The sequence below is a fragment of the Vibrio sp. RM-69-4 genome (genome assembly GCF_024743775.1).
Classification (GTDB): domain Bacteria; phylum Pseudomonadota; class Gammaproteobacteria; order Enterobacterales; family Vibrionaceae; genus Vibrio; species Vibrio anguillarum.
Genome location: NZ_JAMQXI010000036.1, coordinates 346,030 through 403,700, shown reverse-complemented (window position 1 = coordinate 403,700; position 57,671 = coordinate 346,030). Strand labels below are relative to the sequence as shown.

At 45.6% G+C, this 57,671-nt stretch carries 52 protein-coding genes (2 of these 52 only partly in view); 21 read left to right on the top strand and 31 right to left on the bottom strand.

All coding sequences use genetic code 11. From position 1 onward, the window contains the following. The 5 genes from NB504_RS06100 to NB504_RS06080 all read right to left on the bottom strand — a co-directional run. A protein-coding gene (locus tag NB504_RS06100; protein ID WP_258428486.1) for an Ig-like domain-containing protein crosses the window boundary here: on the bottom strand, positions 1-2,146 show its 5' portion. It extends 395 nt beyond the left edge of the window; the window shows 2,146 of its 2,541 coding nt (coding positions 1-2,146); its start codon is at positions 2,144-2,146; its stop codon lies off the left edge, out of view. 378 nt (positions 2,147-2,524) lie between these two features. After that, the gene (locus NB504_RS06095; RefSeq protein WP_019282015.1) at positions 2,525-3,730 is read right to left on the bottom strand and encodes a NupC/NupG family nucleoside CNT transporter; all 1,206 of its coding nucleotides are present in this window, start codon (positions 3,728-3,730) and stop codon (positions 2,525-2,527) included. 218 nt (positions 3,731-3,948) lie between these two features. After that, the gene (locus NB504_RS06090; RefSeq protein ID WP_258428485.1) at positions 3,949-4,896 is read right to left on the bottom strand and encodes a LysR family transcriptional regulator; all 948 of its coding nucleotides are present in this window, start codon (positions 4,894-4,896) and stop codon (positions 3,949-3,951) included. Positions 4,897-4,957: 61 nt separating this feature from the next. Beyond that, positions 4,958-5,926, bottom strand: a complete 969-nt coding sequence (locus NB504_RS06085) for a lytic transglycosylase domain-containing protein (protein WP_013857211.1) — start codon at positions 5,924-5,926, stop codon at positions 4,958-4,960. Between the two features lie 23 nt (positions 5,927-5,949). Next, entirely contained in the window at positions 5,950-6,231 is a 282-nt protein-coding gene (locus NB504_RS06080) for a YcgL domain-containing protein (RefSeq protein WP_017044579.1), read from the bottom strand. Positions 6,232-6,430: 199 nt separating this feature from the next. Here NB504_RS06080 and minC point away from each other — a divergent pair, with 199 nt between their 5' ends. From minC to minE, 3 genes are read left to right on the top strand one after another with little or no spacing between them, the layout of a single operon-like run. Continuing rightward, complete coding sequence (gene minC / locus NB504_RS06075; RefSeq protein WP_013857213.1) at positions 6,431-7,093, top strand: septum site-determining protein MinC; 663 nt, start codon at positions 6,431-6,433, stop codon at positions 7,091-7,093. A gap of 19 nt (positions 7,094-7,112) precedes the next feature. Beyond that, positions 7,113-7,925, top strand: a complete 813-nt coding sequence (minD, locus tag NB504_RS06070; RefSeq protein ID WP_013857214.1) for a septum site-determining protein MinD — start codon at positions 7,113-7,115, stop codon at positions 7,923-7,925. Between the two features lie 4 nt (positions 7,926-7,929). Next, positions 7,930-8,196, top strand: a complete 267-nt coding sequence (minE, locus tag NB504_RS06065; protein WP_010317176.1) for a cell division topological specificity factor MinE — start codon at positions 7,930-7,932, stop codon at positions 8,194-8,196. 56 nt (positions 8,197-8,252) lie between these two features. On the opposite strand, the gene rnd is transcribed toward minE, so the two are convergent. The 8 genes from rnd to NB504_RS06025 form a co-directional block, all read right to left on the bottom strand. After that, on the bottom strand, positions 8,253-9,371 hold the full coding sequence (gene rnd, locus NB504_RS06060; protein WP_258428484.1) for a ribonuclease D: 1,119 nt from the start codon (positions 9,369-9,371) through the stop codon (positions 8,253-8,255). Positions 9,372-9,468: 97 nt separating this feature from the next. Next, on the bottom strand, positions 9,469-11,163 hold the full coding sequence (gene fadD, locus NB504_RS06055) for a long-chain-fatty-acid--CoA ligase FadD (RefSeq protein WP_026028639.1): 1,695 nt from the start codon (positions 11,161-11,163) through the stop codon (positions 9,469-9,471). A gap of 102 nt (positions 11,164-11,265) precedes the next feature. Beyond that, a complete protein-coding gene (locus tag NB504_RS06050; RefSeq protein WP_258428483.1) occupies positions 11,266-12,120 on the bottom strand; it encodes an alpha/beta fold hydrolase in 855 nt (284 codons plus the stop codon). Between the two features lie 2 nt (positions 12,121-12,122). After that, on the bottom strand, positions 12,123-12,686 hold the full coding sequence (locus tag NB504_RS06045; protein ID WP_029626776.1) for a Slp family lipoprotein: 564 nt from the start codon (positions 12,684-12,686) through the stop codon (positions 12,123-12,125). Positions 12,687-12,701: 15 nt separating this feature from the next. After that, entirely contained in the window at positions 12,702-13,007 is a 306-nt protein-coding gene (locus tag NB504_RS06040) for a chromosome partitioning protein ParA (RefSeq protein WP_161437815.1), read from the bottom strand. Between the two features lie 53 nt (positions 13,008-13,060). Then, a complete protein-coding gene (tsaB, locus tag NB504_RS06035; protein ID WP_017047797.1) occupies positions 13,061-13,762 on the bottom strand; it encodes a tRNA (adenosine(37)-N6)-threonylcarbamoyltransferase complex dimerization subunit type 1 TsaB in 702 nt (233 codons plus the stop codon). An 8-nt stretch (positions 13,763-13,770) separates the two neighbouring features. Beyond that, positions 13,771-15,714 (bottom strand): ATP-dependent DNA helicase, encoded by a 1,944-nt coding sequence (locus NB504_RS06030; protein WP_258428482.1) that lies wholly within the window; start codon positions 15,712-15,714, stop codon positions 13,771-13,773. Positions 15,715-15,808: 94 nt separating this feature from the next. Continuing rightward, a complete protein-coding gene (locus NB504_RS06025) occupies positions 15,809-16,009 on the bottom strand; it encodes a hypothetical protein (RefSeq protein WP_013857222.1) in 201 nt (66 codons plus the stop codon). 187 nt (positions 16,010-16,196) lie between these two features. On the opposite strand from NB504_RS06025, the gene purU reads away from it, so the two are divergent. Next, on the top strand, positions 16,197-17,030 hold the full coding sequence (purU, locus tag NB504_RS06020; protein ID WP_010317194.1) for a formyltetrahydrofolate deformylase: 834 nt from the start codon (positions 16,197-16,199) through the stop codon (positions 17,028-17,030). A 125-nt stretch (positions 17,031-17,155) separates the two neighbouring features. On the opposite strand, the gene NB504_RS06015 is transcribed toward purU, so the two are convergent. Next, entirely contained in the window at positions 17,156-19,159 is a 2,004-nt protein-coding gene (locus NB504_RS06015) for an NADPH-dependent 2,4-dienoyl-CoA reductase (protein WP_194662904.1), read from the bottom strand. Positions 19,160-19,371: 212 nt separating this feature from the next. Here NB504_RS06015 and sppA point away from each other — a divergent pair, with 212 nt between their 5' ends. Together sppA and ansA are read left to right on the top strand one after the other, a co-directional pair. Then, on the top strand, positions 19,372-21,222 hold the full coding sequence (gene sppA / locus NB504_RS06010; protein WP_258428481.1) for a signal peptide peptidase SppA: 1,851 nt from the start codon (positions 19,372-19,374) through the stop codon (positions 21,220-21,222). 120 nt (positions 21,223-21,342) lie between these two features. After that, positions 21,343-22,356 (top strand): asparaginase, encoded by a 1,014-nt coding sequence (gene ansA / locus NB504_RS06005; RefSeq protein WP_017044568.1) that lies wholly within the window; start codon positions 21,343-21,345, stop codon positions 22,354-22,356. A 92-nt stretch (positions 22,357-22,448) separates the two neighbouring features. Here ansA and NB504_RS06000 read toward each other — a convergent pair whose 3' ends face one another. Further along, a complete protein-coding gene (locus tag NB504_RS06000) occupies positions 22,449-22,733 on the bottom strand; it encodes a YeaC family protein (RefSeq protein ID WP_013857226.1) in 285 nt (94 codons plus the stop codon). A 101-nt stretch (positions 22,734-22,834) separates the two neighbouring features. Here NB504_RS06000 and NB504_RS05995 point away from each other — a divergent pair, with 101 nt between their 5' ends. Further along, entirely contained in the window at positions 22,835-23,659 is an 825-nt protein-coding gene (locus NB504_RS05995) for a DUF2989 domain-containing protein (protein ID WP_013857227.1), read from the top strand. A 47-nt stretch (positions 23,660-23,706) separates the two neighbouring features. Here NB504_RS05995 and msrB read toward each other — a convergent pair whose 3' ends face one another. Then, positions 23,707-24,111, bottom strand: a complete 405-nt coding sequence (gene msrB, locus NB504_RS05990; protein WP_258428480.1) for a peptide-methionine (R)-S-oxide reductase MsrB — start codon at positions 24,109-24,111, stop codon at positions 23,707-23,709. Positions 24,112-24,448: 337 nt separating this feature from the next. Here msrB and gap point away from each other — a divergent pair, with 337 nt between their 5' ends. The 5 genes from gap to NB504_RS05965 all read left to right on the top strand — a co-directional run bounded on the left by gap (position 24,449) and on the right by NB504_RS05965 (position 28,920). Beyond that, positions 24,449-25,444 carry a type I glyceraldehyde-3-phosphate dehydrogenase gene (gene gap, locus NB504_RS05985; protein ID WP_010317219.1) on the top strand — a complete coding sequence of 332 codons (996 nt, stop codon included), beginning with the start codon at positions 24,449-24,451 and terminating at the stop codon, positions 25,442-25,444. A gap of 155 nt (positions 25,445-25,599) precedes the next feature. Next, complete coding sequence (locus NB504_RS05980) at positions 25,600-26,484, top strand: D-hexose-6-phosphate mutarotase (RefSeq protein WP_096036488.1); 885 nt, start codon at positions 25,600-25,602, stop codon at positions 26,482-26,484. Between the two features lie 119 nt (positions 26,485-26,603). Next, on the top strand, positions 26,604-27,425 hold the full coding sequence (gene rlmA / locus NB504_RS05975) for a 23S rRNA (guanine(745)-N(1))-methyltransferase (RefSeq protein WP_170888645.1): 822 nt from the start codon (positions 26,604-26,606) through the stop codon (positions 27,423-27,425). A gap of 58 nt (positions 27,426-27,483) precedes the next feature. After that, positions 27,484-28,419 carry a ChaN family lipoprotein gene (locus NB504_RS05970; RefSeq protein ID WP_170888644.1) on the top strand — a complete coding sequence of 312 codons (936 nt, stop codon included), beginning with the start codon at positions 27,484-27,486 and terminating at the stop codon, positions 28,417-28,419. 150 nt (positions 28,420-28,569) lie between these two features. Continuing rightward, on the top strand, positions 28,570-28,920 hold the full coding sequence (locus NB504_RS05965; protein WP_013857233.1) for a hypothetical protein: 351 nt from the start codon (positions 28,570-28,572) through the stop codon (positions 28,918-28,920). Positions 28,921-28,942: 22 nt separating this feature from the next. Here NB504_RS05965 and NB504_RS05960 read toward each other — a convergent pair whose 3' ends face one another. Next, positions 28,943-29,383 carry a YcgN family cysteine cluster protein gene (locus tag NB504_RS05960; RefSeq protein ID WP_017047805.1) on the bottom strand — a complete coding sequence of 147 codons (441 nt, stop codon included), beginning with the start codon at positions 29,381-29,383 and terminating at the stop codon, positions 28,943-28,945. Positions 29,384-29,541: 158 nt separating this feature from the next. Here NB504_RS05960 and NB504_RS05955 point away from each other — a divergent pair, with 158 nt between their 5' ends. After that, on the top strand, positions 29,542-29,790 hold the full coding sequence (locus NB504_RS05955) for a YkgJ family cysteine cluster protein (RefSeq protein ID WP_013857235.1): 249 nt from the start codon (positions 29,542-29,544) through the stop codon (positions 29,788-29,790). A 78-nt stretch (positions 29,791-29,868) separates the two neighbouring features. Here NB504_RS05955 and recR read toward each other — a convergent pair whose 3' ends face one another. The 6 genes from recR to NB504_RS05925 all read right to left on the bottom strand — a co-directional run bounded on the left by recR (position 29,869) and on the right by NB504_RS05925 (position 35,616). Then, entirely contained in the window at positions 29,869-30,468 is a 600-nt protein-coding gene (gene recR / locus NB504_RS05950; RefSeq protein ID WP_013857236.1) for a recombination mediator RecR, read from the bottom strand. 50 nt (positions 30,469-30,518) lie between these two features. After that, the gene (locus NB504_RS05945; protein WP_258428479.1) at positions 30,519-30,848 is read right to left on the bottom strand and encodes a YbaB/EbfC family nucleoid-associated protein; all 330 of its coding nucleotides are present in this window, start codon (positions 30,846-30,848) and stop codon (positions 30,519-30,521) included. A gap of 82 nt (positions 30,849-30,930) precedes the next feature. Beyond that, positions 30,931-33,075 (bottom strand): DNA polymerase III subunit gamma/tau, encoded by a 2,145-nt coding sequence (gene dnaX, locus NB504_RS05940; RefSeq protein ID WP_258428478.1) that lies wholly within the window; start codon positions 33,073-33,075, stop codon positions 30,931-30,933. Positions 33,076-33,096: 21 nt separating this feature from the next. Continuing rightward, complete coding sequence (gene apt / locus NB504_RS05935) at positions 33,097-33,642, bottom strand: adenine phosphoribosyltransferase (RefSeq protein ID WP_013857239.1); 546 nt, start codon at positions 33,640-33,642, stop codon at positions 33,097-33,099. A gap of 157 nt (positions 33,643-33,799) precedes the next feature. Beyond that, entirely contained in the window at positions 33,800-34,165 is a 366-nt protein-coding gene (locus NB504_RS05930) for a YbaN family protein (RefSeq protein WP_017044101.1), read from the bottom strand. Positions 34,166-34,497: 332 nt separating this feature from the next. After that, positions 34,498-35,616: a response regulator gene (locus NB504_RS05925; RefSeq protein ID WP_017044561.1), complete on the bottom strand. Its 1,119-nt coding sequence runs from the start codon at positions 35,614-35,616 to the stop codon at positions 34,498-34,500. 256 nt (positions 35,617-35,872) lie between these two features. Between NB504_RS05925 and NB504_RS05920 the strand changes: the two genes are divergently transcribed. Beyond that, positions 35,873-36,748 carry a LysR family transcriptional regulator gene (locus tag NB504_RS05920; protein WP_258428477.1) on the top strand — a complete coding sequence of 292 codons (876 nt, stop codon included), beginning with the start codon at positions 35,873-35,875 and terminating at the stop codon, positions 36,746-36,748. A 61-nt stretch (positions 36,749-36,809) separates the two neighbouring features. Here NB504_RS05920 and NB504_RS05915 read toward each other — a convergent pair whose 3' ends face one another. From NB504_RS05915 to fadI, 3 genes are all read right to left on the bottom strand, one after another. Next, positions 36,810-37,358 carry an NAD(P)H nitroreductase gene (locus tag NB504_RS05915; protein ID WP_088721091.1) on the bottom strand — a complete coding sequence of 183 codons (549 nt, stop codon included), beginning with the start codon at positions 37,356-37,358 and terminating at the stop codon, positions 36,810-36,812. A gap of 151 nt (positions 37,359-37,509) precedes the next feature. Continuing rightward, a complete protein-coding gene (gene fadJ / locus NB504_RS05910; protein ID WP_258428476.1) occupies positions 37,510-39,633 on the bottom strand; it encodes a fatty acid oxidation complex subunit alpha FadJ in 2,124 nt (707 codons plus the stop codon). Further along, positions 39,633-40,940 (bottom strand): acetyl-CoA C-acyltransferase FadI, encoded by a 1,308-nt coding sequence (gene fadI, locus NB504_RS05905; protein WP_017044558.1) that lies wholly within the window; start codon positions 40,938-40,940, stop codon positions 39,633-39,635. Before fadI ends, fadJ begins: the two co-directional genes overlap by 1 nt. Before the next feature lie 688 nt (positions 40,941-41,628). Here fadI and NB504_RS05900 point away from each other — a divergent pair. The 5 genes from NB504_RS05900 to cobO all read left to right on the top strand — a co-directional run bounded on the left by NB504_RS05900 (position 41,629) and on the right by cobO (position 46,762). Then, positions 41,629-42,177, top strand: a complete 549-nt coding sequence (locus tag NB504_RS05900; protein WP_088717986.1) for a sigma-70 family RNA polymerase sigma factor — start codon at positions 41,629-41,631, stop codon at positions 42,175-42,177. Beyond that, on the top strand, positions 42,170-42,895 hold the full coding sequence (locus NB504_RS05895; RefSeq protein WP_258428475.1) for a DUF3379 domain-containing protein: 726 nt from the start codon (positions 42,170-42,172) through the stop codon (positions 42,893-42,895). Before NB504_RS05900 ends, NB504_RS05895 begins: the two co-directional genes overlap by 8 nt. Positions 42,896-43,140: 245 nt before the next feature. Beyond that, the gene (locus tag NB504_RS05890) at positions 43,141-44,424 is read left to right on the top strand and encodes an outer membrane protein transport protein (RefSeq protein ID WP_026027727.1); all 1,284 of its coding nucleotides are present in this window, start codon (positions 43,141-43,143) and stop codon (positions 44,422-44,424) included. Between the two features lie 301 nt (positions 44,425-44,725). Further along, positions 44,726-46,027 (top strand): outer membrane protein transport protein, encoded by a 1,302-nt coding sequence (locus NB504_RS05885; RefSeq protein WP_258428474.1) that lies wholly within the window; start codon positions 44,726-44,728, stop codon positions 46,025-46,027. Between the two features lie 129 nt (positions 46,028-46,156). Then, positions 46,157-46,762 (top strand): cob(I)yrinic acid a,c-diamide adenosyltransferase, encoded by a 606-nt coding sequence (gene cobO, locus NB504_RS05880; RefSeq protein ID WP_026028813.1) that lies wholly within the window; start codon positions 46,157-46,159, stop codon positions 46,760-46,762. A 61-nt stretch (positions 46,763-46,823) separates the two neighbouring features. Here the strand turns inward: cobO and NB504_RS05875 are convergent, their stop codons facing one another. The 3 genes from NB504_RS05875 to apbC all read right to left on the bottom strand — a co-directional run bounded on the left by NB504_RS05875 (position 46,824) and on the right by apbC (position 50,942). Beyond that, positions 46,824-48,950: an AsmA family protein gene (locus NB504_RS05875; RefSeq protein ID WP_258428473.1), complete on the bottom strand. Its 2,127-nt coding sequence runs from the start codon at positions 48,948-48,950 to the stop codon at positions 46,824-46,826. Positions 48,951-49,031: 81 nt separating this feature from the next. Then, positions 49,032-49,673 carry a uridine kinase gene (udk, locus tag NB504_RS05870; protein ID WP_010320672.1) on the bottom strand — a complete coding sequence of 214 codons (642 nt, stop codon included), beginning with the start codon at positions 49,671-49,673 and terminating at the stop codon, positions 49,032-49,034. Positions 49,674-49,865: 192 nt separating this feature from the next. Beyond that, positions 49,866-50,942 (bottom strand): iron-sulfur cluster carrier protein ApbC, encoded by a 1,077-nt coding sequence (gene apbC / locus NB504_RS05865; RefSeq protein WP_094164191.1) that lies wholly within the window; start codon positions 50,940-50,942, stop codon positions 49,866-49,868. A gap of 155 nt (positions 50,943-51,097) precedes the next feature. Between apbC and metG the strand changes: the two genes are divergently transcribed. Further along, a complete protein-coding gene (metG, locus tag NB504_RS05860) occupies positions 51,098-53,164 on the top strand; it encodes a methionine--tRNA ligase (protein ID WP_258428472.1) in 2,067 nt (688 codons plus the stop codon). A 216-nt stretch (positions 53,165-53,380) separates the two neighbouring features. Further along, the gene (locus tag NB504_RS05855; protein ID WP_013857254.1) at positions 53,381-54,193 is read left to right on the top strand and encodes a hypothetical protein; all 813 of its coding nucleotides are present in this window, start codon (positions 53,381-53,383) and stop codon (positions 54,191-54,193) included. A 127-nt stretch (positions 54,194-54,320) separates the two neighbouring features. On the opposite strand, the gene udp is transcribed toward NB504_RS05855, so the two are convergent. Beyond that, positions 54,321-55,079, bottom strand: coding sequence for a uridine phosphorylase (udp, locus tag NB504_RS05850; protein ID WP_010320675.1), 759 nt, complete (start codon positions 55,077-55,079; stop codon positions 54,321-54,323). Positions 55,080-55,413: 334 nt separating this feature from the next. After that, positions 55,414-57,671 carry the 3' portion of a zinc/cadmium/mercury/lead-transporting ATPase gene (locus NB504_RS05845; RefSeq protein ID WP_258428471.1) on the bottom strand. The gene runs 37 nt beyond the window's last position, so the window shows 2,258 of its 2,295 coding nt (coding positions 38-2,295); its start codon lies beyond the right edge, outside the window — the gene reads right to left on this strand; it ends in the stop codon at positions 55,414-55,416.

Here is a 57,671-nt window from a genome sequence, read left to right as displayed (position 1 = left end):
GAACATGAAGTAGATCGAGTGTGTCACGAACCTCATTGATGATAGGAATATACGCACCCCAAATGCCGCTATAAGCCACCATTCCTCCTTGAACATAAGGGTGTTCTGGTGCCATGGTCAGGTACATATCACCGCCGATGTTGGCTTCAATTTGCTTTAATGCCCGGCCCAAGCGCGCTTGAATTTGCGAGCCATGCATTAAGTTAGAACCACTTTCTAAATCAACATCCAAGCCATCAAAACCCCACTCTTTGATCAACGCCGTCAAACTATCAACAAAGTGCGCTTCATCACTGTCAGTATTGAGCGTAATGTTGCCTTCCGCGCCACCAAGTGACAAAACAAAAACTTTGCCTTTGGCTTGCAAAGCCGCCATATCTTGCTTGAACTGGGTAGCATCTAAAGCGGGACAGCTACTATGCGCATCGCCTGCGAAAAGATTGAAATGCACGGTTCCATTACTGTTGCGGTCATTATCGGCAAATGCAATATCGATCACATCCCACGCATCAGACATATCAGCGAGACGCATTGGGCAGCCAGCAGCATTGACAAAATTATGCCAGTAACCGATCAATTTGTGCTTTTTCTGTGTCTGTTCAACCACCTTCACGGCAGCTGCGTCTGACAATACACTACTGCCTGCATCATAAGCTTGCGCAGCCACTGTGTATTCGCCGATAGCCGTAGGTGTCCAAGTGTAGGCATAAGGCGCACTGGTATCAGTTGCGACCACCGCTCCATTCACTAAGAAATCGACTTTAGAAACAGCACCAGTGAGTGACGTCGCATTGGCAGCAATATTGACTGGTTTACCTAAACCGACGGTTTGCCCTGACGTTGGCGATGTTAACGACACCACTAACGCTTGATCGCTTACTGAAACGTTAATCTGACTTTCAGCGCTATTATTGTCATTATCGGTTGCGATGGCTTTGAGTGTGGTACTTCCTACCTTGCTCGCAACCCACTCAACCGAATAAGGCGCTTGGTTTACTACGCCAAGGCTCGTGCCATCAGCAAGAAATTCCACTTGTACTACACTGCCATCGGCATCATTAGCTTGTGCACTGAGGAGGATGGTAGAACCAGCCAGAATCACTTCATTATCAACAGGGCTTGTCAATGAAACGGTAGGTGGCGTGGCGCACGCGCCCATTCCTGTCCACGCTTCTTGCCAATAGCTTCCTTTGCCCGGCTCATAGGCCCACGCTGAGCTGGAAGAGCACCAACCTGCGATATCACAACGGAACTTTTGATTATTGTTTTGCACCAGTTCGCCCGCTGCGTAACTGCTACCCGCCACATAGGTTGCTAAACCTGCACAACCACCACTTGAGCCTCCAGATACAACCAAGGCGACCTCTTGGTTATGAGTCGTTTGGTTATCATTATCCGTCGCTTTGGCTTTAAAGGTGTGAGAGCCTGAGACAGCAGTCCAATCGTGGGCATAAGGTTCTGAAGTATCTGAAGCGACGAGTTGTCCATCCACATAAAAATCAACTTGCGTGACGGTTCCATCCGAATCGGTAGCATTAGCGCTTAGCGTCAATGAGTCACCAGCCGCTAGCTGCTCAGCACCTGTTGGGCTGGTTAAGGAGATGGAAGGAGGAACTAAACCACCAACAGGCGTAACCGAAATGGTTGACGCGGTTGACGTAGTCGCACCCTGATTATCAGTGGCAATTGCAGTCACTTGGGTTGCGCCTAAAGCGGCAGTCCAATCGGTTTGGAAAGGCGCTTGTGTGATGACGGCGATCGACACGCCATCAATCAAAAATTCAACCTGTGCCACGCTACCATCGCTATCAGACGCGGTGGCTTGCAGCGTGATTAAGCTGCCTTGTGGAATTTGTGCATTATTGGCAGGAGAAACGAGATTTAGCGTGGGTGGAACATTGCCACCACCGCTGTCACACTGCCCGAGTGATAGCCAAAATGCCCAGGGGCCGTTATTGCTTGCAGGATCATTTCCCTGCGTCCAATAGTTAGCTTGATAGGCTGCGTTAGATTGCGTCACTTTATCGCCGGACGTATAAATGGCGGCCGTATCCCAAGAGCCCAAGCCATCACAGTTATAGGCTTGAGCTTGGTAGCTTATCCCTAACGTTGTAATAATGGCGGCTCTGAGTAGATAAGAACTCATTGTTCTCTCCTTTGCTTATGAATAATTAACCCGTTCCCAAGTAACTTGACGTGGTGGCCTGCAATACGCGAGATAAAGACAAGGCAACATCAAGTAGGCAGGGTATATAACTAATAAGCTAGAGGACGAGAATTGCACTCTAAATAACTGATAATTTTAATTATCTCAGCTCAAAATCACGGCATGATTTCAACATCAACACCGCTTGCAAATCTTTTTCGGCGGACTTCACGAACTCACCTAATCACACGTCGTTGAGAAATTGATATGGTCAATATTATTTTGGTGAGGTGGATGGATAAAAATGCCGGCTCTATTAGCCGGCATCGAATATACAAAATGTATGGTGGGTTCTCGTAACCAATAGAAACACTACGTTTATAGCGACAAAATAACCCCAGCAAGTGCAGCACTCATCAAGTTAGCCAGCACGCCAGCGCTGATCGCTCGAAAACCATATTGAGAGATGAAGCTGCGACGCTCTGGCACCAAACTGCCCAAACCACCGATCAATACTGCCATGGTCGAAATATTGGCAAAGCCGCACAGAGCAAAAGTTACAATCGCTTGAGAATGTTCACTGAGCGAATCTTTTACGTCCATCAATTGGATAAAAGCGACAAACTCGTTCACGACAATTTTATTACCAATCAGTGAGCCTGCCGTCATCGCTTCGCTCCATGGAATGCCCACCAGCCACGCAACTGGAGCAAATAGGTAGCCTAAAATCAATTCAAAACTAAGGGTTAAACCAAACAGACCACCCACCCAGCCCAATAGGCCGTTGAGTAGCGCAATCACACTGATAAAGGCCAGTAACGTTGCCCCAACCGCAACCGCGATACGAAGCCCAGACATTGCACCATCAGCTACGGCTTCAACCACATTGGTTGCTTTTGGTATCTCAACCTCTTCGTTGGCCACCTGCTGACTTTGCGCTTCGGTTTCCGGCACCAAAATTTTCGCCATCAACAAACCGGCTGGAGCTGACATAAATGCCGCCGCAATAAGATAGTTAAGGTTAACGCCCAGTGAGGCATAACCCACTAACGTACCACCCGCAACAGAGGCTAAGCCACACGTCATCACCGCAAAAAATTGCGAATCACTCATGTGCTTTAAATAGGGCTTAACGACTAACGGCGCTTCAATCATGCCGACAAAAATGTTCGCCGTGGCTGACAGTGACTCTGCACGCCCCGTACCCAATAATTTTTGCAAACCACCGCCAATCAAATTAATCACTTTAGGCATCAAACCAATGTGGTACAAACCGGAGATCAAAGCGGAGAAGAAAATGATGATGCCAAGCACATTAATCGCAAACACAAAACCAACGCTACCATTGGCTAAACCGCCAAAGAGAAAGCCAATTCCCTCTTGCCCATAATTGATCAAATTCGATACCGCACCCGTGACACTGTTGAGCACTTCTTTCCCCATAGGGACATACAGAACCAATAGTGCAAAGCCTACTTGCAATAAAAAAGCGAGCGACACGGTTCTAAATTGGATGTTTTTTCTATTGGTAGAAAGTAGCCAAGCCGTAAATAAGATGGCGACGACGCCAAGTAATGAGTTCATTTGCTGTCAATCCAGATAACGGGGATAGGAAAGGCGCGCATTCTATCGTGCGAAAACGAATGCGCAAGTCGCAAATGTTACAGAGGTGTGCTTAAAAATAGCAGCCTTAAGCCTCTTATTTCAAGTTGTTGATTTGTAACAAGCTAAACGATTGCTTAGGCTTATCTTTTCCATATAGAAAAGATGTTTCTGAGTTGGGAAATAATAATTCGTACTCATTACACTTTTGTCAAACGGATGTAAGGCTCTAACTGAGTATCCCAGTAGCAAGGTGTACCGATTAAAGCCTTGATAAATTCAATCACGGCTGAGGTTTTCTTCGGCATATGTTGTCGGCTCGGGTAAACCGCATAAAAAGGCATACTTTGATTTGCGTGCCAATCTGGCAACAACTGGATCAGTTTACCAGTTCGAAATTCATCTCGAATTAAATAAGTCGCCAAGTAAGCAACACCCCACCCTGCCACGGCGGCGTCACGCACGGCTTCGGCTAAATCTACCGAATAGTTACCCGACACATTGATGTTGATTTTTTGCTCTGGATTGGCAAACGACCAACGGGTGTAATCTCGCTCCCAACTACGGTAGATAAGACAGTTGTGACCTAACAGATCACTGGGTGTCTGAGGGGGTGAATGGTTTAATAAGTATTCCGGTGACGCCGCCAGCACAAATTGGCAATCGGCGAGACGTTGCGCCACGTACCCTTCCGGCAAATGTTCGTTGTTGGTCACCCACAAATCAAGCCCTTCTTCGAGCATATCGACTCGATAATCGAACAAATGCACTTCCACTTGCAGTTTTGGATAACGCTGACGAAGCGCCTCCAGTGCTGGCAAAATGTGCAAAGAACCAAACGACTGTGAAAGACCAAGCTTAATCAGCCCAGACACCTCATCACGCTGGCTTTCCATTTCAGACTGCGCAGCATCCATCAACCCAACGACCGCAATACAATGGCGATAAAAAGCCTCTCCAGCCTCGGTTGTGGTGAAGCTGCGAGTGGTTCGCTGAACGAGCTTCACCCCGAGCGAGGCTTCCAGTAAGGCCAACTGCTTACTAACATGCGATACTGATACGCCTAAGCTTTTGGCCGCAGCGGTAAAGCCTTGATGTTTGATTAACGCAGCAAATATCACCATTTGCCCTGCACGTTCAACTAGCACACACTCTCCAGAAATAGCAAAGGGCTCATGATGAGCCCTTTGCGTTCAATTAAGGTTCAAATCAATAGGTAATTCTATCCGCCAAATGGCTCACCGCGAGGGCGAAATAATATGAACGGTTCCACTTCATCAACACATTATAGTTGTTGTATACCAAGTAAACGCGGCCATTTTCATCATCTGGCATGATAAGCCAAGCTTGAACGTTGTCTAAATTAGGCAGTGGTTTACCTTCGTAACGGGTAATACCGAGCTTGTTCCACTCTCTCAGTGACTTCCCTTTTTCGGGTTGTCGCCCTTCTAAAGTGCGGTCAAAGCCATGCGGAACTTTAACTTGACGGCCCCAAGTGTATTTATCATCCCATCCCGATTGGCTGAGATAATTGGCCGTCGACGCGAATACATCTTCCTTTGAGCGCCAAATGTCTTTTTTGCCATCGCCATTACCATCGGAAGCGAACGCCAAAAACGAACTCGGCATAAACTGGCATTGTCCCATCGCGCCAGCCCATGAGCCTTTCATCTCATCGGCTTGGATATGACCTTGCTGTAGAATTTGCAACGCGGCCATCGTCTCCTTGCGGAAAAATTCTTCTCGACGACCGTCATAAGCCATAGTCGTCAGCGCATCAATAACACTAAAACCACCGGTCAACGCACCAAAATTACTTTCTACGCCCCACAAAGCCACGATAAAGCGCGGCTGTACGCCATATTGTTCGCCAATGCGGCTAAGCTCTGCATAGTGCTTTTCATACAGCGCCTTTGCTTGGTTCACTTTCCATTCTGGAACCGCGCGTGGGATATATTCATCCAGCGTCAGTTTCTTTTCTGGTTGATTGCGATCGGCCGTCACAGCACGTGGCTTGTACTCCACATTTTTAAACGCATCGATTAAAATTTGCTCTGAAATGCCTTCATTTCGTGCTTGCTGCTTCAAGCCTTCGACATAGTGTTCAAAACTAACCTCATTCGCCATCAATGGCGTGGAGAGGCTTAATCCCAATACGACTGACAATAACTTTCTCAAATCGTCCTCCTTGAGCTGAAAACTTAGCTATCTTTTTGCTGAGCCTTTTGCTGCTTATATTGTTCTAATAAATTTTGTGGCGGTGGCGGTAACTGTAGGAAAAAGCCCTCATTTTCTAGAGACTCTTTTACTTTTTCAATGTTCACTTGGGCAAGTGTACGCCCTTCCAGTTTCACTACCATGACTAAAGTAGGTTTACCGAACATCGCCATTAATGTGTCAGGAACCTGTGAAAAGTCATCCTTTTTGGGGATATAGAGATAGGTACCTTCTTTTTTAGAGCTTTTGTAGATAGAGCAAAGCATGACAAACCTTTTATTGTAATAAACTGGCTTTTCGAGCCAATTAAGTTAGAAACGTTAAACTTTTACCAAATTTGAGATTAAAACAAACATTTGACCGCAAGATAACTTGCTGAGCTAAGTCAGGGAATATAACATGACAACCCTAGTTTCAGGCAACGCCCTTTCTAGTGAAGCCATTAGTTATTGAGGTCAATATAAGATGTCGAATACTCCTGACCTAAAAGGTAGCAGTTTTACTTTGTCAGTGTTACACCTTTGCGACAGTGAAGTTGCCAATACCGTTGAGTTTCTCAAGGAAAAAGTCGCCCAAGCTCCTGCTTTTTTTGCCTCTGCACCTGTAGTGATCAATATTGCTAAAGTGATTGGCGATATTGATTTTGCGATACTTAAACAAGGCATCACTGAAGCGGGAATGATCCCGGTCGGTGTGACAGGTTGCCGTGATAAACGCAGCCAAAACTTAGCCTCAGAAGCTGGCTTTGCCGTGATGGCAGCAAGCAAGTCGCCTTCTCAAGCTCCCGCTCAAATCGCGCCAACCAAGGTGATTCGCACGCCCATTCGCTCTGGCCAGCAAGTGTATGCCAAAGATAGCGATTTAGTGATCCTCAATCACGTCAGCGCGGGGGCCGAAGTGATCGCCGATGGTTCAATTCACATTCATGGTTCACTGCGCGGAAGGGCCATTGCCGGTGCCAGCGGCCAAACGGAAGCAAAAATTATTTGTCACGATTTACAAGCAGAGCTGGTCTCCATTGCTGGAAATTATTGGCTTAGCGATCAAATTGAAAGTGAGTTTTGGCAGAAGAAAGTGATGCTCAGCATGGTTGATGATTCACTGCATTTTGAAACGCTCACGATTTAAAATTAACAAGGAAAACATAATGGCACGCATTATTGTTGTAACGTCAGGAAAAGGCGGCGTTGGTAAAACAACCTCAAGCGCAGCAATTGCTTCTGGCTTGGCTTTAAAAGGTAAAAAGACAGCAGTCATCGATTTTGATATCGGTCTGCGTAACCTTGACTTAATCATGGGTTGTGAGCGCCGCGTGGTGTACGACTTTGTCAACGTCATCAACGGTGAGGCGACACTTAACCAAGCGATGATCAAAGATAAACGCACCGAAAACCTGTTTATTCTGCCTGCCTCACAAACCCGTGATAAAGATGCGCTCACCAAAGAGGGCGTAAAGCGCGTTTTGGATGAACTCGATACGATGGGCTTTGATTTCGTCATTTGCGACTCACCAGCAGGTATTGAGCAAGGCGCGTTGATGGCTTTGTACTTTGCTGATGAAGCGATTGTAACGACGAACCCTGAAGTCTCTTCCGTGCGCGACTCGGACCGCATTTTAGGGATTTTGGATTCCAAATCAATGCGCTCAGAGCAAGGGTTAGAGCCTGTTAAACAGCACCTTTTATTGACCCGTTATAACCCTACTCGCGTGACACAAGGTGAAATGTTGAGCGTGGAAGATGTTGAAGAGATTTTACATATCTCTTTACTTGGCGTGATCCCAGAAAGCCAAGCGGTGCTTAATGCCTCCAACAAAGGTGTTCCGGTTATTTTTGACGATCAATCAGACGCAGGCCAAGCTTATGCTGACGCTGTCGAGCGCTTATTAGGGCAAGAAGTCGAGTTTCGTTTTCTAACGGAGCAGAAAAAGGGCATCTTTAAACGACTTTTCGGGGGTTAATATTATGTCTCTACTTGAGTTTTTCCGACCACAAAAGAAAACGACCTCAGCAAGCCTTGCCAAAGAGCGTTTGCAAATTATCGTCGCCGAACGTCGTAGTGAAAATGACCCTGCACCGACCTATTTGCCTCAATTGAAAGAAGACATTCTCAAGGTGATCGCCAAATACGTCGCGGTTGACCCTTCGATGGTTGAAGTCTCTTTTGAGCACAAAGATGATGATATCTCTGTGCTGGAATTGAACGTGAAACTGCCAGACGAAGAAAAGTAATCCTTATGATAAAAGAGCCTGCAAAATTGCAGGCTCTTTCTCTTTACTAACCAATTTTACTCAACCAATTTGTTGAGCCGTTCACCGAGAATAGGTAAGCGCCAGCTCTGCATCACATCCGGCAATTGCGCGGGATCTCTCTCTTTCTTCCACACCCAACTCAATAGCTGGTTGAGCTGTTTTTTAGAGGCTAAAAATTCAGTCGCTAAACCCGTGGTTTGAGACACTGATTTGACTTCATCTTTCAACCGTTTAAACAACTGTTTATAGCCGGGATAGTCCATCAAAGGGTCGATTTTAGGTGGGTATTGATCAGCCGGAGTCTGCTGGCCCGCTTTCACCAATGCAATGATTTTGGTACTGTGACGTTGAATCGTTCTCGGATCGGCCCCTTCATCAATTATACGGCTTGCACTCGTCAATCCCAAACGAGCGATAGTCAGCAAATCTGTCTCTTTGACCACAAAATTGAGCGCCAAATCACGGCGTACCGCCTCTTCGTAGCGCCAAGTAGCTAAGGGTTTGAGAATCGCTAATTCTTGCGGTGTTAGTTGCCATGCCCCTTTGATATCCAAATAGGCCAAATCGGGATTAGTCTGTTTAATGCGTTTGACGCTCAATAGTTCAGATTCTTGCTGCGCCGCTTGCCACCAGCCCGCCTGCGTCACTTTATCGAGTAATTTCTCGTAAATCGGCAGCAAATAAAACACATCGGCGGCAGCGTAATCCAACTGCTTTTGCGATAAAGGCCTTGCTAACCAATCAGTACGCGATTCACTTTTATCAATTTCAATCCCTAAGAATTCATTGACCAATGCGGCAAATCCGGTAGACAGTCCATGACCGAGAAAGGCCGCCATTACTTGTGTGTCGACCATTGGAAAAGGTGTGCAGCCAAATGCATTATGAAACACTTCGAGATCTTCACCACACGCATGCAGCACTTTGAGCACGGAGGTGTCTTGCAGTAGCTCGACAAAAGGGGCCATGTCATCAAAGGCAAGTGGGTCGATTAAAGAGAGGTTTTCACCATCATAAAGCTGGATCAATCCGAGCTGTGGGTAAAAGGTACGCACTCGGACAAACTCGGTATCGAGCATCACCACATCGGCATCTCGCGCGGCAAGGCATACACGTTGTAGGTCGTTAGGCTGGGTAATTATTTGGTAGTTCACTAATGGCTCACTTTGGGCAACCCTACTAGAGGGGACATAAAAATGCCGACGGTTTGAGTCGGCATTCTAGCACTATTTTTTCATACTGACTTGATGCTTAGGCACGTTTTGTTTGTTCAATTGCCGCATCATTTTCTTCACGAAGTACGCGGCGTAAAATTTTACCCACATTACTCTTTGGTAAATCTTCCCTAAACTCAATCAACTTAGGCACTTTATAGCCAGTCAAATGTTTACGGCAATGGGCAATGATTTCATCTTTGGTTAAGCTCGGATCACGCTTAACCACATAAATCTTGACGATTTCACCAGACACTTCATGAGGCTGGCCGATAGCGGCCACTTCTAATACTTTGCCATGCAGTGCAACCACATCTTCAATCTCATTAGGATAGACGTTGAATCCAGAGACTAAAATCATGTCTTTTTTGCGATCGACAATATAGACCATTCCTTGCTCATCAAACTTGACAATATCGCCTGTAGAGAGCCAACCATCGGCATCAATCACTTCTTTCGTCGCTTCCGGTCTTTGCCAATAACCTTGCATCACTTGTGGGCCACGCACTTGCAACTCACCGACTTGATCATAAGCCAACACTTTGCCTTCATCATCAACGATACGCACTTCGGTTGAAGGAACGGGTAAACCAATTGCTCCCGAATAATCACTTAAATCATAAGGATTACCTGTCACCAGTGGTGCACATTCAGTCAAACCGTAACCTTCAAGCAGGTGGATACCCGTCACTTTTTTCCACTGATCGGCCACCGCGCGCTGTACCGCCATGCCACCACCAACAGAAAGCTTAAGATTTTTGAAATCAAGTTCATGGAAATCTTCGTTGTTGACCAACGCATTAAACAGCGTATTCACCCCCGTAATGGCAGTAAATGGGTACTTTTGCAGCTCTTTGACAAAGCCTGGAATATCGCGTGGATTAGTAATCAATAGGTTACGCCCACCCATTTCGACGAACAGTAAACAGTTTACGGTCAGTGCAAATACGTGATAAAGCGGTAATGCCGTCACAACCAGTTCGCGGCCTTCGGCCAATACTGGACCATATGCTCCTTTTGCTTGGAGCACATTCGCAATCATGTTGCGGTGGGTCAGAATTGCCCCTTTTGCCACACCGGTTGTACCACCGGTATATTGTAAAAATGCAATGTCGTCGCCAGACATAAAAGGCTTCACATACTGTAAACGGCGACCTTTGTGCAACGCCTTACGCATGGAAATGGCACCTGGTAAGTCATATTTTGGCACCATCCCTTTCACATATTTCACAACGAAATCAACCAACGTCCCTTTTGCTCTAGGTAACATCTGTCCAAGGCTGGTCAATACCACATGTTTTACCGAGGTATTTTCAACAATTTGCTCTAAGGTATTGGCAAAATTCGAGACGATGACGATCGCCTTTGCATCGGCGTCATTCAGTTGATGTTCAAGCTCTCGCGGGGTGTACAACGGGTTAACATTCACCGCAATCAACCCGGCTCGTAATACACCAAATAACGCGACCGGATACTGCAATAGGTTAGGCATCATTAAGGCGACACGATCACCTTTTTTCAGCTTCAGCTCATTTTGCAAATAGGCGGCAAATGCTCGGCTGCGCTCTTCCAGTTTACGAAAAGTCATGACCGAACCCATATTCATAAAGGCTGGTTGATCGGCATATTTATGAACCGATTGCTCAAACATTTCGACCAAAGAGAGGTACTGATCAGGGTTGATGAATTCAGGTACGTCAGTTGGATAGCGTGAAAGCCAAGGTTTCTCCACGGTAATACTCCTCGTTATTGGCGGCTGCTCTACGGCGATATTTTTATGTGCGCTATTACAGCACAGCCAAAGCGCTTGAGCACGAAACACTCAAACACTTGTTTAAATTTTGTTAACTAAGCCAAAAATTAGTTCGGCGACTTGCGAAGGTTGCTCAAGATGGCAATGATGACCACCAGAAATAGTGAACATCTCTTGCCGATCATCGGCGAAATAGCCTCGAGCGGCTCGTAACTCAGAAAAACCGTGTGTACCGAGAATCACACGTTGTGGGCATTGGATGTGCGCCATTATGTGCTGAGCATGCTCATACGACATGCGATACAAGGAATCGCTGTTTAACTGTGGGTCATGACGCCAATACCACTCGTCATTGCACAGCTCAACCCCTCGAATAACGATGGGTTGGATCAAGGCTGCTTCTAACTGGTTGACTTCGGCTCGGCGAGCAACAGCGTATTCTAAGTTCGGTAACCTACGACGAGGCTTACGCCGGATCCACTGGCGGCTGAGTACGCCATTGCGCAGCCTGGCCACACTCTCTAGTGGCGATTCAGCCAATGGAGCCATTCCTTCGATTTGAACTAATCCTGCGACTTGCTCAGGAAAGGCGGCACTATAGCAACTTGCGATTAAAGCACCAAGGGAATGCCCTACGATCACTAACCTGTTTGGTGATAAGTTGAGCAAAAATGAGTAAATATCATCAATATAGTCATGAAATGGGTAAAAATGACCGTCGGCTTTATGGCTTGAAAGGCCATGTCCCGGCAAATCGATTGCGCAAAGGTGTAACTGTGGATTAAGGTGACTTAACGCTTTGATAACGGTAAGAAAACTGGATGAATTATCTAACCAACCATGCAAAAAAACGACCGATAAGTCGGCCGTTTGTGCGTTTCCCAACTCTTGAGTCGCAATCATTCCTTGCGCAAGAGAGTACTGTTTTTGTTGCATCGCTATTTCACTTCTTGTACCACGCGCCCTTCACGAGCACCAATGTACATTTGACGACAATATAAGCTGTGGCAAGGGTACATATAAGTACCGAGATCATTCACGACCACTCTTTCTTCAACTCGCCACAAATGTAGCCCTTTTACGGCCATGGTTGGGAAAGTGTATTCAAACTCACCCACTTTGGCTTTTTCTGGAGCAAGGCTGGTTCCCACTAGCGTCACCAAACGATCTTTCGCATAAGCCACTGGGTCAACAAACCCGTCAACATAGCCAACAAAACGCCCTTGCGGTTCGCGGTCGATATCCGGTCGGCCTGATGAGCTAATCGGCAAATTGACTATTTCAATCCGTGTTTTATCCGCCAAATTAGTCACACTGGCGATGACGCCGCCCAGCCGGACTTCATCTTGCTCATTGGTTGGCGTATTGACCCAAGTGGCGTAATCGGTGATCACGGCCTCACTACTGGCACGAAGATCATCCGGTAAGCTTGAGCATGCACCAAGCAGCAATGTGGACGATAACAATAGTAGCGTTTTAGAAGTGGAAAAAGATCGCATCATAATGACCTTGTTGGATTAGATGTAGATATCGACTCCAAGCAGTTGAGCAAGTTCCTCTTTTTTTGCTTGGTTCATCACGTCCATGTACTCTTCCATCGCCTTTCTTGATCGGCCTTCAGGAAGATCGTATTCCAGATTAGCCCGATGAATCTCTGATGGATCGACATGACGAATTGAATGAGAAACAGCATTCGCCACCTTAGTAGGTTGGCCTACTCCGGTTTTGGCATCGCTTTTCTTTACCCCATTGTTCTTATTTGCGCGATTAGCCCTATTGCTACCGGGCACTATCGCAGGAGGTAAACCGTTAATTGAAACCATACTGTTCCTATTCAATTAGAGCAAGACGAATGCAACGCCTTGCCTTTCACTGATTATTCTCGGCCCGGTAACTTCTTCCAAGCCACGTTATCACGCAGGTAAACAGGGCTCGACTCTTCCACTGTTAGCGTGTTTCCTTTGGCAAACTCGTACTGAGCAAGAAACACCATATCCTGTGCATCTGGGTACAATACTTCACCCATTTGACACGAGATAGGCAACGTATCTAACTCTTCTTTATAAGCCGCCCAACCGGTTCCAGCGCAGCCCCAAGTGATGCTGTCAGCTTTGATTTGCTCAGCAAGAGTATTAGGAGCAATGACGCACTCTGCATCTATCTCTTGCCAAGAGCCATCTTCTTGACGTGTATAACGACCCCAGTAAATCTCACTCATTCTGGCGTCAATTGCACACGCCACCTGCTGGTAACCCTGTAAACGATAGCTGCCTTGCGCCATCGCGGCTAGGGTTGAAATACCTATCATAGGTAAATCAGCGCCGAACGCTAAACCTTGTGCAATTCCAATGCCAATCCGTACTCCGGTAAAACTGCCCGGACCACGGCCAAAGGCTAGCGCGTCTAGTTCCTGTAAGGTGATGCCTGCTTCTTTGAGGACGGAATCCACCATGGGTAGAATTTTCTTGGTGTGATCGCGAGGGGCAACTTCACTGCGAACGTACAGTTTGCCGTTCATCATTAAAGCAACAGAACAGTTCTCTGTTGCTGTGTCTAAGGCAAGGATCTTTGCGCTCATTACTGTCTCTAATTGTTGTTAATAGTTACGGATGTCGTGACTGAAATTTGACTTAAGAAATCTTTTACTTTGTCCAAATCCCGCGTACGTGGAATGGGCGGTAAACTGGCAAGAAATAACCCACCGTAGTCACGGGTGACTAAACGGTTATCACAAATGATCAGTACACCTTTGTCATGTTTATCGCGGATCAAACGCCCGACCCCTTGTTTTAAGGTGATGACGGCATCGGGTAGTTGTACTTGCGCAAATGGATCCCCACCGCGCATTCGGCAATCTTCAATTCGCGCTTTCAACAGCGGATCATCCGGTGCGGTAAATGGAAGTTTGTCGATAATAACACAGCTTAATGCGTCACCTCTAACATCTATCCCTTCCCAAAACGCCCCTGTCGCGACCAATAAGGCATTACCTAATTCCATAAATTCGGCCAACGTTTTTTGTTTACTCGTCTCCCCTTGCATCAGCACTGGCACGGTTAACACTTCTCGAAAACGTTCACCTAACTCGCGCATCATGCTGTGGGAAGTACACAAAAAGAAGCAGCGGCCTTGGTTTTGCTCAATCACTGGCGACAAAATACGCACCAATTTATCGGCAAGGCCAGGGCTATTGGGTTCGGGTAAATAGCGTGGCACACACAGCCGCGCCTGCTGCTGATAGTCAAACGGGCTTGGCAATGAAAACTGAGCTTGGGGCTTTAGTCCTAAACGCTGAGTGAAATGGCTAAAATCGTCGTTTACGGCCAAAGTTGCGGAGGTGAAAATCCATGCGCCCTGCTTTTGTTGCACCTGTTCGTGAAATTTATCGGCCACCGAAAGTGGGGTGATGTGTAAACTAAAATGACGCGGCGTGGTGTCATACCAATAGGAATAACCGGTAATAGAGACATCACACACTCGATCAATTCGTCCTTTAATTAAGTTAGCGCGCTCAAATGCGGTATCCAATAACTGGCTGCGACCTAACGCGAGTTTTAACACATCGATAGCAAAATCTAAGCTGTCTCGCAAACGCGCTAATTCTCGCGAAATCGATGGTGAAGCTAACGCCTCACGCCAGTTGCCTCGAAAACTGGGTTCACCCAACACAATGCGTAAATCCATCGCTGACTGCACCAGTTTATCGCCCACTTTCTGCAATTGGCGCATATCTTTTGCTTCAGTGCGATAGCCGATTTCAATATCTTTCGCCAGCTCTTGAACTTGGCGACTGGAGACTGATTGACCAAAATATTGGCTGGCGATATCCGGTAACTGATGCGCTTCGTCGAAGATAAAGACCTCGGCTTCGGGGATCAACTCACCAAACCCGGTTTCTTTGATCGCCAGATCGGCCAGAAAAAGGTGATGGTTGACCACGACAACGTCGGCATCCATCGCCTTTTTGCGCGCTTTAGAGACAAAACAGTCGACGTAACTTGGGCACTCTTTGCCAAGGCAATTGTCGTTGGTTGAGGTGATGGTTGGAATGACCGCACTGTCTTCAGGCAACTCTTCACATTCACCTAAATCACCACTTTTGGTTTCCGATGACCAACGACGCACTTTCACTAATTGAGTCAGCAGCTGTGGATCAGATTGGTTGGTGTGGCTTTCCACCATTTGGCGGCTCAGCCTATCAAGGCACAGATAGTTTGCTCGGCCTTTTAATAGCGCGACATTGCCATAGAAACCGAGCGCATCAATCATCAAGGGTAAATCACGATGAAAAAGCTGCTCTTGCAGGTTTTTAGAACCCGTACTGATAATGACTTTTTTACCACTGAGCAGCGCAGGCACCAGATACGCAAAGGTTTTGCCTGTACCAGTCCCTGCTTCAACCACTAATTGCGATTGTTGGGCAATCGCCTTAGCGACCGCTTCAGCCATGTCAATTTGCGCTTGTCGAGCTTGAAAACCGGCAATGGCTTTACCTAATGCGCCTTGTGAAGAGAAGGTTTTTGCAATCATCAAAAAGTGGGGGTAAGTGTTCGTTGCGGGGCATTATGTCAGGTTTGATGAGCTGGCGCGAATCCAAGTGCAACCCGCGCCAGTTAGGTGTGTTCTATTTGCGATTGAGGTAACGAGATAACCAAGCTGGTCCTTCGTACCCATTCTCCGTTTGGGTCATTGCTTTTGCCGCCTCGGCGGGTGACGCTCGGTTCTCCCACATGTCTTCCAAAATGATTTCGTCAATTTGATGGTCTCCCATCAATGCACTCACTCTTTCCATATACAGCTTTCGTGCGAGGAGTTCTCTATCCATAAATACCGCCTTAAGACACTCTGTGAGGAAGAAAATTAGTAAAAGCCTAACGGTGAACCCGTTTATATATTGAAACCAACTTAATAATAGATTAATTATAGCCCTTATATTGCGGGGCGCCTCACCGTTCACACGCTCACGAATTAGTTTTTAGAACGAAAAAAATCATGCACGGAAGTAATTAATAATGGAAAGAAAAACACTGCTCACTCATTGTAGTGATGCGCCCGGACTTATCTCTAAAATCACGAACATTTGTTATAAACATCAACTCAATATTATTCATAACAATGAGTATGTTGATAACATCAGTGGTCACTTTTTTATGCGTACTGAATTGGAAGGCTACTTTAACGACACCACCCTTCTAGCCGACCTTGACCAAGCCTTGCCTGCACATGCAAAGCGTAAACTGATTGATTCTTCACGCAAACGCATCGTTATTTTGGTGACTAAAGAAGCACATTGCTTGGGCGATATTTTGATTAAGAATTATGATGGCAGCTTGGATGTCGATATTGCTGCAGTGATTGGCAATTACGATACGCTGCAAAATCTGACCGAAAAGTTTGATATCCCGTATCACCATGTTTCTCATGAAGGGCTAAACCGCGAGGAACATGAGCAGAAATTGTTAGAAGTGCTGGACCAATATCACGCAGACTATTTGGTCCTCGCCAAATACATGCGGGTACTCACTCCTGGTTTTGTCGATAAGTACCATCACAAAATTATTAATATTCACCACAGCTTTTTACCGGCATTCATTGGTGCAAAACCTTATCAGCAAGCGTACGAGCGCGGTGTAAAAATCATTGGTGCGACGGCGCACTTTGTCACTAATGATTTAGATGAAGGCCCGATTATTAAGCAAGATGTGATCCCGGTTGATCACACATTCAGCGCGCAAAACATGGCGCAAGCTGGGCGGGATGTTGAGAAAAATGTGCTGAGTAAAGCCTTGAACAAAGTTATCAACGATCACGTTTTTGTTTATGGCAACAAAACGGTCATTTTATAGTAAAGCGAAGACTGTTCCTCACGGACGTAGCAAAGACAAAAGGCGCGATTTGCGCCTTTTGTTGTTTTACGATTGCTGGCTGATCACTCCAAGTGATAACACCACCGACTAGCTTGGACCATAGATTATAACTTAATCGCCAGCTCGACCCCCTGACGAATCGCACGCACAGCATCAAGCTCACCAGCATAATCGGCACCACCAATCACATGCATCTTCTCACCCAATGATGTCCATTTATCTTCAAAAGGACGCACTGATTCTTGCCCGGCACAAATCACAATTTTATCGGCGTCTAACAGCAAAGGATTACCGTCAAGCGTGATATGTAAACCGTCAGCGGCAATTTTTTCATAACCGACACCACCCAGTAGATTCACTCCACGCTTTTCTAAGGTGCGTTTATGGATCCAACCTGTGGTCTTACCGGGGCCTTTACCTACTCGTCCTTTGCGACGCTGCAATAGCCATACCGTTTTCTCACTCATACAATCGGGGAATGGGTACAAACCTCCGGGATAAGCAATCTCTTTATCGATGCCCCAATCATGCAGCCAATCATCAAGTGTATGCTCTGTCGGCTCAGTCAGCATAGTGGCGACGTCAACACCAATGCCACCAGCACCAACAATCGCAACTTTTTCGCCAACGGGTGTTTTTTCACGGATCAGCGTTTGGTAATCCACCACCTTTTCTAGGTTATCAATACCATCAATTTTTACTTTTCTCGGCTCGACACCCGACGCCATCACTACTTCATCGTACGGTTCGAGCATCTCAAAATTGACGTCAGTATCTAAATGCAGATGTACACCGGTTTGATCAATACGATTTGCAAAGTAGCGAATGGTTTCTCGAAACTCTTCTTTGCCGGGAATTTGCATCGCCAAACGGAACTGACCACCAATGCGATCATTTTTTTCAAACAGATCAACATGATGCCCACGCTCAGCCAATGTAGTCGCACAAGCAAGCCCCGCCGGACCTGCGCCAATCACCGCCATTTTTTTCGGCTGAGCCGCTGGGCGAATAACCATTTCCGTTTCATAACAGGCCCGCGGATTGACGAGACAACTGGCTCGTTTGCCTTTAAATACGTTATCTAAACAAGCTTGGTTACAGCCGATACACGTATTGATCAGCGCGGCTTTTCCTTGCTCGGCTTTGGCAACAAATTCTGGATCGGCAAGAAACGGACGCGCCATCGACACCATATCCGCTTGACCCGTTGCTAATATTTTTTCTGCTTCTTCTGGAGTGTTGATGCGATTACAGGTCACGACGGGCACAGAAAGATGTGGGCGGATTTTTTCCGTTACCCAAGTAAAAGCAGCACGTGGTACTTGAGTCGCTATCGTTGGAACGCGCGCTTCATGCCAACCGATGCCTGTATTGATAATGGTCACGCCAGCTTGTTCAAGTGCCTTAGCGAGCATTAAAACCTCTTCAAAAGTGCTGCCCTCTTCGACTAAATCCAGCATTGAAAGACGGAAAATTATGATGAACTCTTTACCAACCACTGCACGAATCGCTTTCACTATCTCAATGGGTAAACGGATACGATTTTCGTAACTACCGCCCCAATCGTCGTAACGCATGTTGGTTCGTTTACAGATAAATTGGTTGATCAAATACCCTTCCGAGCCCATCACTTCCACACCATCGTATCCTGCAAGGTGAGCTAATTCAGCACTACTGGCAAAGGCATCAATGGTTTTTTTTATCTGACGGGCACTCATTTCACTCGGCGCAAAACGCGCAATAGGTGCTTTAATCGCCGAAGCACTTTGGGCAAAAGGGTGCATTGCGTATCGGCCGGCGTGCAGCAATTGCAAGGCGATCTTTCCACCTTGGCGATGCACTGCCTCAGTCACAACTTGGTGTGCGCGCGCATGTTTTGCCTTGCTAAATTCAGCACTGAAAGGGTGCAGTCGACCGCGCAAATTAGGCGAAAACCCGCCCGTCACAATCAGCCCAACCCCACCTTTTGCACGCTCTTCATAAAAAGCGGCCAGCTTATGGAGCCCTTCCTTGTGCTCTTCTAATCCCGTGTGCATTGATCCCATCAATACACGGTTGCGTAACTGAGTAAATCCTAAATCCAAAGGCTCTAACAGATGTGGGTACATGGCGACTTCACTTTTATAATTATGCGTTATGGTCTGACCAGAATATTATTGCCCACAAAAAAAATCAAACAAGTGTTTACATTTTTGTAACACCGATCAATCTTGCGGTTGTTTGGGTATACTAGATCACGTAGGATGTAAGCCATTAATATCTCAAGGTTAATCCCTTGATTCATTTAAACACGCTTGCGAATAGCCGCAGTGGAGAAACAATGAAATCACTATTTCGATTTATCGGTTTGATATTTAAAGGTTTTTGGAAAATCATTACCTTTATTCGTTTAGCCTTAACCAACCTGTTCTTTTTGCTCAGTATTGCACTGATTTATTTCTTGTATGTGCATGCCGATTCTCCCCTGCCTACCATAGAAAAAGAGTCCGCATTAGTAATGAACTTATCGGGACCGATTGTTGAACAGAGTTCTTACATCAATCCGATGGATTCAATGACTGGTTCATTTTTTGGCAAAGACTTACCCAAAGAAAATGTATTATTTGATGTAGTAGAGACCATTCGCCATGCGAAAGACGATGCGAAAATCACAGGCATTGTGCTCGCTCTTGGAGAAATGCCTGAAACCAACCTCACTAAGCTACGTTACATTGCTAAAGCGCTGAACGAATTTAAAGCCACTGGCAAACCCATCTACGCAGTGGGAGATTTCTATAATCAAAGCCAATATTATTTGGCAAGCTACGCCGATAAAGTCTATTTGGCACCGGACGGCGCCGTGATGCTGAAAGGCTACAGTGCCTATTCAATGTACTACAAAACTTTGTTGGAAAAGCTGGATGTCAATACACACGTTTTCCGTGTCGGTACTTATAAATCAGCCATTGAGCCATTTATTCGTGACGATATGTCCGACGCGGCAAAAGAGTCCGCCTCTCGCTGGTTAACGCAGTTGTGGGGAGCGTACGTCGATGACGTAGCGACCAACCGTAAGATTGACGGGAAAACTTTAAATCCATCAATGGATGAGTTTCTGACGCAATTAAAAGCGACCGAGGGGGATCTCGCCGCTTTATCATTAAAATTAGGATTAGTGGATGAACTCGCCACTCGCCAACAGATGCGCCTCTCCCTAGCTGAAGTATTTGGTAGCAATGGGGAAGATAGCTACAACGCCGTAGGTTACTACGAATATCAAGCCACCATTAAGCCACAGTTTAACGCAGATATGGACGATGTAGCCGTGATCGTGGCTAGTGGTACCATCATGGATGGAGATCACCCACGAGGCACAGTCGGTGGTGATACCACCGCCGCATTACTTCGCCAAGCGCGTAACGATGATAAAGTCAAAGCCGTCGTATTGCGTGTGGACAGCCCAGGAGGCAGTGCCTTTGCCTCCGAAGTTATTCGTAATGAAATTCAAGCGTTAAAAGACGCAGGCAAACCGGTTGTCGTCTCAATGTCGAGCCTTGCAGCGTCTGGCGGTTATTGGATTTCAATGAGTGCGGATAAAATTGTCGCGCAGCCAACCACGTTAACCGGTTCGATTGGTATTTTTAGTGTCATCACCACATTCGAAAAAGGACTCAATAAATTGGGGGTTTATACCGATGGCGTAGGAACCTCACCTTTTTCTGGTGTCGGTGTCACCACAGGGCTAACAAAAGGCGTGGCCGACGCACTACAACTGGGCATTAACCATGGTTACCAGCGTTTCATCAGTTTGGTGGGAGAGAACCGTGGCCTTTCATTGGCGCAAGTCGATCAGGTCGCGCAAGGCCGCGTATGGACAGGACAAGATGCGATGGATCATGGTTTAGTCGATCAAATGGGTGACTTTGATGATGCCATTAAGCTCGCAGCACAACTGGCAAAATTAGAGACCTACAATATTTATTGGGTAGAAGAACCCCTTTCACCCGCTGAGCAATTCTTGCAAGACATCATGAATCAAGTGCAAGTTCGCTTCGGTTTTGATGTATCAACACTAGTGCCAGCGTCGCTGCAACCTGTAGCAAAACAATGGGTGCAAGATGCCAGCCTACTCAACCATTTTAATGATCCGAAAGGGCAATATGCGTTCTGCCTAAACTGCCAAGTTCAGTAGCAATATCAATCTGTAATGACTAAAAACCATTGGGGCGCTTTGTGTTGAGCGCCCCTTTTTATATTAAGTGAATACGCTATAATCCCCCGCTCTGTTCCCCTACACGAGTGATTTCTAGCTATGGCAAGAAAACATATCTACATCGCCTACACTGGCGGTACTATCGGCATGCTAAAATCCGACCATGGTTATGTCCCTATTGCGGGCTTCATGGAAAAACAACTCGCAAGTATGCCTGAGTTTCAGCGCCCTGAAATGCCTGAGTTCACCATTCATGAATATGACCCTCTGATTGACTCCTCGGACATGACACCTGAAGATTGGCAACAAATCGCCAACGATATTCGAGATAATTATGATAAATACGATGGCTTTGTGATTTTACATGGTACGGATACCATGGCTTACACGGCATCGGCACTCTCTTTCATGCTGGAAAACTTGGGTAAACCCGTCATTGTGACAGGCTCACAAATTCCGTTGGCCGAATTGCGCTCTGACGGACAAGCGAATTTACTTAATGCGTTGCACATCGCCGCTAATTACCCCATCAATGAAGTGACGTTATTCTTCAATAATCAGTTGATGCGGGGTAACCGCAGTGTCAAATCACACGCCGATGGTTTTAATGCGTTTACCTCGCCGAACCTTCCTCCGCTGTTAGAAGCTGGGATCAATATTCAAATCAGCAGTAACGTTAAAGTTGGCGAACAGCCGCAAGGAGCCTTCCGAGTCCATAACATTACACCACAACCGATCGGTGTGATTACCATGTACCCTGGCATCTCTCACGAAGTGATCCGCAATACCTTATTACAGCCAGTCAACGCGATGATTTTGCTGACTTTTGGTGTGGGAAATGCACCTCAAAATGCGCAACTATTAGCGCATTTAAAAGAAGCCTCAGAACGTGGCGTCATCGTCATGAACTTAACTCAGTGCTTAGCAGGTAAAGTCAACATGGGCGGTTACGCGACAGGCTGTGCCCTTGCAGAAGCAGGCGTGATCAGCGGCTACGACATGACACCCGAAGCCGCTTTAGCCAAGCTTCACTATTTACTGAGCCAGAATCTTTCTTATGAAGAAGTGAAGCAGAAAATGCAGGAAGTATTACGTGGTGAAATGAGCTTATAGCTTTAAGCACCCACAATATATTTTCCCCTCATTAACAAAATCCCCAACTCAATGAATTGGGGATTTTTGTATTCTGTACAAGTCAAATAGACTCATTCGTGGTTTGGATTGACTCGAACAATATCGTCTTGTCCGTTTTGAAAGCGCTTTTTCAGCTCATTTTTTGATTTAAAACTGATTTCTCCACCAGCGGCAACTGTCATATGGTCCGCTTCTACATTATGCTTAGATTGATACAACATCACAGCTTGCATGCATGAATCTCGCTGTGTTTGTGAAAGTGGTGTACCTTCAGGCCACTTACCCGTTTCAACAGCGTGCATTAATCGCTTGTAAGCTTCGGGGGTGATGGCGTTAATGAGTTGATCGGCATCCATGGTCTATCCTTAATTAACGAATTCGTCACAAACATAACTTGCCATGATATTGAGTCAAGACAAGCCCAATAAATAAGTGTATTTGATCACAAGCTAATATTATGAATTTGATAAAAGTGCCCATGATTCTCAGCCTATCACTTCTTATAAGTGGCTGCTTTGAGAATAACAGAGATACCGACAAGCTATGTGCTGATAATCCTAATTTGCGCTGTGAAAGGCTCAATATAAATGATGGGCAATGTAGAGTTCCACGTACGGACCTCATCTGGCATCGATTTGAAGTACTTAAAAATCCAAGCGATAGCAACAAGATTAAAGAATACGGATTAGTTCAAGCTTATCGAAAATGTCTCGAGCTCGCTTCACAAATTCAAGCGATTGATCAAACGGAACTCAAACAACGTCGATTTTCAGCACTCGTCAATACAGGGAAAGATTTAGAGCAGATTGAAAAAGAGCTTCAGTCATCCAGCTCCGCGGAAACCTTATACTTTCTCTGGAGTCAGATTGGTGATAAAAGTGCACAAAGAAAATTCTTACAACGTGAAGGTAAACCCGAGCTAGATACAGCAGAAATGCAATACGCTCTCGCTACTTTTTATGTTCAACGGGATCGAGAAAAAGCAATCTATTTGCTCCATCGAACCTTAGAACTCAGCCCAAAAGGCAGTATCAACCTTGATGCTATCAAATCTCTTGCCAGTACCAACCAAATTCTCAAACAGAAAGAAAAAGCTTACATTTGGGCGATGGTAGGAAAAACATTCAATGTGCCGGTTGCTTCAGAGACAGAACTCAAATTGCTGTACGGGTTTGATCAAGAAAAATTTGATGCACTCGACGATATCGCCGAAAAAATCGTTGACGCTATCAAAAATGGACAGTTTAAACCAGAGCTCATTCCTCTCGACTTTGCCAACTAACAAAATGTAATCATAAAACAAAGAGCGGTGATAAGTTCACCGCTTTTTCACTTTTTGTTGAAAATTAACGACACTGAATTGACACAAAATCGTTCACCTGTTGTTTGAGGTCCATCGGGAAAAACATGCCCTAGATGGCTATCACACACCGTACAACGGATCTCAGTTCGAATCATTCCATGCGTTAAATCTTCAAGATAGCGGATTGCAGTATCATTGATCGGTGCATCAAAACTTGGCCAACCACACCCCGAATCATACTTATTGTTGGAGACAAATAACGGGCTGCTGCAACAGGTACACGCGTACACACCTGTGTCACGATTATGTAATAACTTGCCACTAAACGGGGCTTCTGTACCGCGTTGACGGCAAACATAAAACTCATCATCCGTTAGTCTTTCACGCCAGTATTCATCAGGTTTAACATTATTCTCAATCTTCGATTTCACTTACAAAACTTCCCTTCTTCTCAATATTGCGCTGGTACTTTTTATGCCAAAAACTTGCATACTCCACTCTTTGTAGCACATACTTTCTCACCATGAAATGGTAGGTATGTAATTTCTAACTGCCTTAGAAGGCTAAAGTATTTTACGCCAACTGAAAGTAAACAGAAGCGGTATAAAGTTTAAAATTTAATCACTTACGATTAATTGTGAAAAAAAGCGACGCTTTTTTTTGACTTTAAACAAGTTAAGTCCGATTATCTGTTGCAGACATTTACTGGATTCTGTAATTTTACTACCAGTTATCTTTAATCAGAAATTAAGTTGTGGAGCAACTATAATGACTATCAAAGTAGGTATTAACGGTTTTGGCCGTATCGGTCGTTTCGTATTCCGTGCAGCGCAAGAGCGCAACGACATCGAAGTTGTAGGTATTAACGACCTTATCGACGTAGATTATATGGCATACATGTTAAAGTATGACTCAACTCATGGCCGTTTCAACGGTACTGTTGAAGTAGAAGCTGGCAACCTAGTTGTAAACGGCAAAACTGTACGTGTAACAGCTGAGCGTAACCCAGAAGATCTAAAATGGGATGCAATCGGTGTTGACGTGGTTGCTGAAGCAACAGGTCTATTCCTAGACGATGCAACCGCTCGTAAGCACATCACTGCTGGCGCGAAAAAAGTTGTTCTAACTGGTCCTTCAAAAGACGCGACTCCAATGTTCGTAATGGGTGTTAACCACGCTTCTTACGCTGGTCAAGACATCGTTTCTAACGCTTCTTGTACTACAAACTGTCTAGCACCTATCGCTAAAGTTCTTAACGACAAGTGGGGCATCGAGTCTGGTCTTATGACTACTGTTCACGCAACTACAGCGACTCAAAAAACTGTAGATGGTCCTTCTGCGAAAGACTGGCGTGGTGGTCGTGGTGCTTCTCAAAACATCATCCCATCTTCAACTGGCGCAGCTAAAGCGGTTGGCGTTGTAATCCCAGAACTAAACGGCAAACTGACTGGTATGGCTTTCCGCGTACCTACAGCGAACGTTTCTGTAGTTGACCTAACTGTTAACCTACAAAACCCAGCATCTTACGCAGAAATCTGTGCTGAAATGAAGCGCGCTTCTGAAAACGAATTCGCTGGCGTTCTAGGCTACACTGAAGATGCAGTTGTTTCTCAAGACTTCATCGGTGAAATCAACACATCTGTATTCGATGCTAAAGCTGGTATCGCACTGACTGACAAATTCGTTAAAGTTGTATCTTGGTACGACAACGAAATCGGTTACTCAAACAAAGTTCTAGACCTAATCGCTCACGTTTCTAAATAATCGTAGTGTTTAGCGAAGAAATTCGTTGAGAACAAAAAGGCGGCCATTGTGTCGCCTTTTTAGTATCTGTCCCTTTCATTTGTGGGGCTGCGTTAGACAATCCGAGCCATTCCTTACTCAATTATCCGGTAGGAATGGCATGAGGTATCGAATTTATGGATCTGCAATCTCTCCCTACCCTGACTTATCTTTCTGACAACGTCACTATCGTTGAGAAAGAGGGCGTTAAAATTGTTCGCGTTATTCATGACAAAGCAACCGCCGGAATTACACTGCATGGCGGCCATGTCATCTCATTCACTCCTAAAGGACAAGATGAGCTCATTTGGATGAGTGACACGGCCATTTTTGACGGTAAAGCCGCTCTAAGAGGCGGGATCCCTGTTTGTTGGCCATGGTTTGGCCGTATTGCTGCACCAGCCCATGGTTTCGCACGCACCAGTGAATGGGCATTGATTGAACATAGAGAAAACGAGCAGGGCGTCATTATCGTGCTAGGGCTCGACCATTCGCCCCAAACACTGACTATTTGGCCATTTCAATTCCAAACCCGTCTTTATGTTGAAATCGGTGACAAGTTAAAAGTCACTTTAGAAACGACCAATACGGATGAGAAAGCATGGACGTTTTCTGCAGCGCTGCACAGCTACCTCAAGGTTGGTAATATTACCCAGACCACTACTACAGGTATGGGCGTTGAATATATAGACAGCTTACAAGATGCAAAAATGTGTCAAGGTGGTTCAACACTCATCCTCACCGATACGATTGATCGCGTCTATACCGCGCCTGAAGCACAAATTCAGGTCCAAGATCCTGTTTTGAATCGCACGTTAGTGGTTGAAAACTCTGGACACAACTCTGCCGTCTTGTGGAACCCATGGGCTCAAGGCGCTCAATCAATGGCCGATATGCCTGACGATGGTTATCAAACGATGCTGTGTGTTGAATCTACACTGCATGCCCCTTGCTTGTCCGCTGGAAAAACCTTGCAACCAGGTGAAAGCCATCAGCTCGTCACGACGGTTTTTTCCAACTAAGCTTTTTTGGCGAATTTTCCGTCATCATACTCATGCTGAGGGCAGTGAAATCACGCTGTCCTTTTTATTTCTAGCCGCAGACGCTAAACTGGCACCTTTGTTTTTCAAGCGAGATCTTCATGGCGTATCTGTGCCCCCTTTGCCAGCAACCTCTGTTGCAACAGCAGCAAATATTGAAATGTGAAAATAATCATCAATTTGATATAGCCAAAGAGGGCTACGTCAATTTGATGCCTGCACATCATAAACGCTCAAAAGATCCGGGTGATAATAAAGAGATGATGCAAGCTCGTCGCCGTTTTCTTGAAGGTGGACATTACGATCTGATGCGTCAGACGGTCGCTCAGTTGTGCAGTAAGTATCTGCAAGATTCTTCTTATCAGTTTTTAGACATCGGCTGCGGCGAAGGTTACTACACCCAATTTGTCGCTCAAACGCTTGCACAACACTCGACACAATCGGTCACCTATGGGTTAGATATCTCTAAAATCGCCGTACGTTATGCAGCAAAGCGCTACCCTATAGTCAACTTTGTCGTTGCCTCCAGCCACCGCTTGCCCTTTGACGATGCTTCCCTAGCCGGTATATTACGAATTTATGCTCCCTGTAAAGCGCAAGAGCTTTACCGCTGTATTCAAAACCAAGGAGTGGTGATTACCGTTACACCCGCGGCAAGGCACCTCTATCAGTTAAAAGAAGGGATCTATCCTAATGTTCAACTGCATGATGAAACCGCAGAAGAGATAGCTGGGTTTACATTAGTAGAGCAACAAAAACTGCACTACACCATGGCATTAAGCGGTAACGATGCTTTTGATTTATTACAGATGACGCCGTTTGCATGGCGGGCCAGTGATGAGCTAAGAGCGCAATTAAAGCAAGCTGAGCAATTTAATTGTGAGGCCGATTTTATGATCAGCGTTTACCGCAAAGTTAGTTGATAATAATTCTCATTATATTGCAAATCCACAGTGTCTCCATTATTATACCAAATTCAAAATGGAGACACTCATGCGCTTAGTTACTTCTCTGGCTCTACTATTACCACTTTTTGGCTGTGCTTCGCACCAGCCGAAGCCCATTGCTCACTTTTATGACTACCAATTATCTACCCCTAGCGGCAAACCATTGAATCTCAATTCGCTGCCGAATGAGATAAAAAATGCCGATATCATTTTAGTCGGTGAGTGGCATACACACCCAGCCATTCATCGCTTCCAAACCGAGCTATTGGCACAACTCAGCCGCGAAAACACCCATGTAGCCTTGTCTATGGAACAATTTTCACGCGATGAACAAGAGATACTGAACCGCTATCTAGCAGGAGAAATCGGCGAACAATACCTTATTTCTCAGACCAGAGCGTGGCCAAACTACCAAAGTGACTACCGCCCACTGGTTGAATTTGCAAAATCACAGCAGTTGAATGTCATTGCCGCTAATGCGCCTAAACCTTTCGTACGTTGTATCGGCAAAGTGGGAATCAAATACCTTGATAAATTAACGCCAGTAGAGCGGGCTCAGGTTGCACACCAAATTGACACCTCAGCCTCTCCCTACAAAGCGAAGTTCATGGAATCAATGCACCACGGTTCAAAAGAGCAAACTGAAAAACAGTACGCAGCTCAGCTCACTTGGGATGAAACGATGGCAGAAAGCATGGTGGATTATTTACAAAACCACCCGACAGCTCAGGTGATGCACATCGCAGGCAAGTTCCACACCGAGCAGGGTTTAGGCACGGCGCATTCTATCCTTCGTCGAAATCCTGATTTAAAGATTGCCATCATCACGCCCGTAGAGGATACCCAGACGTCGTATCCTGATTTCCAACTCACTGTACTGCCAATTCCCACCGCCTATGTTCAAGCAGAGCATCGCATGCAAGCCTATCAACAGATAAAGAATCGCAATACAGATCTCACTTGCGACTAATTAGCGGTGAATAACGGGCCTGCTTATTCTTTTCATATAAAGTAGGCGCGTTTTTTGCTTGTACATACTTCATACAAATTGCGAATTTTTTGCACAAGTTTTTCATAAATCTGTCGATACATTAACTGATGGCATTTATAGGAGAGAAGTATGACACCGGTAGGGACAAGCTCAGCGCAACTGCATTCACTCCAGCAAGTTAAAGCTCAAGCAAATTCTACAGCGGCATCCGCCCCCTCTGCCCCGCTCAAAGTGGAGCAGAATACCGTCACTTTGTCTGATGAAGGCAAAGCCTTGCTCGCAGCGCTGCAACAACTAGACAAAGAGAGTAAGTTAGAAAACAAAGAGAAAACCGTGACAGGCAAAGTGGAGTCATTTGCTCATGGTGCTTTGGGATTAGATCATCCAGATAAAAAACCAGAAGAAGATGATAGCTCCTATTCCGCAGGGAAATATTTTTCCGCCGCAGCAACAGTAGGAGGTTTGTTACTGCTTCTCTAGTCTTTTAGATTTCTATTGGATATTAATTGCGGTTTGGATGGTTGATGATATGGTCCTCCCAGTCGATAACATCAATCTCATAAACGACTTTGTTGCGAACACTTTCTTGCGCGGCGTGCATCGCCTCTTTGGAGCCGGTAATCAAAGGATGCCATTGCGGCAATGTTTTGCCTTCTGACAGTACACGATAGGCGCACGTATCCGGCAACCAATTAAATTCATCAATTTTATCACGCGTCAGTTTTAAGCACTCCTCACCAGAATTGAAGCGGTTTGGATAATCCTTGCATGAGCAGGTATCGCTGTTTAACCAACTGCAAGCGACATTGGTGTAATAGACCTCATCACTATCTTCATCCATTAACTTGTGTAAGCAACACTTACCGCATCCATCACAAAGCGACTCCCACTCCGATTCCGTCATTTGTTCTAATTTCTTATTTTGCCAGAATGGTGTGTTCATGAGTCTCTATCTTACTTAACGAATGGGGTGCGTGTTATACCTCCACACCAACCAAAGTTCAAGGATAAAAACGGCTTGTTAATTTAGAAAGCTATTGCTGTACACTTCGGTCACATCTGCTAGGATCGTCACCCTTTTCTTTTTACTGGTACTCAATTATGGAATGCAGACTTGGTTGTGGTGCGTGTTGTATCGCCCCTAGTATTTCTTCCTCCATCCCGGGTATGGAGCAAGGAAAGCCAGCAGGTGTACGTTGCATTCAACTTAATGACGCTAATTTGTGCAAGTTATTTGGTAAGCCTGAACGTCCAAAAGTATGCCACGAATTTAAGCCTTGCCCGATGGTCTGTGGCAACACGAACCAAGAAGCTTTGAGCAACATTACCGAACTCGAAAAAATCACTTGATGGCACTGCTTTGTTTGCCATTAATTAATGGCGTCACTCAAAATTGCCCCAGCAGCTAGGGCAATGATTCGAAAGGTGCTACAGCTTTTGTCTGCCAAGCAAAGAATGTGATAGCGTCGTGCCATCAACAAGCTCAAGCTCACCGCCAACAGGCACACCATGAGCAATACGGCTCGCAGAGACTTGATGGGCGCGACATAATTCCGCAATGTAGTGCGCGGTCGCTTCCCCTTCAACGGTTGGGTTAGTGGCAAGAATGACTTCGGCAATGCCACCACGTTGCAAACGGTAATCCAGCGTATCTAAACCAATATCACTCGGGCCGATACCATCTAAAGGTGATAAGTGCCCCATCAGAACAAAATAACGTCCAGAATATTGGCCTGTAGCTTCAATTGCCGCAATATCAGCAGGGCTTTCGACTACACAGAGTTGGCCGTTATCCTGCCGCTTAGGGTTGCTACAAATATGACAAGTTTCTTCTTCAGTGAAAGTTCGACATTCACTGCAATGTCCAATTTCTGTCATGGCTTGGCTTAAAGCATCGGCGAGCTGTAAGCCGCCTTTTCTATCGCGCTGTAACAAATGAAAGGCCATACGCTGTGCTGACTTGGGACCCACCCCAGGCAGACAACGTAAGGCCTCCATCAAATGCTCCAGCATATGACTGGTACGCATTAGTAACCTATTTTGTTTGTTAAAAAGGTTGTTTGTTAAAAAGTCGTTCGTTAAAACGGTATCTTCATACCTGGTGGTAATTGCATACCGCCAGTGACAGAAGCCATTTTTTCTTTTTGAGTCTCTTCCACGCGGCGCGCAGCATCATTGAAAGCGGCGGCAATCAGATCTTCTAGCATCTCTTTGTCGTCTTCCATTAAGCTTTCATCAATCTCTACACGGCGTACGCTGTGGCTACCAGTAATGGTCACTTTTACCAGACCAGCACCAGACTCACCAACCACTTCCATATTCGCAATTTCTTCTTGTAGCTTTTGCATGCGCTCTTGCATTTGTTGGGCTTGCTTCATTAGGTTGCCCATACCGCCTTTACCAAACATGTTTATCTCTCTGGTTGAATTGAGTGTTTCACATAAGGTGGGGTCATAACATATAGATTCAACCCCACACTCGCTTAATTGATTAAATCGGCCGCACACTGTCGCGATCAAGTTCCGCATCAAAACGTCGCTTGAAGAACATTACGTGAGGGTCGGCCTCCAAGCTGTTCAATGCTTGCTCTAATTTGAGTTGGTAAAGACGCTCTCTAAGCTCCAATGGAGTCTCACCTTGATCACCAATTGTCACGCTAAGGTGGCACTCTTCAGCTAATGTCTCATTGAGCGCTTCTAACAACTCGCTTTGTGCTTTATCGGTATTAAGATGGGCCTGACTTGGCCGCAGCACTAGCTCAATTGATGAGCCCGATTTGTAGTAGACAGAATTAAGTGCTAATTGTTCCACTAACTTGGCAATATCGAGCTGGTGGATCAGAGCTGCCCACTCATCTTGTTCTATCGATTCTGCAAGTAACTTTTCTGCCATCTCTGGCGTTTTAATATGTTCTAGCGCTTGCTTAATTTGTGTCGGTGTCAGCTCTGTTTTTTGTTGTTCAACCACCACAGGTTGCAGCGTTGGACGCCACTGATAAGGCTCGTTGTCCAAAGTTGGGACAGCCTCAGGAATGGATGTGGACAAAGGCGACACTCGAGCTGATTTTCCATGCGAGGCAACACGCTCAAGCACAGATTCAGATTTAGTCGATGCCGCATTAGGCTTTTTTGTCTCGTTGCTCTTTGTTTCATTCACTCCTTTTGCTGACTGAGCAACCCCTTGGCGCTGTGAACGCAACTGGTGTCGCAGCCCTGCAATCGGTGAGGGGCGTGGAGCTGAAGAAGGTGCCGGTGGTTGAGGAACTGGTGCAGGCTCATACGATTCTGGGGCATATTCCATTGCACTGGACATGTCATCATTCATATCCGCATAGCGGTTATCGTAATCTTGAGCGATGCCATAATCAGGCTGAGTATCCTCATGCCTTTGTGGCTCATTAACCTGACTGTCCGATACAGGAGCCACCGACGTTTGCTTAGGTTCAGTTAGAGGCGTTGCCGCTGATGCGGGTTGTAGTGAAGGAGTGCCGTGGCTTGGCACTGCGACATCTGAACTCACTTCAGTACTGAACGTATTCACCAACGATACAGAAGCAGGACGAAACGCCATCATACGTAGCACAATCATTTCCAGCCCCGTTCGAGCGGTTGGCGAGAGTGCTAAATCTTCACGCCCTTTTAAAGCAATTTGATAATAGAGCTGCACATCTTGTGGGCTCAGTGCTTTGCTAAGCAGTTGCACTTTCTCTGAGTCAGGTTGGGTTTTGTCCAGTGTTGCTGGCAACGCTTGATACATCGCAATACGGTGTAACTGCGCCGCGAGTTGCTGTAGTAATCCATCCCAATCCACACCATTTTGTGCTAAATGTGCAACGCTATCCATCGCCGTTTGAGGCTGTTTACTGCTAATGGCTTGCAGTAAATGGAGTGCTTGATCTGTGTCTAGCGTGCCAAGCATTGGGGCGACTACATCGGCCATCACCTGGTTATTACCTAGTGCTATCGCTTGATCAGTTAAGCTAAGTGCATCACGCATACTACCATCGGCAGCATGAGCGATCATTCTTAATGCTCTCGCTTCACAAGGGATCTGCTCTGCCGCTAAAACATTCTCAAGCTGATCGTGGATATTTTCAACACTGATCGGCTTAAGATGAAACTGTAAGCAGCGCGATAAAATCGTAACCGGCAGCTTTTGCGGATCTGTCGTAGCGAGCAAGAATTTCACATACTCAGGCGGCTCTTCCAACGTTTTAAGCAAAGCGTTAAAACTGTGGCGCGACAGCATGTGTACTTCATCGATTAAGTACACCTTGAAGCGACCGCGAGCAGGCTTGTATTGCACGTTATCAAGTAATTCGCGCGTATCTTCGACTTTGGTTCGTGATGCCGCATCTATTTCTAAAAGATCAACAAAACGGCCTTGGTCAATCTCTCGGCAAGTATCACATTGGCCACAAGGTGTGGCCGTAATACCTGTTTCACAGTTTAACCCCTTGGCAAACAAGCGACCAATCGTCGTCTTGCCGACACCACGTGTACCGCTGAATAAATACGCATGGTGCAATCTATTTTGGGCCAACGCATTTTCTAGTGCAGTTAAGACATGTGCTTGTCCCACCACCTCATTAAATTTTGTTGGTCGCCATTTTCGCGCTAAGGCAAGATAACTCATGAGTACGTCCAGTTGATTAGCTTAGTGACCTTCAAATTCACAAATACTATAAACGTTCAGGCCCAAACCTTGTAAACGTTTGTCTCCGCCAATTTCAGGCAGGTTGATGACAAAAGCCGCGTGCTCAACTTCACCACCAAGCTGGCGGATCAATTTAGTCGTCGCTTCAATCGTACCACCCGTTGCCAGTAGATCATCCACCACCAGCACTTTATCACCTTGTTTGATCGCATCAACGTGAATTTCTAATGTGTCAGTACCGTATTCCAATTCGTAAGATTGGGCTAACGTTTCGCGTGGTAACTTACCCGGCTTACGTACAGGTACAAACCCCAAACCAAGCTCTAAAGCCAATGGCGCACCAAATAGGAAACCACGCGCTTCTGTACCCACAACTTTGGTAAAGCCCATGTCTTTATATTTTTCGACTAATAAAGCAATGGTTGCTTGATAGGCTTTTGCATCCTCTAGCAGGCTAGTTACATCACGAAACAAAATGCCAGGTTTTGGGTAGTTAGGGATGCTTTGAATGCTCGATTTGATCAAAGAGATAGTTTCGGTTGTCATAACTTACATTTACTTAGATTGGCTCTTCATTTCTCACGATACATTTACGTATCAGAATGATAGAGCGTGAGCTCTCAGCAACATAGATAAGCCACAATATCTTAGCCGCTGAAAAAACAAACGCCCATTCGAAGAATGGGCACACTTCCCCATAATGCTAGTGATTTTCTTGTTGGTTAGCAACCTGCTCATGAGTGGGAAGTCGAATAAACCAAGTGATCAGGACCACAAGCATAGTAAACAACATAATTTTGAGCCAAAAGTGCGGGACAACCCAGATGGAAAAAATAAAGCTTAGAATAATCCACAAACATCCCCGTTGTTTCACTTGCCGCGAAACAGCGCCATGTTGCTGCCAATTATCCAGTATTGGGCCTAGCGTCTGATGTTGATGCAACCAAGCATGAAAACGAGGGCTACTTCGTAAGAAGCAAGCGCTAGCAAGGAGTATGAAAGGTGTTGTGGGGAGTAGCGGTAAGAATATGCCTATCACGCCTAACAGAAGGCAGAGCCCACCAGCCACCGTAAGAAGAAAATGACGAATATTGATGGTGAACTCCCAACGTACTATCCAACTCAGAAAGTTGAATAACCATTAAACACACGGATCCAAGTCAGTATTGCTGGCAATGTAGGGATCGAAAGTACGGCAATAAAGCCTAAAAAATAAAAAATGTTGTAAGGTTCTTTAAAATTCTGCTCTTCCATCATAACTTCTCTAGTGTTGGATGACTCCGTTCGTTTTTGGCACCATAATCAAAGTTAATGCAACGTAAACGAATTGGGTAATTGTTGTTCTAGACGCGAACTATACCTCAAACAAATCACCGCAAACACCGACTAAAGATAAGGTTATTAACTGCTACCACCTTGGTAAATATTGAGTTTGAAACTACTCGAACCTAAGCGATTAGTTGATAACTGACAAGTTGAGTTGATCGGTAAATCTTTGGTGATAAAGTTTTTTAAACAGTTCTGCCCAAGGCTAACACCCGCGGCAATATGTTGAGTTAAGTAGCCATTTGACCATTGACTGTCGAGCCCAGCTGGCAGGATAGAGAGTGTACCTTCGCTTAAATCCGCAATACCGAATACCGCGTTGATTGGATTAGCACACTCTGAGCATTCAATACCTTTTTCCAGTATGTCGGCAAGGTCTTTCAGATCGGCACTGAAGCTTTTTAAGTTGCGAAGATAATCGTGAAACAGAGCACGAACGAGCAATGTTGAAGCCACACTATTTTCATAATGGGCATCTGAATCGACTAAGTAAAAGGCAAACTGCCCGTTCATCAACCACGCATAGTCAAATACCAGCGGCATCACATCCGCCGATTGTAAAAGACGGTAACTACACTTCCAACTACCTTGTGAAGTATCCTTTTCTGGTAATAACGCGTGCAGCAAATCTTTCGCGGTACTGGGGTTTTCTCGTAAATACTCCAGATGCCAATGCAACTCTTGTTCTTCTGGAATATCACCACCATCATCGACCCGGAACCATTGCGTCGAAAAATCGCGCTGATCAGATAAACGACTGAACGTATCTTCGAGCGTACTTTCTATTGCACTGCTTAAATACTGGTGGTTACCAATCGGTTTAGGAAGAAAATCCTTAACACCAAATCGCAGCACTTTTGCAACATCAGCCATTTCATCAGTTGCAGAGACCACAATCAGTGGCAGCGAGGGATACTCAAGGCTCACCTCTTCAACAAACTCAATACCGTTCAGTACTGGCATTGCTAAGTCACACACAACAAGGTCAGGCTCCGCATCTTTTAACTTGCGCAACCCCTCTAAGCCATTTTCAGCTTCAAGCACTTTATAGCCTTGAGCCGACAAATAACCACTGGTTATTCGCCTAAAAATTGGGTCATCATCAACGAGCATGATCAGTTTTTGCTCGACGTGCTGATTATCTGAAGGTTTTTTCGCCAAGAACTCACTAGCCTGAATGTGAGATTTATACATAATCCTGCCTCACAATGCTTTTAAAAAGCAGTCATTTTATTGTTATAGGATAAATTGATAGGTTACTTTATAAAGTAGTCGCAAAATAAGATTTATACAAATGTTCCACTTTGTAACTCGGTTGCATACTATATATATGGGCTATGTATGGATTGTACGGAATGTTACTTTCGTCAAACAAGTTGATATGACTCAAGATTTGACAAATGATATACGTATAAATTACTCAAATTCGAAAAATAATGTGTCAGGAACAATGAAATTAGATGACCTAAACCTCTTTCGACTGGTTGTCGAAAATGGAAGCTATACCGCAACTTCTCGTAAAACAATGATCCCCGTTGCGACCATTACCCGACGCATTCAAGCATTGGAAGATTCTCTGAATCTTAGGTTGTTGAATCGCCATGCTCGAAAACTTTCGCTGACTGAAGCGGGTGAACGTTTTTTTCAAGAGTGCTCACCGTTGCTGCATCGCTTAGCTGCAACAGCAGAAGAGCTCACCGATGAATGTCGTGGCGCTTCAGGCAAACTAAGAATATCGTCACCATCTAATGTCACGAAACGCATGATGATGCCTATCTTCAATGCCTTCATGATGCAGTACCCAGATATCAACATAGAATTGACCACCAGCAATCAGGCCGATCAACTCGACCCAACCGAATGGGATGTCATTTTTAGAGTTGGCCCTCAACGAGACTCCAGTTTGATTGCGCGAAAAATTAATGAAGTGAAAGATGTGTTAGTCGCAAGCCCAGGGTATTTAGCGAAACACCCTACACCAACTCATGCCGAAGAGCTCAGTAATCATTCATTATTGAAGGGATATCCTCTAGTAAAATGGCAGTTGACTAACAATAAAGGGGAATGCGTGGTCAATTGTGATACTGGTCGTTTTCAGGCCAACGCTTTAAACGTAGTGCGCAGCGCTTGCTCTGAGGGGCTGGGTATCACCTTAATGCCAGATGTGATGATTAAAGAATTTATCGAAGAAGGCAGCTTAGTCAGAGTACTGGAAGACTGGGTTTCCAACCCTCGTGATATTTATATGCTGTATAACCACAAGGATCATCTACCTGAAAAAGTCAGGCTATTTATTGATTTTGTGATTGCCTATCACATCCACTAGATTTTAGGCCCAGCATTGCTGGGCCATGAGTTATCGCAGCGGCAGATAGTCAATAAACTCGCTATAGAAATTCAATAAATTTACTCAAATCACGTTCAGGCACTTTCATTGGCGTGCACCCTGCAGTTCCTAGGTATAAGAAACCAACGATTTGATCATCGCCCTTAGCACCTAATGCTTGCCGAACGTGAGAGTGGAACATCCAGCTTCCCGAACGCCAGAAACCTTGAAAACCTTGGGCTACTGCAGCCATTTGCATCGCTTGTACTGCGCATCCCGCAGAGAGATGCTGTTCAATCACTGGCACCTTTTCATGCTCCGTAACTTTCGCGATCACTGTGATTACCATGGGTGCTCGAAACGGTGCATTTTTCGCTTTTTCTATCTCCGCATCACTGCCGTTATCCGCTCGCACAGCAGACGCCAAAATGCCCGACAACTTTTGCAAACCCGCTCCCTGAGCAATCACGAAACGCCAAGGGGTTAAACCGCCATGATCGGGCGCTCGCAAGCCTGCTCTAATAATATTTTCCAAGACCAGGCCTTCAGGTGCAGGCGATGTGAGATTGGCGATTGAACGACGGTTAAGCAGCAACTCTAGTGCATCCATTTCGATTCCTTATTGATGATTTTCCATAATCTTATACCAAACTGAGAATAACTCGCATAAAGAGATGACCTCATTGGCTATAAATGAAAAAAAGCGAGGATATTCCCTCGCCTAATTTAAGCAAACATATGAATGAAAACAGCCGAGATGACTACGGATAAAAACGTGCTTCAACCCCAGCTCGAGTCAGTAGCCCATCACAAGGAGCGAATTTATCGCCATACTTCTCAGCATGTTGATTCATCATTTCCACTAATTTCTTGATACCAATTTGGTCTATGTAACGGAATGGGCCGCCCAAAAACGGCGGGAAACCGATACCGAAAATCGCACCAATATCGCCATCTCGCGCACAACGAATTACGCCCTCATCCAAACAACGTACGGCTTCATTCAGCATAAGTAGCACGCAACGCAGCGCGATTTCCTTATCACTCTGCTTGGCATCTGGCGTTATTTTCAGCAATTTATAGATAGATTTGTCGATTTCTTTTTTCTTACCTTTATAGGTATAGAATCCCTTACCACTTTTACGCCCTTTGCGATTGTCATTGAGCAGCAAATCAAATACGTCTGGTCCTTGAAAACGTGGGCCGAGTTCTTGCACTAGAATTGGCATGATTTTCGAGCCAACATCAATGCCCACTTCGTCCAATAACGTGATAGGGCCGACTGGAAAACCGAAATCGAGCAAAGCCGTATCTATCTTTTCAATCGACTCACCCGCCATCAGGATCTGCGCCGCTTCATTCATGTAAGGTGCAAGGATACGGTTAACATAAAAACCAGCGCAATCTTTGACCACAATCGGCGTTTTGCCCTGTTTTTTCGCCAAGGCCACCACTGTGGCTATCGTCTCTTGCGATGTGGTTTGATGAGGGATCACTTCCACCAGAGGCATTTTTTCAACAGGACTGAAATAGTGCAATCCAATCACATTCTCTGGACGCGCCGCCTTCGCTGCAATTTTCTGGATTGGAAGCGAGGAAGTATTCGTCGCAAAAATGGTGCTGGTTTTGGCATTCGCTTCAACATCAGCCACCATTTGCTGCTTAAGCGTGAGATCTTCAAATACCGCTTCAATGACAACGTCGATATGCTGATAACTGGTAAAATCAATCCCGCCAGACAATTGCGCCATTTTTGTCTGCATCTGCGCTTTGGATAAAATGCGACGCTTGCGCTGTTTATCGAATAATTTGTAGTTGTAATTGAGCGCGTTTAATACTCCATCATTCGAAACATCTTTGATTCGTACGGGAACCTTGGCTTTTGCAACGCTAACATGGCTGATCCCTGCCCCCATTAAACCACCGCCCAATACGCCGATACGTTTCACGGTTTGAGGTTTTGCGTCGCTGCCCGTCTCTTTTTTCATTTCGGTGGTGGCAAAGAAAATCGAGCGCAGTGCTTTGGATTCCGAGCTCATCACCAAATCACCAAATCGCTTCGCTTCAAGCTCTAACCCGGCTTTCAAACCACGATCTAAACCGTGACGGATCACCTCTAAAATCGCGTCTGCGGCTGGGTAATTACCTCGTGTTTTTTGCTTAGTCTTTTTAGCGGCCTGATCAAAAATTAATTTGCGACCAAGCTGCGTATGAGAAATTAATTTCTCTTTGGCCGACGTATTGGCCTGATGACGTTTTTTCCCAGAATTATCGAGCACATACTTCTTGGCCACATCCAGCAAGATAGTCTCTGCTACGCAAGCATCAATAACACCCAGCTGTTTTGCTTTTTTTGCGCGCAGCTGTTTACCCGTCAAAATCAAATCAAGAGAAGGTAACAAACCAATCAAACGCGGCAACCGCTGCGTTCCACCGGAGCCTGGCAGCAAGCCTAATTGCACTTCGGGCAAACCCAAACGCGTGATATCAGCGTCGCTGCACACCCGGTAGTGACAAGCCAGCGCCAGCTCTAAACCACCACCTAAGCATGGGCCATGAATCGCGGCAACCACTGGGAATGGCAAATCCGATAAGGTTTGAAACATCTCCTGACCTTGCTTGGCCAATGCTTGTGCTTCGCTGGCCGATTGGCAAGCGTTCAGCATACGGACATCCGCTCCAGCAATGAAATTATCTGGCTTAAGCGAGTGAATCACCATCCCCTTTAGGCTGGTTTTTTGAGCCTCCAAGGTCGCAAAAACCTCTTGCATCTCTTGGGCAAACGCCGCTTGTAGCGTATTCATTTTTTCGCCGGGAACATCAATCGCCAGCCACGCAATATTTTGTTCATCAATCGTTAAATGAAAAGCTTTCTCTGTGCTCATTATTCAACCTCCAAAATCATTGCCGCGCCCAAACCACCCGCTGCACAAGCGGTATTCAGCCCTAAACCACCACCACGTCGTTTTAGTTCACGCAGTGTTTGTGTGATCATGCGCGCACCCGTCGCCGCAAAGGGGTGACCATACGCAATAGAACCACCTAGCACATTAAATTTATCCATATCAATTTCGCCAATCGCTTTTGCTCGACCAAGATGTTCCTGTGCAAACTTATCACTGGCGAACATTTTCATATTAGAGAGGGTTTGCGCGGCAAACGCTTCATGCATGTCAATCAATGTGAGATCGGAAAGCTCAATACCTGCACGTTGTAAGGCTAACGGTGTCGCATAAGACGGCCCCATTAACATATCGTGTTCAACACCAATCGCTGAAAAAGCGTAAGAACGGATATAACCCATAATCTCCAAACCAAGCTCTTTAGCACGGCCTTCGCGCATTAAAAGAATAGCGGCTGCTCCATCGGTGAGTGGTGTGCTGTTGGCGGCCGTCACGCTACCATATTGCCTATCAAACGCTGGACGTAACTTGGCATAACCTTCCAGAGTCGAGTCATGACGAATATTGTTATCTTCAGCGATCCACTTTTTATAAGGCTCTGGGAATGCCGTCATGACTTCGCCTTGGATTTTGCCCTCTTTCCAAGCTTGTGAAGCTAAAGAGTGAGAACGATGTGCCAAAGCATCTTGATCCAGTCGGCTTATGTGATGAGATTTTGCCATCTGCTCAGCCGTTTGCCCCATCGAAAGGCCCGTTGAATATTCAGCGACCGCGGGGGGGACTGGCATTAAATCTTTAAAAGATAATGATTTTAAGATGCTGAGTTTCTGAGCAACGGTTTTGGTTTTACTTAAAGCGAGTAAGCTAGCGGCTAATTTTTTAGACACTCCAATCGGCAAAACGGAAGACGAATCGGCACCACCAGCCATACCAATATCAATCGTGCCAGCCATTATGCTTTCAGCCACATTCACCGCCGCCTGAAAACTGGTAGCGCACGCTCGTGTGACGCTGTAGGCATCGGTATGGATGCTCATTCCTGTCCCTAAAACGATCTCACGCGCGATGTTTGGTGCCTCAGGCATTTGCACGACTTGTCCAAAGACGAGTTGTTCGATCAATTTAGGATCGAGTTCCGTTCGCGCAAGCAGTTCACTCACCACCATCTTGCCTAAATCGACTGCAGGAACTTGACTAAATTCGGTACTTTGACGCGCAAAAGGGGTACGCAACCCCGCGACGATAGCCACACGCTCACCAGAGCGCGTTTTGACTTCCTGTTTGCCCATTGTTTCTCCTTAGAATAGAGGTCTGACCTGGCACATTGTAACGAGGTTGTTAAAACAATCAAACAAGTGTTTAAATAAACGTGATATTCGCATCGAATCGAAGAAAGTAATGTAGGGAAAGGAGATGGATAATCACTTAATCTTTAAATGAATAATGGAGTTATACCCAAACAACTTGGAGTTGCAGGTAGGCGGCAAGTGAGTGAGTCCCCATGAGCATAGGCAAACTATGTGATTGGGGTGAACGAACGTAGCCAACACCGCTGCGGCTTCAAGTAGGAAGGGTATATAAGCAAAAAAAAACCACACAATAATGTGTGGTCGGAATATATAAAGCAATTAACTTACGCCAATTGAAATAATCAGTTTCCTGATTAGGAGAAAGTAAAGTCAGCCTTCAAAAGGAAGTGTCATCTTGCTCAACATGTTAGTCGCAATGACTAACGAGATGACAAGGTGTACTATAGCCACTTCGTGCTATGAGATTTTGAAGTAGATCAATTTTATATTGATTTATTCCATACTATGAAATTAAAAAGCCGTCGACGCTTGAATTGATGTTACCGAACAACTTGAACGGATCGAAAGCGAACGAATACGCGAAGCGTTCATCGCAAGACGACCATAAAATGGCCTAAACAAAGAAGAAATCACAGAGCAAACGGAGACTCATGTGTCGATAATAACCATGTTTGGAAAGAAAAAGTCCAGCAGCCCGGTCAATAGTAATATTGACAGACAGAGAAAATATGAAACGCTTGTGCGTGCTTATCACCGAGATCTTTTTCGTTATGCCTATTGGCTATGTAAAGATAAAAGCATTGCTGAAGATTTAGTCCAAGAAACCTGCTTGAGGGCTTGGAAATCTCTCGATAGTTTGCTCGACGAGAAAGCGGCCAAATCGTGGCTTATAACTATTCTTCGTCGCGAGAACGCGCGCCGCTTTGAGCGCAAGCAGTTTGAGTTGGTCGATATTGATGACTACAGCGGTGACGTAAAAGTCAACGATGATCCTCATCATCAACAAGAGTGGTTGCAGGCACAGATAATGAAGCTAGATATTGAATACCGCGAACCTCTTTTCCTACAAGTCATTGGTGGTTTTAGTGGTGATGAAATTGGCGAGATCCTCGAACTCAATAAGAACACGGTCATGACTCGTCTGTTTCGAGCTCGTAATCAATTAAAAGAACAATTGGATTCATCAGAAGCGTATAAGGGGCAGCAAAATGGATGAATTAGAATTTCGCCGCCGAGTTATGTCCGATCCAAAACAGCATGACCAAGAGATTATCCAAGCGGCATCCACTAGTGATACAAATCGTCAGTTCCTAGAGGACATATTGAGCTTAGATGCAACGATTGCTACTGCAATGAATGTAGACGTGCCTGACGATCTCGCAGACCGTATTCTATTTAGTCAAACCACAATGGCAAGCAATGTCATCCACCCTACTTTTGCCAAGCAAGCGATGACATTGGCTGCATCGATTGCTTTTGTGTTTGGTTTATTGGTTGGCCAAATCAATTGGCGAAATGTGCTCATTCCACCGGCACAGGCAAGCCTAATGGACACCGCCATCAAACACGTCATTGATGAAGAAGGCTTTGTCAACCAACTGGATGAACAAGTGAATTCAACGCAGATCAACGCCAAAATGCTGCCATTCGCTTATCAGTTAAGCAGTAACTTCCCTTACCACGTTTATTACCTAAACCACTGTGGTTTTGGCAAGGCAAACGCTCTGCACATGGTTTTTCAAGGTGAAAGCGGGAAAGTGACGCTCTTTTTCACAGGCATTGCCAGTGAACAAGCCGTGAACTTTAATGAGCAAGGCATGGCAGGAATCATCGAACCCGTCGGTGATGCTAGCCTGATCCTTGTCGGTGAAAATGGCGAAGATGTCACGAACATCGCTAAAAAACTAATGCCTATGCTAAAACCTTCCCATTAAAACCATTCCTGGCCTGTATATAATGCAGGCCAGGTTCCCTAGACAAAAGTAGAGCTTAAACTCTATAAATAAGCATTTTCCGCCTTTTTCCTGCCAAATAGACATCATTTCTGCAATTTTATCATTCAATTAGACAATGGTCGGATTTCTATCTTCTATAATTGCCTCTAGTATCAGCCACCAATTGAGCATTTGCTCAAAAACAACGTCCATTAGAGGCGATGAAATCAAAAAGGAAAAGCACCATGAACAAGACGCGTCTGTTTAAAAAATCGTTACTTGCCGTAACGGTAGCTCTCGCTTCACAACAAGCACTGGCAGCGGGCTTTCAGCTCAATGCACAATCTGCGACTGGCCTAGGTCGTGCATTTGCTGGTGATGCTGTTATTGCCGATAACGCATCGGTGATGGCTCGTAACCCTGCCGCAATGGCGTTGTTTGATGAAACCTCACTCTCTTTGGGCTTTGAATCCATCACAACGATGATTGATGTAAAAAACACTCAATATACAGGCGTTTTCAAAAACGCTATCGATATCGAAGACACTGATGACGTTGGCGGAACATCCATTGCACCAAACATCCATCTAGTTGTTCCTGTGGACGATAAATTTGCTTGGGGTGTAAACGCTTATACTAACTTTGGTACCAAAACAGAATTTTCTGATAACTACCCTGCGGCAGAGTATGGAGGCTTAACCGATGTTAAAAGTTTTAATTTCGGTTTGGCTGGTTCATACCGTATAAACTCATCATGGAGTATAGGGGCCGGGTTAGATTTAATTTATGGTCAAGGCACCATGAAGCGTACAACAGGCGAGGGATTTCCTGCCAATACAATGATAATTGGAAGTAAGGTTATTCCAGCTAAGGGAACCTCATTAATAAATGTCGACAAAGCTGATGGCTGGGCGGTCGGATTTAATTTGGGTACGGTGTATGAATTAGATGAAAATAATCGATTTGGCTTCGGATACCACTACAGTCCTGAATTCACAGCTAAGGACGATTATGGACAAGAAATTACCCTACCATTGCCTGATATTGCTGAATTCTCTGGTTTTCATAAAATCAAAGAGACACAGTTTGCAGTGCATTATAGTGTCCAATGGATTGGTTGGAGTTCATTCGACAAAATTGATTTTAGAAATTTAGATTCTTCTCGTTCAACAGTAGGTGCTCTAACTAATGGTAGCTATGATAAAGAGTATAAGTGGCAAGATGGTTGGCACTATGCGATAGGTGGAACTTACTACCTAAACAGCGATTGGACTTTACGTGCTGGTTATATGTATGACACCAGCGCACAAGATTCTTTAACTTCAGTCTCAGTGCCAGACTCAGATCGCCAATGGCTCTCTGCTGGTTTTACTTACGAAGTTGATGAGCGATCTAATGTAGACTTTGGTTTCACTTACCTACTTGGTAAGGATGTACAAGTGACTGAGAATTCGGCTGGTACTGTTTTGACGGCAACGACTCACGCAGATGCAATCCTAGTCGGCTTACAATATAGCCGCAGCTTCTAAGCGCAACGTTTATTAGCATAGCGTCAATAAAGGGCTGGTTTTCCAGCCCTTTTTAATGCTTGTAATATCATCTCCTCGCCTAATTCAGCTAACAACTGTACCTTTTGGGTCTTAAACCACACTACAAGTGTTCGCCAAAAATCAGAAACACTTTCATAACAAGCAGAGCATTCCGCTTATAATTAAACCTTTAATAGATTTTAATTTCAAAAACAACAAATTCACTGCTTTATATTTTTAAAGCATTAGCTCTAACCTTAAAATCCCCACACCGAATTCAAATATTTCAGCGAACATTATAATGAAATCAAATAAAACTCTTCTTTCACTTGCAGTAGCATGTGGACTATTCAGCGTATCAAACGCATCTCAAGCCGCCGGTTTCCAATTGGCAGAATACTCTGCAACAGGCCTTGGGCGTGCTTACGCCGGTGAAGCGGCTATGGCTGATAACGCCAGTGCACAATGGCGTAACCCTGCCATGCTGACTTATTTGAAAGGTACGCAAATTTCTGTTGGTGCAATTTACGTTAACCCGAATGTTGATGTGAATGGCACAGTAAGCCACTCATTACTTGGCACAACGCAAGCAAGCGCAAAAGACTTCGCTCATGATGCGGTTATTCCTAATTTTTACTTATCTCATCAGTTGAATGAACAACTAGTGCTGGGCTTTGCGCTAGGAACAAACTATGGGATGGAAACCGAACTGGGTAATGATTTTGCCGCCTCACACTTTGGCAATCAAGCAAGCGTTATTACTAAAGAAGCGAATCTCAACGTCGCTTATCAAGTAACCACTGAATTTAGTATTGGTGGTGGCGTACGCTATGTGATGGGAGAAGGCCATTTTGGTGCAACAGCACCCTCAAATAATGTAGTAGGAATGCATCCTACTACAGGTGCACCAATCTCCGTAGCTAAGGGAACGACACTAAAATATATGGAAGGTGATGACACATCTTGGGGATGGCAAGTCGGTACAGCTTGGCAGATCAATGAAACAAACCGTATTGGCGCAAGCTATAAATCCGAAGTGATGATGGATTTTGATGGGCACGCTAAAGGCATTACTTACGGTGCTTACAAACCTGGGATGATGTCTGTTGCCTTGCCCGCCACAGCAGAGCTTGCTAGTTACCATCAATTAAATGAGAAACTGGCACTGCATGCCAGCGTGAACTGGACAGATTGGAGCTCATTCAAGGAACTGACTGCCGTATTCCCAGAGAAATCAGATCTGATCAAATCAGAAAACTGGGAAGATAACTACCGCTTTGCCTTAGGTGCGACTTACCAATACGACGCTAAAATCGCTCTGCGTACAGGTATTGCGTATGACACATCAGCAGTGGACGATAAAAACCGCACAGCAACAATCCCAGAGACTGACCGAACTTGGCTTAGTATCGGTGCAAGTTACGTTGCCACACCACAGCTAACACTGGACGCTGGCTTTACCTATATTTTTGCAAAAGATGCCACGATCAACGAACCAAGAGATGCCTCTGATGCCACTTCAGCACAAATTGGTGGTGCATTTAATGGTGAAGTAACGGGCAATGTTTGGCTTATCGGCGCACAAGCCAATTATCGTTTCTAAACTCATTAGAGATACTCCCAGAGGCCAGAGCACTGCTCTGGCTTTTTTATTCCTTGTAATTTCGATGGTTTTTGCTGCCGAGTAGTTGAGCTATGATAGCGGCAACGCTATTAATGAACAGGATTGAGCATGTCGACTGAAGAAATTAAAAATGAACGCCATAAAGCGAGACAACAGAAAGTAAAAGAGCAAGTCGATGCACGAATTGCTGCGGCCCAGCAAGAGAAAGGGTTGTTATTGATCATTACCGGAAATGGCAAAGGGAAATCTACCTCAGGTTTTGGCACCATTGCGCGCGCTGTTGGCCACGGTTTGAAATGTTCGGTAGCTCAGTTCATTAAAGGAACCTGGGAAAATGGTGAACGTAATCTGCTTGAAAAACTGGGCGTCGAATTTCAAGTCATGGCTACGGGCTTTACTTGGGAAACACAAAACAAAGAAGCCGATACCGCAGCGGCGCAAGGGGTTTGGCAAGAATGCAAACGCATGCTTAAAGATGAGTCGATTGATGTGGTGTTGTTTGATGAGCTGACCTACATGGTGAGCTATGGCTATATCGAATTAGACGAAGTGATTGAAGCCTTAACAACACGGCCAACAATGCAGTCGGTGGTGATCACGGGCCGAGGAGCACACCGCAGCTTGATTGAAATCGCCGATACGGTGTCGGAAGTCAAAAATGTGAAACACGCCTTTGAGTCGGGCATCAAAGCACGAAAAGGCATCGACTGGTGATAAAAAAGCCTCCTCTAAATTGAGGAGGCTTGATCAATCATAATGAAATCAACCCTGTAAATTACTTAAAAAGACTTTTTAATAAACCATCAACCGCTTTCTTGGTTTTCTCGTCTTTTATCTCAACGCCGAGCTTTTCCAAGCCACGGTCAATCTCTTTTTCCGCTTTTTGTCTTAACACATCATCAAAAACCAATTTGAATTTAGGATCGCTCCATTGCCCTGAGATGTTGATAGGAATCGTGACGTCTCGCAGCTCATCGATATCTTTGCCACCTTGCCCCTCTAGCGTTCCCACCACAGAAGTGCTCACCAAGAAATCAACCGTTTGTTGCAGATAATTCGCTTTACCCTCACCACGAATACGCAACAGTGGTGATTGCATGGCGAGGTTATTGGTGGTGACTTCCCCTTTGTTCAATTTCAGCGTAGCGGTCATGGCGCTAAAATCGGTTTTCTTAACTGGGTCGTCATCCACTTTCTTACCTTTAATTTTGGCGTAATTGCTACGGATAAGGTGAGCAACGTTAATACCATTGACTGCACCATCGGCAAAGTTGATGTTCACGGTTCCGACAAGGTTTTGTTGAATGCCCGTTGGCGTCAAACTGCGGCCCTTTACATCCACATCAATGTTACCCGTACCTTGTAACATCTCATTATTGAGTACATCTTTTAATAGCGGCAGCACCTGCACTCCCTTAACGCTCTTTTTAGCGCTATAAGTAGCAGGTACTTTGGTTGCATCCAGTTGAGCGGTCGCCTGAATCGTACCTTGGTAAAGGTTGGCACTGAATGAGGTTAAATTCACAATTCCACGATCGACGCTAAAATTGGTTTGCACATTCTGTAATCGAGCATTATTAGCTTTGAACTTGTCTATGGTGACCTTGCCTTGCACATCCAACGTTTTTAATGCACTGAGATCCGGTTCCACTTCAGCGCTCACCGTAGCAGGCGCTGCTGACGTTGAACCTGACGATGCCTTACTTTCACTCACGGCACTGCTTGCCGTTGCTGGATTCGCAAGCCCTAAAAATTCATCCAAATCGATATTTGGGCTATGCATATTGAAGCGGATTTTAGGGATCTCAGCCAACGTCACTTTGACATCACCATCAAATTCTAATGCATTTGCGGTTAATTTACTGAGTAGGACATCCAGTTGGTTTTTAGAGAGATCAAAACGAATGTTCGAAGTTAAACCGATCTGCATGGGGCTTTGTGGCAAACTGGTTCCTTCTAGATTAGTATCCAGCACCAACGTATCAATCTTCACCAAGCTCATGGCTTTATCGAGAGTCAGTTGCGCACTCCCCTTCGCATCAAGTTTTAAATCCGCTACCTTTCCTTTCACGCTGAATGACAGCGCATTCTTCTTATCAAACTCGAACGTGGCTAATTCAATCTTCGCAGAATCAATCTGGTTTGATGGATCACTAAAGCTCGCATCAAGCACAACGTTCTTCAGCGCATAATCCTTGAAACCAGCGGCTAATTTGAATTCAGCTCGCCCTTCTGCGGCAAAGTTTTGTTGGTTATTTTTACCTTTGGCGGCAAAAGTTGCTGACGTCCATTTGTCCACCGCAAACTCTGAAAGATTGACCGCCACGTCATACAGCTTGGTATGTGTACCGGCTTTGCGGTCTTGTATTTCCAGTAATGCGTTTTCGACGCTAACGCCCGCTAAGTTAATCGTCCACTCTTGAACAGGGTTGCTCGCATTGACGCTGCTTGTCTCTTCTTGTGCTGGTTTTGTTTCGTTTACGGCGGAAGAGGCGGCTGGTTGAGGCGCGGCTTGAGTTAAGCTATCTAAGTTTGAACGGCCATCTTTAAGGGTTTCAAGATGGAACTCAGCACCATTTAGGCGGATGTTGCCAATTTCCAGTTGCTTATCCAGCAATGGCATCACCGAAATTTCAATACCAACTTGATCGACTTTAAACAGGTTTGGAGCGCTGAAACCTTGTGGATTTCTGAGTTCAGTTTTGCCCAGCTCAAAGCCAAGCGAAGGGAAGAAACTCCAACTGATATCTCCTTCAATGACTAAGTCCAATCCCGTTTTCTGTTTGGCTTGTTCTACAATCAAGGGCTTAAATTGGTTAGGATTGACCAACAGGACAAGTGCGAGCGCGGCAGCGATTAACGCACCGATAATAATGGCAATGAAAAGAAACAGTTTTTTCATCAGCTTTTTCCTTGCTTAATTAGAAAAAGAAAGTGGCACCTAAAGTGCCACTTGTCTGCTTAAAAATAAAGACCACAAAAGTTAAGATTTCAACAATTTCGCGATGTGGGCTTTTAATACATCAATGGCGATACGGTTTTTACCGCCACGAGGAACGATAATGTCCGCGTACTGTTTTGACGGTTCGATAAACTGCATAAACATAGGGCGAACCGTTTTTTGGTATTGCTTCAATACCGAATCCATGGTGCGGCCGCGCTCTTCTACATCACGCTTCACTCGGCGTAATAAACAGATATCCAGCGGAGTGTCCATAAATACGGTCGCATGCATTAAGTCACGTAAACGTGGGTCTGTCAGCAGTAAAATACCTTCTAAAATAATCACTTTCTTGGGTGTTAATAGCGTTGTATTCGCGGTGCGAGTATGCTCAGTGTAGCTGTACTCTGGCACTTCAACCGCTTCGCCACGGGTTAATTGTTCTAAATGTTGGCAAAGTAGATCATGGTCAAGTGCATTCGGGTGGTCGTAGTTTGTCTTAACGCGCTCTTCCATACTGAGATGGCTTTGGTCGTTGTAATAGCAATCTTCCGTAATCACACCAATTTGGTGGTCGCCTACTTTGGCACGAAGTTCGTTATAAATCGTGCTCGCAATCAGGCTTTTTCCAGAAGCTGAAGCGCCAGCAATACCTACGATGACGCATTGATTATTCTCAGACATTATTTTTGCACCCGGTGATGGTTTGGTGATGAAAATAGATAAACTGCCCGATTATAGGGACTTCAACCACCTGATACCAGTCTCGATTTAGACTTTGGAAGAGGTTTGAATAACAAACTACCAAGCAAACGTTTTCGTCGTGTTTCAGAAGAGATCACCACAGTGCTACTTTCACAACACTGTGAATCAACGCTAGTCTACTAATGTAAAACTGATTGCATCTGGCTTAGGCTTTCCTTGCCAATATAGGCTTGAACAGACTCGTTCCGCCAGTTGAAGATAACGCTGTGTATGCTCACTTTCTGGTTGAGCAACCACGGTAGGACGACCTTGGTCGATGTCTTCACGCAGGGCAATGTGCAGAGGAATTTGTGCAAGCAGCGCCAACCCATATTCACTGGCCAGTTTCTGCGCGCCACCGACACCAAAGATATGCTCTTTCTCTCCACAATGACTGCAGATGTGATAGCTCATATTTTCAATAAGCCCGATAACCGGAACGTCGACTTTTTCGAACATGGCCGCCCCTTTGCGCGCATCCGCTAGTGCCAGATCTTGCGGAGTGGTGACGATCACCGCGCCTGTTACCGGAATTTGTTGTGACAAGGTGAGTTGAATATCACCTGTCCCCGGTGGCATGTCGATGACCAGATAATCCACATCTGGCCACTCGGTTTCATTGAGCAGTTGCGCCAGTGCTTTCGATGCCATCGGCCCGCGCCAAATCGCCGCTTCAGATTTATCAACCAAATAGCCAATCGAATGGCTGAAAATACCAAATGCCTCAACGGGCTGCATCCACTTATTATCACGCACATCTGGCTTTGCTTCTTGCTTGCCAAGCATCATCGGCACTGAAGGGCCATAAATATCCGCATCCAACAAGCCAACTTTCGCCCCAGATTGAGCAATGGCTAGAGCAAGATTGACGGCGGTGGTTGATTTGCCGACGCCCCCTTTGGCTGAAGTCACCGCAATAATATTTTTAACACCATTAACACTATGAGCGACCGTCGTCGCTAGCGCTTTCGGCGCAATGATTATCTCAACACTGAATGGAGCAAGCGCATCGGTTTGCTGCTTGGAGATGACCCATTCGGAAAGCTCATTCAGCAGATTTTTAGCGGCAAATGGAATATGAACCGTCAAACGTCCCGCTGTTGTAACCGAAACCCAATGAGGTTGGTTTGCCCACCCCGCAATAAGATGAGGGTGTTCAAATTGGTTTAACCAATCGCAAAAATCTTGTTTAGATGTGAACGGCTGCATAGCTTCTCCTTTTTGCTCATGCTATCACTCTCTATTGTCAGACTGAACCCCAAAAAAGTTGCGGGATTCCTTAGGCTCACGCCTTGGAGTCGCTCGCTGCATAAGGTAGTATTGGTCTCTATTTTTCATACCTATCAAAAAAGCGAATATTAAGTATGGCGACTGACCCAAGAAACGTTTCTTCAAGGAAACTGCTGGTAACTTGTGCCCTTCCGTACGCTAACGGTTCGATCCACCTTGGTCATATGCTTGAGCATATCCAAGCTGACATTTGGGTTCGTTACCAACGCCTACGCGGCAACACTGTAAACTTCATCTGTGCAGACGATGCTCACGGCACGCCAATTATGCTTAAAGCACAACAGATGGGTATTACACCTGAAGAGATGATCGCCGCAGTAAGTGAAGAGCACCAAAAAGATTTTGCAGGTTTTGATATCAGCTTTGACAATTATCACAGCACTCACAGCGAAGAGAACCGCGAACTGGCTTCTCACATTTATCTTGAGCTGAAAAAAAATGGCTTCATTTCAAGCCGCACCATTTCTCAGCTGTTTGACCCAGAAAAAGAGATGTTCTTGCCTGATCGCTTCGTGAAAGGCACTTGCCCAAAATGTAAGTCAGAAGATCAATACGGTGATAACTGCGATGCGTGTGGCGAAACGTATAGCCCAACAGAGCTTATCAACCCGAAATCGGCCGTTTCTGGCGCGACACCAGTAATGAAGGATTCCGAGCATTTCTTCTTTGACCTTCCTCAATTTGAAAGCATGCTCAAAGAGTGGACTCGCTCTGGCTCGCTACAAACAGAAACCGCCAATAAAATGCAAGAGTGGTTCGAAGGCGGCCTGCAACAGTGGGATATTTCACGTGATGCGCCATACTTTGGCTTTGAAATCCCCGGCGAAAAGAACAAATTCTTCTACGTGTGGTTAGACGCGCCTATCGGCTACATGGGTTCATTTAAAAACCTATGTAACAAACGCGATGACTTAGACTTTGACGAATACTGGAATAAAGACAGTAAAACCGAACTGTACCATTTCATCGGTAAAGATATTGTTTACTTCCACAGCCTATTCTGGCCAGCGATGCTTGATGGCAGTGGTTTCCGTAAGCCTAATAACGTCTTCGTGCACGGTTATGTCACAGTCAATGGCGCGAAGATGTCGAAGTCTAAAGGAACGTTTGTCAAAGCAAGCACTTACTTAAACCACCTAGACCCAGAATGCTTACGCTACTACTACGCCGCAAAACTCAATAGCCGCATCGACGATCTTGATTTGAACCTTGAGGATTTCACCCAACGAGTGAACGCCGATGTGGTCAATAAAATCGTCAACCTTGCATCGCGTAATGCAGGCTTCATCACCAAACGTTTTGAAAATCAGTTGTCTGCAACCTTTGCCGAACCAGAGCTGTACGCAGAATTTGCCGCAGCAGCGGATCGCATTGCTGATCTTTACGAAAGTCGTGAATTTAACCGTGCCATTCGTGAAATCACCGCATTGGCGGACAAAGCGAACCAATACGTGGATGAAAAAGCGCCTTGGGTTGTGGCTAAACAAGAAGGTCAAGAGCAAGAGCTACAAGACATTTGCTCAGTGGGTATCAACCTATTCCGCGTGTTAATGACTTACTTAAAACCTGTAATGCCAGCACTAGCGGCGCGCACCGAAGCATTCTTAAACCAAGAACTCACTTGGGAAGGCGTACAAACACCATTAACAAGCCATACGCTCACGCCATTCAAAGCGCTGTTTAATCGCATTGATCCGAAACACGTTGAAGCGATGATTGAAGCGTCTAAAGAAGAAGCGGCAGTAGAAAAAGCTGCGATTGAGAGCGCGCAACCAACCACAGTTGAAACTGAGCTAAGTAAAGACCCTATTGCAGCTGAAATTGAATTTGATGATTTTGCTAAAGTGGACTTACGCGTCGCTAAGATCATCGCTTGCGAAGCTGTGCCAAAAGCAGATAAATTGCTTAAATTCCAATTAGATATTGGTGGCGAAACTCGCCAAGTGTTTTCAGGTATTAAAGCCGCTTATTCACCCGAAGAGTTAGTAGGCAAGTACACCGTCATGGTAGCGAACCTCAAACCGCGTAAAATGAAGTTTGGTATGTCAGAAGGCATGATCTTAGCCGCAGGCCCGGGTGGCAGCGAGCTATGGATTCTTGAGCCACATGAAGGTGCTCAAGCTGGCATGCGCATCCTGTAATACATCAATCTTCACGATAGCATCCCCAACACGCTCTGTGTTGGGGATTTTTTATCACCATACTGCTCAAAATCGATCCAGCTCACACTTTTAGTTCAAAATGCACCAGTAAGATGCATCACTTCAACGCAAAAATACATAAGCAATTGAATTTAAACAAATAAAAAACTGGCATTAACCCTGCTAACTCTAGATTGGTATAACATTAACAAGGAGTTGGTTATGTTTGTTTTTATCTCAATGCTTATCTCTATCGGTATATTGTGGCTGATGTTTTATCTGGCAAAACAGCGTGAATCCACATTACAACGTAAATATCAACTGCTGATCGACCTTCGCCAGCTACTGTTTTTATGCCGTCAGCACCGTAACATTACCCATCAAACACTAGCCTCTGGTCAAAGACGCGACACTGAGTTGAATGAATTGCAAGATACGCTATACGAAAAAAGTAATCACTTAATTGCTATCGCACATTTTGACAACAAACCAATGTACCGTGTGCTGCAAATTAAGCTCAAAGCACTCATGAAGGAGTGGCCAGAGCGCTCTGTGGCTCGTAACCAAATGATGCATGGTAAAATAATTCGTCACTGTATGTTCTTAATGGATGAGGTGATACTGGCTTGGTTGGTGGAATCCAACCGCGAAGATCTCAGCGATGAATACCATATTAATTGGCAACAGGTCATTGATGCGATGGACGCGCTAACTCAGTTACGCATCAGCATTGATGAAATGGATACTCAAGATGGCCGCATACGCTTGCAGCATTATAGTGAGGTTGTCAGGCGTAGGATGAATCAACTCGCCTTAATCAGCCCTTTAACGGTAGCTTCGCCAAGCTGCTCAGCCGCGCTACATAGCCTGAGCGAACTGCATGATCATCCTGCCTTTCAAATAGAAGCTGGAGCGATGTACCAAATCACTTCGGATATTTCACTCAGCATCTCTCACGTTTACGACCAGATGCTCAGCGACTTAACCGAGAGCTTGTACATTCCGTTGCCTAAATTGGCGATTGCTTAGTGAGTAATTGTTTAGCTGGTGACTGTTTGACTGGTGATTATTTAGAAAGTAAAAAGGCCACTTTATTCAAAAGTGGCCTAATCACTCACCGTGTACATAGATACATCAGTGTAAATTCAGAACTCAATTACAGCATTTTACGCGCAGCTTCGACAACCACTTTGATTGAACGAGCCTCGGTCTCTTTGAGTGTCGCGTGATCTGGGATCTCTTTTTGAGTACGGTTGATGATCACACCCGCCACACAACCTGCTTTCAAACCTGAGCTCGCACACATGGTTAGCAAAGTGGCGGATTCCATCTCAAAGTTCAATACGCCCATGTCTTGCCACTCTTTCATCGAGCCTTGGAAACGACGCACAACACGACCCGTGAAGGTGTCATAACGCTCTTGGCCTGGGTAGAAAGTATCACTTGATGCGGTGACGCCCATGTGCACGGTTGCACCACTTTCAACTACAGCCGCTTTCATTGCAGTGGCGACATCGAAATCAGCCACAGCAGGGAATTCCATTGGCGCAAAGTGCAAACTTGCACCGTCAAGGCGAACCGAACCTGTGCTGACAATCATATCACCCACATTGACATGAGGTTGGATTGCACCAGTAGTACCTACGCGTAGGAAAGTACGCACGCCAAGTTGAGCAAGCTCTTCAACCGCAATAGACGTAGAAGGACCACCGATACCAGTAGAACAAACAACGACTGGCTTACCGTCTAACTCTGCGCGGTACACAGTGTATTCACGGTGGCTAGCAAGAAAGACTGGATTTTCCATCTCTTCAGCGATTTTTTGTACGCGGGCTGGATCCCCAGGGATAATGGCCAAAGTAGCACCATTCAGATCGGCTTCGGTAACACCTAGATGGAAAACGGCTTGAGACATAAGTGACTCCTTATTGCGGCTTGTTCAGCTCATAGATATACATCGGGTATGCAGCTACTCTAGCGGACCACGCACCAACAAAGAGTGATCAAATTCACAATGAATGACGCAATGTAACGAATACATTCTCATAAAAACGGTTTGCATCACAAAAAACAGCAAGATTGATGAAATAACACCCAACCCTAAAAGATGATTTCCAACACTGCATAACAAAATACAAGCGCAATATCGACGCATTTCACACTATTACCACAATAGGGTGCAAACCCAACAGGCATGAGAGATAACGACCCGCCATGCCTTGCTGAGCTTTTTGGTTTTTAGTCTCGGACTATTTTTTAAATTTCAATAGACGCAACGCATTGAGCGTCACTAACGCGGTAGCTCCACTATCAGCCAGCACCGCCACCCATAAGCCCGTAATACCGAGTAAACTCGTGACTAAAAAGATACTTTTTAAGCCTAGCGCTAGCGTGACATTCTGGCGAATATTGGCGAGGGTAGCTTGTGATAGCTCGATCATGGTGGCGAGCTCGACCAATCGATTATGAGTAATTGCCGCATCGGCCGTTTCCAACGCAACATCGGTACCACCCCCCATCGCAATACCAATGCTGGCCGCTTTCATTGCTGGTGCATCATTAATGCCATCCCCGACCATCGCCACTTGTTTTTGTTGCGCCAACTGTTGAATGTATTCCACTTTATCTTGCGGTAATAAACTGGCTTTGAAATCTATCCCTAATTGAGCACTCATCGTCGCAGCGCTTCTAGGGTTATCGCCAGTGAGCATAATAGTGTCGATCCCCAAACGGCGCAGAGCTTCAATGGCGGCTTTGGCATCTTCACGCAAGGTATCTTGCCATGCGATTAAACCGACAATGTTCTCTTGCTCAAAAACCACCACCACTGTTTTGCCTTGCATCTCTAGCGCTTCCACTTGCGCGCTAAATACATCAGAAAACGGAACATTCGCTTTGCTTGGCGCTAATACGCGCAGTGATTTCCCTTCCACGACCCCCGAAACCCCACTGCCAACTAACGCTCGCTTGTCTATCGCTTCTGGAATGGGCAAAGCCATCGCTTGCACTTTTTTCACTAAAGAGGTTGCCAGAGGATGGCTCGAGCCCATTTCAACCGCTGCGACATAGCGCAACAATTGCTCTTCATCCCAGCCATTGAGCGCAACCACATCCGTAACTTCCGGTTTACCTTTGGTCAAAGTGCCCGTTTTATCAAAAGCAATACTCTCTATTTTCCCAAGTTGTTCGAGCGCCGCGCCCCCTTTGATCAGTGCACCACGACGCGCCGCTGCGGCAAGGCCAGAAGTAATGGCCGCCGGAGTTGAGATAACCAACGCACATGGACAAGCAATCAGCAGTAAGGCTAAGCCACGATAAACCCATGTTTCCCATGGCTGCGCAAACAGTGTCGGCGGTATCACAACCACGGCTAATGAAACCAACATCATTAATGGGGTATACCAGCGACTAAATTTATCAAGAAAACGTTCTAACGGCGCTTTGCGAGATTCCGCTTCTTCAATCAGATGCAAAATGCGGTCAATCGCGTTTTCACCCTGTTTGGACGTGATGGTGAAACGCACCACCTGATCCGCAACCACTGCACCCGCCATGACACTGTCACCTTGATAGCGTTCGACAGGCAGTGATTCGCCCGTTAACGCGCTCTCATCAAAGCTGGCCGACGCTTCGTGCAATTGACCATCCGCAGGTAGCCGAGAGCCGGGAGAAACTTCCACTACATCCCCCGGTTTTAGCTCATGTGCCGCCACCGTGATGCGTTCTCCTGCCACAATTTTTGTTGCCGTTTCAGGCACCAGTGCCATTAAAGCTTGTACACCGCTACGCGCTTTAGAAGCGGCAAAAGCTTCTAGCCGCTCTCCGATGAGGAAGAGTAATAGCACCATCGCCGCTTCAACCGTTTCACCAAGATAGAGCGCTCCGAGCGCCGCAACGCCCATTAAGGTTTCAATCGCAAAGGGTGTGCCTGAGCGTGCCAGTTGAATCGCTTTTTTACCGATAGGATACAAACCGGCAAGGCAGGTCAAAATGAACATCCCATCGCTGATTTGAGCGAAATAAGGCTGCACAATAGCGGCGAGTACCATGGCGCCAGCAATGGAGAGGATCTGAGCGTTCTGTTTTATGACCGACTTCCAGTCACTATGAATGGGGGCAGAAACTGGATTAGTTGCATCAATGCGGTGAGCCGTAAAACCTGCGTTACGAACCGCTTGCTCTATTTCAAGCGCTGCCTCTTCGGTATTAAACTTGACCACCAATTTTTCAGTGGCAAACAGCACTTTGGCGTCGATCACATTACCCACTTTTTTAAGCGCCGTTTCAACCTTACGTGCGCAAGATGGGCAATCCATCCCTTCAATTTTCCAGCTTTGGTTAAACTGTGTTTCAACTGGCGTGAGCTGCGCGGGTTCATCATCAGGATCATTGCTGGCACACTCTCGTGACCCGCAACACCCCTCTTCATTTGAATCAACGCCCGCAGCCCTAATCGCGGTAATTTTCAGGCTAGAGCATGACACCGCCTGCGGGTTTGCCATGCTAT

Excerpts from the sequence above, each read along its gene's own strand:
- NB504_RS06045 (WP_029626776.1), bottom strand. The coding sequence starts at position 12,686 with ATGATGCGATCTTTTTCCACTTCTAAAACGCTACTATTGTTATCGTCC.
- NB504_RS06050 (WP_258428483.1), bottom strand. The coding sequence starts at position 12,120 with ATGCAACAAAAACAGTACTCTCTTGCGCAAGGAATGATTGCGACTCAA.
- minD (WP_013857214.1), top strand. The coding sequence starts at position 7,113 with ATGGCACGCATTATTGTTGTAACGTCAGGAAAAGGCGGCGTTGGTAAA.
- purU (WP_010317194.1), top strand. The coding sequence starts at position 16,197 with ATGGAAAGAAAAACACTGCTCACTCATTGTAGTGATGCGCCCGGACTT.
- udk (WP_010320672.1), bottom strand. The coding sequence starts at position 49,673 with ATGTCTGAGAATAATCAATGCGTCATCGTAGGTATTGCTGGCGCTTCA.
- dnaX (WP_258428478.1), bottom strand. The coding sequence starts at position 33,075 with ATGAGTTATCTTGCCTTAGCGCGAAAATGGCGACCAACAAAATTTAAT.
- minE (WP_010317176.1), top strand. The coding sequence starts at position 7,930 with ATGTCTCTACTTGAGTTTTTCCGACCACAAAAGAAAACGACCTCAGCA.
- NB504_RS05925 (WP_017044561.1), bottom strand. The coding sequence starts at position 35,616 with ATGTATAAATCTCACATTCAGGCTAGTGAGTTCTTGGCGAAAAAACCT.
- NB504_RS05895 (WP_258428475.1), top strand. The coding sequence starts at position 42,170 with ATGGATGAATTAGAATTTCGCCGCCGAGTTATGTCCGATCCAAAACAG.
- ansA (WP_017044568.1), top strand. The coding sequence starts at position 21,343 with ATGGCAAGAAAACATATCTACATCGCCTACACTGGCGGTACTATCGGC.
- apbC (WP_094164191.1), bottom strand. The coding sequence starts at position 50,942 with ATGCAGCCGTTCACATCTAAACAAGATTTTTGCGATTGGTTAAACCAA.
- fadJ (WP_258428476.1), bottom strand. The coding sequence starts at position 39,633 with ATGAGCACAGAGAAAGCTTTTCATTTAACGATTGATGAACAAAATATT.
- NB504_RS05960 (WP_017047805.1), bottom strand. The coding sequence starts at position 29,383 with ATGAACACACCATTCTGGCAAAATAAGAAATTAGAACAAATGACGGAA.
- NB504_RS05995 (WP_013857227.1), top strand. The coding sequence starts at position 22,835 with ATGAATTTGATAAAAGTGCCCATGATTCTCAGCCTATCACTTCTTATA.
- NB504_RS05945 (WP_258428479.1), bottom strand. The coding sequence starts at position 30,848 with ATGTTTGGTAAAGGCGGTATGGGCAACCTAATGAAGCAAGCCCAACAA.
- NB504_RS05970 (WP_170888644.1), top strand. The coding sequence starts at position 27,484 with ATGGAGACACTCATGCGCTTAGTTACTTCTCTGGCTCTACTATTACCA.
- tsaB (WP_017047797.1), bottom strand. The coding sequence starts at position 13,762 with ATGAGCGCAAAGATCCTTGCCTTAGACACAGCAACAGAGAACTGTTCT.
- NB504_RS05885 (WP_258428474.1), top strand. The coding sequence starts at position 44,726 with ATGAAATCAAATAAAACTCTTCTTTCACTTGCAGTAGCATGTGGACTA.
- NB504_RS05980 (WP_096036488.1), top strand. The coding sequence starts at position 25,600 with ATGGATCTGCAATCTCTCCCTACCCTGACTTATCTTTCTGACAACGTC.
- NB504_RS06015 (WP_194662904.1), bottom strand. The coding sequence starts at position 19,159 with ATGTACCCACATCTGTTAGAGCCTTTGGATTTAGGATTTACTCAGTTA.
- NB504_RS05955 (WP_013857235.1), top strand. The coding sequence starts at position 29,542 with ATGGAATGCAGACTTGGTTGTGGTGCGTGTTGTATCGCCCCTAGTATT.
- fadI (WP_017044558.1), bottom strand. The coding sequence starts at position 40,940 with ATGGGCAAACAGGAAGTCAAAACGCGCTCTGGTGAGCGTGTGGCTATC.
- NB504_RS05915 (WP_088721091.1), bottom strand. The coding sequence starts at position 37,358 with ATGGATGCACTAGAGTTGCTGCTTAACCGTCGTTCAATCGCCAATCTC.
- NB504_RS06030 (WP_258428482.1), bottom strand. The coding sequence starts at position 15,714 with ATGATTGCAAAAACCTTCTCTTCACAAGGCGCATTAGGTAAAGCCATT.
- NB504_RS05900 (WP_088717986.1), top strand. The coding sequence starts at position 41,629 with ATGTTTGGAAAGAAAAAGTCCAGCAGCCCGGTCAATAGTAATATTGAC.
- NB504_RS06040 (WP_161437815.1), bottom strand. The coding sequence starts at position 13,007 with ATGGTTTCAATTAACGGTTTACCTCCTGCGATAGTGCCCGGTAGCAAT.
- NB504_RS06025 (WP_013857222.1), bottom strand. The coding sequence starts at position 16,009 with ATGGATAGAGAACTCCTCGCACGAAAGCTGTATATGGAAAGAGTGAGT.
- NB504_RS06080 (WP_017044579.1), bottom strand. The coding sequence starts at position 6,231 with ATGCTTTGCTCTATCTACAAAAGCTCTAAAAAAGAAGGTACCTATCTC.
- NB504_RS05965 (WP_013857233.1), top strand. The coding sequence starts at position 28,570 with ATGACACCGGTAGGGACAAGCTCAGCGCAACTGCATTCACTCCAGCAA.
- NB504_RS06000 (WP_013857226.1), bottom strand. The coding sequence starts at position 22,733 with ATGGATGCCGATCAACTCATTAACGCCATCACCCCCGAAGCTTACAAG.
- apt (WP_013857239.1), bottom strand. The coding sequence starts at position 33,642 with ATGACAACCGAAACTATCTCTTTGATCAAATCGAGCATTCAAAGCATC.
- NB504_RS06095 (WP_019282015.1), bottom strand. The coding sequence starts at position 3,730 with ATGAACTCATTACTTGGCGTCGTCGCCATCTTATTTACGGCTTGGCTA.
- gap (WP_010317219.1), top strand. The coding sequence starts at position 24,449 with ATGACTATCAAAGTAGGTATTAACGGTTTTGGCCGTATCGGTCGTTTC.
- sppA (WP_258428481.1), top strand. The coding sequence starts at position 19,372 with ATGAAATCACTATTTCGATTTATCGGTTTGATATTTAAAGGTTTTTGG.
- recR (WP_013857236.1), bottom strand. The coding sequence starts at position 30,468 with ATGCGTACCAGTCATATGCTGGAGCATTTGATGGAGGCCTTACGTTGT.
- metG (WP_258428472.1), top strand. The coding sequence starts at position 51,098 with ATGGCGACTGACCCAAGAAACGTTTCTTCAAGGAAACTGCTGGTAACT.
- NB504_RS05920 (WP_258428477.1), top strand. The coding sequence starts at position 35,873 with ATGAAATTAGATGACCTAAACCTCTTTCGACTGGTTGTCGAAAATGGA.
- udp (WP_010320675.1), bottom strand. The coding sequence starts at position 55,079 with ATGTCTCAAGCCGTTTTCCATCTAGGTGTTACCGAAGCCGATCTGAAT.
- rlmA (WP_170888645.1), top strand. The coding sequence starts at position 26,604 with ATGGCGTATCTGTGCCCCCTTTGCCAGCAACCTCTGTTGCAACAGCAG.
- NB504_RS05890 (WP_026027727.1), top strand. The coding sequence starts at position 43,141 with ATGAACAAGACGCGTCTGTTTAAAAAATCGTTACTTGCCGTAACGGTA.
- cobO (WP_026028813.1), top strand. The coding sequence starts at position 46,157 with ATGTCGACTGAAGAAATTAAAAATGAACGCCATAAAGCGAGACAACAG.
- NB504_RS05875 (WP_258428473.1), bottom strand. The coding sequence starts at position 48,950 with ATGAAAAAACTGTTTCTTTTCATTGCCATTATTATCGGTGCGTTAATC.
- minC (WP_013857213.1), top strand. The coding sequence starts at position 6,431 with ATGTCGAATACTCCTGACCTAAAAGGTAGCAGTTTTACTTTGTCAGTG.